Origin of the sequence: Nocardioides scoriae (genome assembly GCF_900104965.1) — a bacterium.
GTDB lineage: Bacteria > Actinomycetota > Actinomycetes > Propionibacteriales > Nocardioidaceae > Marmoricola > Marmoricola scoriae.
The window spans coordinates 3967314-4023303 of record NZ_LT629757.1 but is presented as its reverse complement, the minus strand read 5'-3'; the positions used below and the strand labels follow the sequence as shown (position 1 = coordinate 4023303).

The 55990-nt window shown below is 74.6% G+C and carries 56 protein-coding genes and 2 tRNA genes (2 of these 58 only partly in view); 13 read left to right on the top strand and 45 right to left on the bottom strand.

Translation table 11 applies throughout. From position 1 onward, the window contains the following. The 4 genes from trmD to rpsP form a co-directional block, all read right to left on the bottom strand. Positions 1–1120 carry the 5' portion of a tRNA (guanosine(37)-N1)-methyltransferase TrmD gene (trmD, locus tag BLU55_RS19065; RefSeq protein ID WP_091733100.1) on the bottom strand. It extends 68 nt beyond the left edge of the window, so 1120 of the gene's 1188 nt are visible here — the first part of the coding sequence; the start codon lies at positions 1118–1120; its stop codon lies off the left edge, out of view. 5 nt (positions 1121–1125) lie between these two features. Beyond that, positions 1126–1683, bottom strand: a complete 558-nt coding sequence (rimM, locus tag BLU55_RS19060) for a ribosome maturation factor RimM (RefSeq protein ID WP_091733097.1) — start codon at positions 1681–1683, stop codon at positions 1126–1128. Between the two features lie 72 nt (positions 1684–1755). Further along, a complete protein-coding gene (locus tag BLU55_RS19055) occupies positions 1756–1998 on the bottom strand; it encodes an RNA-binding protein (RefSeq protein ID WP_091733094.1) in 243 nt (80 codons plus the stop codon). Positions 1999–2002: 4 nt separating this feature from the next. Then, positions 2003–2524 carry a 30S ribosomal protein S16 gene (rpsP, locus tag BLU55_RS19050; RefSeq protein WP_091733092.1) on the bottom strand — a complete coding sequence of 174 codons (522 nt, stop codon included), beginning with the start codon at positions 2522–2524 and terminating at the stop codon, positions 2003–2005. A 201-nt stretch (positions 2525–2725) separates the two neighbouring features. On the opposite strand from rpsP, the gene BLU55_RS19045 reads away from it, so the two are divergent. Continuing rightward, complete coding sequence (locus BLU55_RS19045; protein ID WP_157682951.1) at positions 2726–3364, top strand: hypothetical protein; 639 nt, start codon at positions 2726–2728, stop codon at positions 3362–3364. On the opposite strand, the gene BLU55_RS19040 is transcribed toward BLU55_RS19045, so the two are convergent. Beyond that, positions 3288–4100 (bottom strand): putative protein N(5)-glutamine methyltransferase, encoded by an 813-nt coding sequence (locus BLU55_RS19040; protein ID WP_091733086.1) that lies wholly within the window; start codon positions 4098–4100, stop codon positions 3288–3290. The genes BLU55_RS19045 and BLU55_RS19040 overlap by 77 nt on opposite strands. After that, positions 4081–5154, bottom strand: a complete 1074-nt coding sequence (locus tag BLU55_RS19035; RefSeq protein WP_091733083.1) for an amidohydrolase family protein — start codon at positions 5152–5154, stop codon at positions 4081–4083. The genes BLU55_RS19040 and BLU55_RS19035 overlap by 20 nt, the downstream gene beginning before the upstream one ends. Positions 5155–5350: 196 nt before the next feature. On the opposite strand from BLU55_RS19035, the gene BLU55_RS19030 reads away from it, so the two are divergent. Continuing rightward, positions 5351–6322 (top strand): type IV toxin-antitoxin system AbiEi family antitoxin domain-containing protein, encoded by a 972-nt coding sequence (locus BLU55_RS19030; protein ID WP_091733080.1) that lies wholly within the window; start codon positions 5351–5353, stop codon positions 6320–6322. 174 nt (positions 6323–6496) lie between these two features. Beyond that, positions 6497–7690 carry a ScyD/ScyE family protein gene (locus BLU55_RS19025; protein WP_157682950.1) on the top strand — a complete coding sequence of 398 codons (1194 nt, stop codon included), beginning with the start codon at positions 6497–6499 and terminating at the stop codon, positions 7688–7690. A gap of 75 nt (positions 7691–7765) precedes the next feature. Here BLU55_RS19025 and ffh read toward each other — a convergent pair whose 3' ends face one another. The 5 genes from ffh to BLU55_RS19000 form a co-directional block, all read right to left on the bottom strand. Continuing rightward, the gene (gene ffh / locus BLU55_RS19020) at positions 7766–9328 is read right to left on the bottom strand and encodes a signal recognition particle protein (protein ID WP_091733077.1); all 1563 of its coding nucleotides are present in this window, start codon (positions 9326–9328) and stop codon (positions 7766–7768) included. A gap of 93 nt (positions 9329–9421) precedes the next feature. Continuing rightward, a complete protein-coding gene (locus BLU55_RS19015; RefSeq protein ID WP_157682949.1) occupies positions 9422–11656 on the bottom strand; it encodes a [protein-PII] uridylyltransferase in 2235 nt (744 codons plus the stop codon). 7 nt (positions 11657–11663) lie between these two features. Further along, complete coding sequence (locus BLU55_RS19010; RefSeq protein ID WP_091733071.1) at positions 11664–12002, bottom strand: P-II family nitrogen regulator; 339 nt, start codon at positions 12000–12002, stop codon at positions 11664–11666. 106 nt (positions 12003–12108) lie between these two features. Beyond that, the gene (locus BLU55_RS19005; RefSeq protein WP_091733068.1) at positions 12109–12447 is read right to left on the bottom strand and encodes a P-II family nitrogen regulator; all 339 of its coding nucleotides are present in this window, start codon (positions 12445–12447) and stop codon (positions 12109–12111) included. After that, positions 12444–13778, bottom strand: a complete 1335-nt coding sequence (locus BLU55_RS19000; protein WP_091733066.1) for an ammonium transporter — start codon at positions 13776–13778, stop codon at positions 12444–12446. Before BLU55_RS19000 ends, BLU55_RS19005 begins: the two co-directional genes overlap by 4 nt. A gap of 228 nt (positions 13779–14006) precedes the next feature. Here BLU55_RS19000 and BLU55_RS18995 point away from each other — a divergent pair, with 228 nt between their 5' ends. Continuing rightward, entirely contained in the window at positions 14007–14681 is a 675-nt protein-coding gene (locus tag BLU55_RS18995) for a TetR/AcrR family transcriptional regulator (RefSeq protein ID WP_157682948.1), read from the top strand. On the opposite strand, the gene ftsY is transcribed toward BLU55_RS18995, so the two are convergent. The 15 genes from ftsY to BLU55_RS18920 all read right to left on the bottom strand — a co-directional run bounded on the left by ftsY (position 14678) and on the right by BLU55_RS18920 (position 31014). Continuing rightward, positions 14678–15841: a signal recognition particle-docking protein FtsY gene (gene ftsY, locus BLU55_RS18990; RefSeq protein ID WP_091733059.1), complete on the bottom strand. Its 1164-nt coding sequence runs from the start codon at positions 15839–15841 to the stop codon at positions 14678–14680. The genes BLU55_RS18995 and ftsY overlap by 4 nt on opposite strands. 43 nt (positions 15842–15884) lie before the next feature. Next, entirely contained in the window at positions 15885–16085 is a 201-nt protein-coding gene (locus BLU55_RS18985; protein ID WP_091733056.1) for a hypothetical protein, read from the bottom strand. Positions 16086–16223: 138 nt separating this feature from the next. Then, positions 16224–16691, bottom strand: coding sequence for an acyl-CoA thioesterase (locus tag BLU55_RS18980; RefSeq protein ID WP_091733053.1), 468 nt, complete (start codon positions 16689–16691; stop codon positions 16224–16226). Beyond that, complete coding sequence (gene smc / locus BLU55_RS18975) at positions 16688–20248, bottom strand: chromosome segregation protein SMC (RefSeq protein ID WP_091733050.1); 3561 nt, start codon at positions 20246–20248, stop codon at positions 16688–16690. The genes BLU55_RS18980 and smc overlap by 4 nt, the downstream gene beginning before the upstream one ends. Positions 20249–20456: 208 nt before the next feature. Further along, the gene (locus BLU55_RS18970; protein ID WP_091733047.1) at positions 20457–21758 is read right to left on the bottom strand and encodes an MFS transporter; all 1302 of its coding nucleotides are present in this window, start codon (positions 21756–21758) and stop codon (positions 20457–20459) included. 78 nt (positions 21759–21836) lie between these two features. After that, entirely contained in the window at positions 21837–22742 is a 906-nt protein-coding gene (locus tag BLU55_RS18965; RefSeq protein WP_091733045.1) for a sulfite exporter TauE/SafE family protein, read from the bottom strand. 127 nt (positions 22743–22869) lie between these two features. Next, on the bottom strand, positions 22870–23079 hold the full coding sequence (locus tag BLU55_RS18960) for a hypothetical protein (RefSeq protein WP_091733042.1): 210 nt from the start codon (positions 23077–23079) through the stop codon (positions 22870–22872). A gap of 126 nt (positions 23080–23205) precedes the next feature. Then, complete coding sequence (mutM, locus tag BLU55_RS18955; protein ID WP_091733039.1) at positions 23206–24111, bottom strand: bifunctional DNA-formamidopyrimidine glycosylase/DNA-(apurinic or apyrimidinic site) lyase; 906 nt, start codon at positions 24109–24111, stop codon at positions 23206–23208. Between the two features lie 15 nt (positions 24112–24126). Then, on the bottom strand, positions 24127–24942 hold the full coding sequence (gene rnc, locus BLU55_RS18950; RefSeq protein ID WP_269457927.1) for a ribonuclease III: 816 nt from the start codon (positions 24940–24942) through the stop codon (positions 24127–24129). 11 nt (positions 24943–24953) lie between these two features. Next, a complete protein-coding gene (gene rpmF, locus BLU55_RS18945; protein ID WP_091733034.1) occupies positions 24954–25139 on the bottom strand; it encodes a 50S ribosomal protein L32 in 186 nt (61 codons plus the stop codon). A gap of 97 nt (positions 25140–25236) precedes the next feature. Continuing rightward, positions 25237–25815 (bottom strand): YceD family protein, encoded by a 579-nt coding sequence (locus BLU55_RS18940; RefSeq protein ID WP_091733031.1) that lies wholly within the window; start codon positions 25813–25815, stop codon positions 25237–25239. 109 nt (positions 25816–25924) lie between these two features. Beyond that, positions 25925–26425, bottom strand: coding sequence for a pantetheine-phosphate adenylyltransferase (gene coaD / locus BLU55_RS18935; RefSeq protein ID WP_091733028.1), 501 nt, complete (start codon positions 26423–26425; stop codon positions 25925–25927). Between the two features lie 25 nt (positions 26426–26450). After that, a complete protein-coding gene (gene rsmD / locus BLU55_RS18930) occupies positions 26451–27119 on the bottom strand; it encodes a 16S rRNA (guanine(966)-N(2))-methyltransferase RsmD (protein WP_091733026.1) in 669 nt (222 codons plus the stop codon). Further along, the gene (locus tag BLU55_RS18925; RefSeq protein ID WP_091733023.1) at positions 27116–29377 is read right to left on the bottom strand and encodes an ATP-dependent DNA helicase RecG; all 2262 of its coding nucleotides are present in this window, start codon (positions 29375–29377) and stop codon (positions 27116–27118) included. The genes rsmD and BLU55_RS18925 overlap by 4 nt, the downstream gene beginning before the upstream one ends. Beyond that, entirely contained in the window at positions 29377–31014 is a 1638-nt protein-coding gene (locus BLU55_RS18920; protein WP_091733020.1) for a DAK2 domain-containing protein, read from the bottom strand. Before BLU55_RS18920 ends, BLU55_RS18925 begins: the two co-directional genes overlap by 1 nt. Positions 31015–31208: 194 nt before the next feature. Between BLU55_RS18920 and rpmB the strand changes: the two genes are divergently transcribed. Then, positions 31209–31394: a 50S ribosomal protein L28 gene (gene rpmB, locus BLU55_RS18915; protein WP_091733018.1), complete on the top strand. Its 186-nt coding sequence runs from the start codon at positions 31209–31211 to the stop codon at positions 31392–31394. Between the two features lie 80 nt (positions 31395–31474). On the opposite strand, the gene BLU55_RS18910 is transcribed toward rpmB, so the two are convergent. Then, the gene (locus BLU55_RS18910; protein ID WP_091733015.1) at positions 31475–32452 is read right to left on the bottom strand and encodes a thiamine-phosphate kinase; all 978 of its coding nucleotides are present in this window, start codon (positions 32450–32452) and stop codon (positions 31475–31477) included. A 152-nt stretch (positions 32453–32604) separates the two neighbouring features. Between BLU55_RS18910 and BLU55_RS18905 the strand changes: the two genes are divergently transcribed. Together BLU55_RS18905 and BLU55_RS18900 are read left to right on the top strand one after the other, a co-directional pair. Beyond that, positions 32605–32841 (top strand): Lrp/AsnC family transcriptional regulator, encoded by a 237-nt coding sequence (locus BLU55_RS18905; protein ID WP_091733013.1) that lies wholly within the window; start codon positions 32605–32607, stop codon positions 32839–32841. Between the two features lie 50 nt (positions 32842–32891). Then, the gene (locus BLU55_RS18900) at positions 32892–33371 is read left to right on the top strand and encodes a DUF3515 domain-containing protein (RefSeq protein ID WP_157682947.1); all 480 of its coding nucleotides are present in this window, start codon (positions 32892–32894) and stop codon (positions 33369–33371) included. A 15-nt stretch (positions 33372–33386) separates the two neighbouring features. On the opposite strand, the gene BLU55_RS18895 is transcribed toward BLU55_RS18900, so the two are convergent. Continuing rightward, positions 33387–34502, bottom strand: coding sequence for a D-alanine--D-alanine ligase family protein (locus BLU55_RS18895; RefSeq protein WP_091733007.1), 1116 nt, complete (start codon positions 34500–34502; stop codon positions 33387–33389). 79 nt (positions 34503–34581) lie between these two features. Here BLU55_RS18895 and BLU55_RS18890 point away from each other — a divergent pair, with 79 nt between their 5' ends. Continuing rightward, positions 34582–35634 (top strand): trans-sulfuration enzyme family protein, encoded by a 1053-nt coding sequence (locus BLU55_RS18890; protein ID WP_091733003.1) that lies wholly within the window; start codon positions 34582–34584, stop codon positions 35632–35634. Between the two features lie 18 nt (positions 35635–35652). Here BLU55_RS18890 and BLU55_RS18885 read toward each other — a convergent pair whose 3' ends face one another. Beyond that, positions 35653–36654 (bottom strand): NAD(P)H-dependent glycerol-3-phosphate dehydrogenase, encoded by a 1002-nt coding sequence (locus BLU55_RS18885; protein ID WP_091733000.1) that lies wholly within the window; start codon positions 36652–36654, stop codon positions 35653–35655. Then, positions 36651–37418 carry a lysophospholipid acyltransferase family protein gene (locus BLU55_RS18880; protein ID WP_091732998.1) on the bottom strand — a complete coding sequence of 256 codons (768 nt, stop codon included), beginning with the start codon at positions 37416–37418 and terminating at the stop codon, positions 36651–36653. The genes BLU55_RS18885 and BLU55_RS18880 overlap by 4 nt, the downstream gene beginning before the upstream one ends. Positions 37419–37589: 171 nt before the next feature. Here BLU55_RS18880 and cofC point away from each other — a divergent pair, with 171 nt between their 5' ends. Beyond that, positions 37590–38186 (top strand): 2-phospho-L-lactate guanylyltransferase, encoded by a 597-nt coding sequence (gene cofC, locus BLU55_RS18875; RefSeq protein ID WP_091732995.1) that lies wholly within the window; start codon positions 37590–37592, stop codon positions 38184–38186. Positions 38187–38201: 15 nt separating this feature from the next. On the opposite strand, the gene BLU55_RS18870 is transcribed toward cofC, so the two are convergent. From BLU55_RS18870 to leuC, 3 genes are all read right to left on the bottom strand, one after another. Then, positions 38202–38903: an HU family DNA-binding protein gene (locus BLU55_RS18870; RefSeq protein ID WP_091732992.1), complete on the bottom strand. Its 702-nt coding sequence runs from the start codon at positions 38901–38903 to the stop codon at positions 38202–38204. 144 nt (positions 38904–39047) lie between these two features. Continuing rightward, on the bottom strand, positions 39048–39650 hold the full coding sequence (gene leuD, locus BLU55_RS18865; RefSeq protein WP_091732988.1) for a 3-isopropylmalate dehydratase small subunit: 603 nt from the start codon (positions 39648–39650) through the stop codon (positions 39048–39050). 3 nt (positions 39651–39653) lie between these two features. Next, positions 39654–41117 carry a 3-isopropylmalate dehydratase large subunit gene (gene leuC / locus BLU55_RS18860; RefSeq protein ID WP_091732985.1) on the bottom strand — a complete coding sequence of 488 codons (1464 nt, stop codon included), beginning with the start codon at positions 41115–41117 and terminating at the stop codon, positions 39654–39656. Between the two features lie 146 nt (positions 41118–41263). On the opposite strand from leuC, the gene BLU55_RS18855 reads away from it, so the two are divergent. After that, a complete protein-coding gene (locus tag BLU55_RS18855; RefSeq protein ID WP_091732983.1) occupies positions 41264–41986 on the top strand; it encodes an IclR family transcriptional regulator in 723 nt (240 codons plus the stop codon). 115 nt (positions 41987–42101) lie between these two features. Here the strand turns inward: BLU55_RS18855 and BLU55_RS18850 are convergent, their stop codons facing one another. The 8 genes from BLU55_RS18850 to BLU55_RS18815 all read right to left on the bottom strand — a co-directional run bounded on the left by BLU55_RS18850 (position 42102) and on the right by BLU55_RS18815 (position 49091). After that, positions 42102–43040: a cation diffusion facilitator family transporter gene (locus BLU55_RS18850; protein WP_091732980.1), complete on the bottom strand. Its 939-nt coding sequence runs from the start codon at positions 43038–43040 to the stop codon at positions 42102–42104. Positions 43041–43083: 43 nt separating this feature from the next. After that, a complete protein-coding gene (locus BLU55_RS18845) occupies positions 43084–43617 on the bottom strand; it encodes a methylated-DNA--[protein]-cysteine S-methyltransferase (RefSeq protein WP_091732978.1) in 534 nt (177 codons plus the stop codon). Further along, the gene (locus BLU55_RS18840; RefSeq protein ID WP_231916965.1) at positions 43614–45212 is read right to left on the bottom strand and encodes an AlkA N-terminal domain-containing protein; all 1599 of its coding nucleotides are present in this window, start codon (positions 45210–45212) and stop codon (positions 43614–43616) included. The genes BLU55_RS18845 and BLU55_RS18840 overlap by 4 nt, the downstream gene beginning before the upstream one ends. 139 nt (positions 45213–45351) lie before the next feature. Then, positions 45352–45427, bottom strand: a tRNA-Glu gene (locus tag BLU55_RS18835). A 56-nt stretch (positions 45428–45483) separates the two neighbouring features. Next, positions 45484–45555: transfer RNA gene (locus BLU55_RS18830), tRNA-Gln, on the bottom strand. 130 nt (positions 45556–45685) lie between these two features. Further along, on the bottom strand, positions 45686–46789 hold the full coding sequence (locus tag BLU55_RS18825) for a CPBP family intramembrane glutamic endopeptidase (protein WP_091732975.1): 1104 nt from the start codon (positions 46787–46789) through the stop codon (positions 45686–45688). After that, on the bottom strand, positions 46786–48288 hold the full coding sequence (gene gltX / locus BLU55_RS18820) for a glutamate--tRNA ligase (RefSeq protein WP_091732972.1): 1503 nt from the start codon (positions 48286–48288) through the stop codon (positions 46786–46788). The genes BLU55_RS18825 and gltX overlap by 4 nt, the downstream gene beginning before the upstream one ends. Then, complete coding sequence (locus tag BLU55_RS18815; RefSeq protein WP_091734263.1) at positions 48285–49091, bottom strand: fumarylacetoacetate hydrolase family protein; 807 nt, start codon at positions 49089–49091, stop codon at positions 48285–48287. Before BLU55_RS18815 ends, gltX begins: the two co-directional genes overlap by 4 nt. 52 nt (positions 49092–49143) lie before the next feature. Here BLU55_RS18815 and BLU55_RS18810 point away from each other — a divergent pair, with 52 nt between their 5' ends. Beyond that, positions 49144–50070 carry a 3-methyladenine DNA glycosylase gene (locus tag BLU55_RS18810; protein ID WP_091732969.1) on the top strand — a complete coding sequence of 309 codons (927 nt, stop codon included), beginning with the start codon at positions 49144–49146 and terminating at the stop codon, positions 50068–50070. On the opposite strand, the gene BLU55_RS18805 is transcribed toward BLU55_RS18810, so the two are convergent. Then, positions 50042–50473: a hypothetical protein gene (locus BLU55_RS18805; RefSeq protein WP_091732967.1), complete on the bottom strand. Its 432-nt coding sequence runs from the start codon at positions 50471–50473 to the stop codon at positions 50042–50044. The genes BLU55_RS18810 and BLU55_RS18805 overlap by 29 nt on opposite strands. A 177-nt stretch (positions 50474–50650) precedes the next feature. On the opposite strand from BLU55_RS18805, the gene BLU55_RS18800 reads away from it, so the two are divergent. Then, complete coding sequence (locus tag BLU55_RS18800) at positions 50651–50935, top strand: DUF2087 domain-containing protein (protein ID WP_091734262.1); 285 nt, start codon at positions 50651–50653, stop codon at positions 50933–50935. 58 nt (positions 50936–50993) lie between these two features. Continuing rightward, entirely contained in the window at positions 50994–52286 is a 1293-nt protein-coding gene (locus tag BLU55_RS18795; protein WP_231916964.1) for a YibE/F family protein, read from the top strand. 4 nt (positions 52287–52290) lie between these two features. Here BLU55_RS18795 and BLU55_RS18790 read toward each other — a convergent pair whose 3' ends face one another. The 3 genes from BLU55_RS18790 to cimA all read right to left on the bottom strand — a co-directional run. Beyond that, entirely contained in the window at positions 52291–53697 is a 1407-nt protein-coding gene (locus BLU55_RS18790) for an amidase (RefSeq protein WP_091732961.1), read from the bottom strand. A 2-nt stretch (positions 53698–53699) separates the two neighbouring features. Beyond that, positions 53700–55079: a TrpB-like pyridoxal phosphate-dependent enzyme gene (locus BLU55_RS18785; RefSeq protein ID WP_091732958.1), complete on the bottom strand. Its 1380-nt coding sequence runs from the start codon at positions 55077–55079 to the stop codon at positions 53700–53702. Between the two features lie 74 nt (positions 55080–55153). Beyond that, a protein-coding gene (gene cimA / locus BLU55_RS18780) for a citramalate synthase (RefSeq protein WP_091732954.1) crosses the window boundary here: on the bottom strand, positions 55154–55990 show its 3' portion. 744 nt of this gene lie beyond the right edge of the window; 837 of the gene's 1581 nt are visible here — the last part of the coding sequence; its start codon lies off the right edge, out of view; it ends in the stop codon at positions 55154–55156.

Below are 55990 nucleotides of genomic sequence, written 5' to 3'. Positions count from 1 at the left end.
CGGGTCGCAACCGGTAGCCGGCGCGGCGGTACATCTGCTGGTTGCGCACGCTCCCGGCGCCGGTGAACAGCACGAAGTCGCGCACCTGCGGGGGCGCGGCGGCCTCGGTCTCGGCGAGCAGGAGCCGGCCCAGGCCCTCCCCCTGGAGGTCGGGCGCGACCATGAGGCGGCCGACGTCCCAGGTGTGCTCGCCCTCGGTGCGGCCGCGGACGGCACCGACGAGCCGGCCCCCGCGGCGCAGCACGAGCGTGGTCCACTCCGGCAGCCAGGCCTGCACGTCGGCGTACGACTCGTGCAGGGCGGGGATGCGGACCTCGGGGTTGGCCAGCTGCTCCTGGACCCAGCAGGCCCGCTGCAGCGTGAAGACCTCGCCGGCGTCGGCGGGCACCGCCAGCCGCAGCTCGGTGCCGGTCGCGACGACGCGGGCGGGGTGCAGCAGGTCGGGACGGCGCTCGGCGGTGCGCGCGACCGACTGCTCGTGGCGCCAGGCCGCGATCCGGGCGTGGTCGCCGGAGAGCAGCACCTCGGGCACCTCGTGGCCGCGCCAGGACGCGGGCTTGGTGTAGACGGGGTACTCCAGCAGCCCGGCGGCGTGCGACTCCTCGGTGAGCGACTCCGCGTTGCCCATGAAGCCCGGCAGCAGCCGCACCACGGCCTCCACCACGGCCAGCACGGCGACCTCGCCGCCGTTGAGCACGTAGTCGCCGATCGAGACCTCGCGGACCTCCATGCGGCCCGCCGCCTCGTCGACGACCCGCTGGTCGATGCCCTCGTAGCGCCCGCAGGCCAGCACGAGGTGCTCCCGCGTCGCGAGCTCGGCCGCCACCGCCTGGGTGAACGGCCGGCCCGACGGGGTCGGCACCACCAGGGTCGGCCGCTGGGCCGCGCCGGGGGCGGCGAGCAGCTCGTCGAGCGCCGCGCCCCAGGGCTCGGGCTTCATCACCATGCCCGCGCCGCCGCCGTACGGCGTGTCGTCGACGGTGCGGTGGCGGTCACCGGTCCAGTCGCGCAGGTCGTGCACGCGCACGTCGAGCAGGCCGTTGCGCTGCGCCCTGCCGGGCAGCGAGAGGTCGAGCGGGCGCAGGTAGTCGGGGAAGATGGAGACGACGTCGAGGCGCACGCGGGCTACTCCAGGTCCAGCAGGCCGGGCGCGTCGTCGACCACGACCCGGCCGCCGGGCACGTCGACCACGGGGACCAGCGCGGCCACGAACGGGAACAGCACCTCGCGCTCCCCCGCCCGCACGACCAGCAGGTCCTGGGCGCCGTGGTGCTCCACGCGCAGCAGCTCCCCGACGGGGGTGCCGTCGGTGGTCTCGACGCGCAGCCCCACCAGCTGGTGGTCGTAGAACTCCTCGGGGTCCTCGGGCCGCTCGTCGGGGTCGACCCGCACGCTCAGCTCCAGGCCGCGCGCCGCCTCGGCGTCCTCGCGGCTGTGCAGCTCCTCCAGACGCAGCAGCCAGCGGCCCTGGTGCAGCCGGGAGCCGGCCACGGTGAGGGTCCGGCCCGGCGCCTGCAGCACCGCGCCGGTCGCGAAGCGGCGCTCGGGCTCGTCGGTGCGGGCCTCGACCGTCACCTCACCGCGCACGCCGTGGGGCCGGCCGACGCGGGCGACCACGACCCAGTCCTCGTCGCGCGCCGGCCCGACGGGCGAGGGGCTCGGGGAGCCGGTCTGGTCGTTCACGTCAGGTCCTCCGGGGTGACATGCCGCAGGGGCACCCGCTCTCGACGAGAGTGGGTGCCCCTGTGGACGGGTTCAGCGACGTCGGTCGACGTCGACGAAGTCGATCCGTGCGCCGTCGCGGCCCGCGAGGGAGCCCACGACGGTGCGGAACGCGGTGGCCGTGCGGCCGCCGCGCCCGATGACCTTGCCCAGGTCGGCCGGGTGCACGCGGACCTCGAGGATGGACCCGCGGCGCATCGGCTTGTCACGCACCGCGACGTCGTCCGGGTGCTCCACGATCCCGCGCACCAGGTGCTCGAGGGCCTCGGCGAGCATCGGCTCAGGCCTCGGTCTTCTCGGCCGGCGTCTCCGCGGGGGCCTCGGCGGGGGTCTCGGCCTCGGCGGCGGGCGCCTCGGTCTTCTCCTCGGCCTGGTCGGCGGCCTTGTCCTCGGTCTTCTCGTCGGCGGTGGCCGACTTCTTGGAGGCCTTCTTGGTCACGGCCGCGCCCTTGGGCTCGTTGGCGGCGTCCTTGAGGGCCTCGTTGAAGATCTCGGTCTTGTCGCGCTTGGCTTCCTTGACGCGCAGGGTGCCCTCGGTGCCGGGGAGGCCCTTGAACTTCTGCCAGTCGCCGGTCACCTTGAGGATGGCCTCGACGGCCTCGGTCGGCTGCGCGCCGACGCCCAGCCAGTACTGCGCCCGGTCGGAGGTCACCTCGATGAACGAGGGCTCCTCCTTGGGGTGGTACTTGCCGATCTCCTCGATGACCCGTCCGTCCCGCTTCTTGCGGGCGTCGACGACGACGACGCGGTAGAACGGCTGGCGGATCTTGCCCATGCGCTTGAGGCGAATCTTGACGGCCACGTCTGTGGTGTCTCCTTGACGGTTCGTGTGGTGGTGGGACCTCCGCGACCCCGTGGGGACAGGGCGGGTGGTGACCCGATGGCGGGCACCGGCCGGATGAGAGGGTCCGGTCGGCGCACGACTCAGCGCGTCATTCTGCCACGCCCCGCGACCACGACCGAATCGAGCCACCGGCCGCTCCCGCGGTGGCACGATCCTGGGGTGAGCCAGACGCCACCGCCTCCCCCGTCGTACGCCGCCGGGCCCGCCGCCGGACCCGTCCGCCCGACCAGGCCACGGCCGCGCGCCCGGTGGTTCGTGGTCGGTGGGGTGCTGGTCCTCCTGGGCGCGGCCGTCCTCGCGACCGGCCTGTTCCTCACCGTCTCGCGCGGCGTCGCGACGGACGCCGTGGTCCTGCTCCGCGGGGCGGGCCGGCCGGTCGGGGTGGGGGTGCCCGTGGGCGAGGAGCGGATGGTCTTCGTGCCCCGGGGCGAGCCGGTCCCCGACTGCGCCGTCACCACCGCGGACGGCACCGACCTCGCGCTCGAGCCCACCACGACCAGCACCACCGTGACCACGATGGGCCGCACCTGGGTGGGCGTCGCGACCTTCACGAGCCCGAGCGCGGAGGTCCGGATCGGGTGCGCGAGCCCCGTGGACGCCCTCCGGGTGGGCAGCCCGCTCGGCGCCGGCTTCGCCGTGGGGCTGGTCGCCACGGTCCTGGGGTCGCTGCTGCTCGGGGGCTCCGGCCTCGCCGTCCTGGTGACGACGCTGGTGCTCTGGCTCAGCCGTCCGCCGCGGTCGGACCGGGCCCCGGCCGCCGCGCCAGGACCACCGTCGAGCCCTCCTCCGGCCTGGTGAGGACCTCGGCGAGGAGCCCGGCGCCCGCGCAGGCCGCCGCCGAGACCGGCGCCTGAGCCGGGCTGCACTCCAGCAGCAGCACGCCCCCGGGCGCCAGCCACGCCGGTGCCGAGGCGGCCACCCGGCGGTGCAGGTCCAGGCCGTCGGCGCCCCCGTCGAGGGCGACCCGGTGCTCGTGGTCGCGGGCCTCGGGCGGCATCAGGGCGATCCGGCCGGTCGGGACGTACGGCGCGTTGCAGGTCACCACGTCCAGCAGGCCGCGCAGCCGCCGGGGCAGCGCGTCGAACAGGTCGCCCTCGTAGACCGTGCCCGGGGGCAGCTCCAGCCGCGCGCAGGCCACCGCGACCGGGTCGAGGTCGGCGGCGTGCACCTCCGCGCCGGGGACCTCCTGCGCGACCACGAGGGCGATCGCGCCGGTGCCGCAGCACAGGTCGACCACCCGCGGTGCCGGGCGGTCCCGCAGCAGCCGCACGGCCAGCCGCGCCATCGCCTCGGTGCGGCGGCGCGGCACGAAGACGCCGGGCAGCACCCGGACCCGGCGGCCGCAGAACTCCGCCCAGCCGAGCACCTGCTCGAGCGGCTCCCCCGCCACCCGGCGGGCGACGAGGTCATCGAGGGCGCGCGTCCCGTCGGCGGCCCCGACCAGCAGGGCGGCCTCGTCCTCGGCGAACACGCAGCCGGCCGCCCGCAGCCGGGCGACCAGCTCCGGGTCGGCGTCAGGCGACGACGCGTCCACGCAGCACGACGACGGCGGGGCGGTGGAGCACGCCGAGGTCGGCGAGCGGGTCGGCGTCGTACACCACGAAGTCGGCGCTGCTGCCCTCCGAGAGGCGGCCGTCCAGGCCCAGCCACTCCCGGGCCCGCCACGACGCCGCCCCCAGCGCCGCCTCGGTGCTCAGGCCGAGCTCGTGCAGCGCGACGACCTCGCCGGCCAGGTTGCCGTGGCGGGCGACCCCGCCGCCGTCGGACCCGGCGTACAGCTGCACGCCGGCCTCGTGGGCGTTCATCAGCGTCTCGCGGCGACGGGCGTGCAGGTCGGTCATCGTCTCGGCGTACGCCGGGAACTTGGCCGCGCCCGCCTCGGCGTACTCCGGGAACTTCTCCAGCTGCATCACCGTCGGCACCAGCGCCACCGAGCCCGCGACCATCGAGTCGATCAGCTCGGGCGTGAGGCCGGTGCCGTGCTCGAGGCAGTCGATGCCCGCGGCGATCAGGCCCGGGAGCACGTCGGTGCCGAAGCAGTGCGCCGTCACCTTGGCGCCGTGCTCGTGGGCGGTGCGGATGGCCTCGGCGAAGTCCTCGGGGCTGAACGACGGGGTCAGGTCACCGGCGTCGCGCGAGATCCAGTCCCCGACCAGCTTCACCCACCCGTCGCCGCGCTGCGCCTCCTGGGCGACGTACGCCGACAGCTGGTCCGGCTCGACCTCGTGGGCGTAGCCCCGGATGTAGCGCCTGGTCCGCGCGATGTGGCGCCCGGCCCGGATCAGCCGGGGCAGGTCCTCGCGCTCGTGGACCCAGGCGGTGTCGGCCGCCGAGCCGCAGTCGCGGATGAGCAGCGCGCCGCCGTCGCGGTCGAGGATCGCCTGCTCCTCGGTCGCCGCGTCGCTGACCGCGCCGTCGTCGTCGAGGCCGAGGTGGCAGTGGGCGTCCACCAGGCCCGGCACGATCCACCCGCTGGCGACGGTCTCCGCGCCGGCCTGCTTCTCGTAGGTGACCCGACCGTCGACGACGTACAGGTCCCTCGTCTCGCCGTCGGGGAGCACCGGTCCGGCGAATCGCTGCGCTGCCATGCGCGCGACGCTACCGCGGGTCCTCCCGGGCATCCCGCTCCCGCCGCCCGGGCCGAGCCGGTCCGCGCCGGTCCGTGGAGCATGATCGGCAGCAGGTACCCGGGATGCTCCACGACGAAGTCGGACCGGCCCCACCTCGTCCACAGGCCCCAACCACGACCTGGCCCCGGCGCCCCAGGTCCACGAGGCTCCGAGGATGGACGAGCAGGCAGTGGCCAGGTTCCTCGCCCGCCAGGAGCAGGTCGTCTCGCGCAGGCAGGTGCTCGCGGCAGGAGGTGACGACGACGACGTCGCGCGGATGCTGCGACAGCGGCGGTGGGCGCGGGTGCACCCCGGCACCTACGTCGCGCACACCGGTCCGCCGACCCAGGTCCAGCGGGAGTGGGCTGCCGTGCTCCACCATGCTCCTGCCGCGCTGGCCGGCTGGTCGGCCCTGCGTCACCACGGGGTGCGGACGGGGCGCGAGGGCGGGCCGGGTGTCGAGGACGCCGTCGTCCACCTGGCCGTTGATCGGGAGCGACGGCTGCGACCCGGCCGCGGCATCGTCGTGGTGCGCCTGGCTCGCTTCGACCAGGAGGTCCTGTCCCACCTGTCGCCACCGCGCCTGCGGCTCGAGCCGGTCGTGCTCGACCTGGCCGCGCACGCCACGTCCGACGCCGCGGCCGTGGCGGTGCTCACCGACGCGGTCGCCAGCCGACGCACCACTGCGCCCCGGCTCCTGGCGGCCCTGGCGCGGCGTTCCCGGATGCGCCGGCGCGCCCTGGTCACCCAGCTCCTGGGAGACGTGGCGACCGGGTCCCACTCGGTGCTCGAGCAGACCTACCTGGTCGACGTCGAGCGCCGCCACGGCCTGCCCCGCGGCGGCCGCCAGACCCGCTTCGCGGTCGGGGGCCGGACCACCTACCGCGACGTCGAATACGCCGCCCACGCCACCGTGGTCGAGCTCGACGGTCGCCTGGGCCACGAGCTCGCGCGCGACCGGTGGAGCGACCTCCGACGGGACGTCGCGACCCTGGTCTGCGGTGCGGTCACTCTCCGGCTCGGGTGGCACCAGGTGCTGGACCCGTGCCGCACCGCCCGTGCGGTGGGCCAGGTGCTCCAGGCCCGTGGATGGGCCGGCCAACCGGTCCCGTGCGGACCGTCGTGCCCGGTCGAGCGCGGAGCATGATCGGCACCGGGTGCCCGGGATGCTCCACGCAGACGGCCCCGGCGCCCCGACCCGCGGGCCGGTTGGTGCCACTGGCCCGACTATGGGCGGATTCAGCGTCCTAGACCGGCCTTGCGGTCTCGAAAATGGCGGGTCCACGGTGTGGGACGACCTGCCCACCCCCAGGAGCCACCGATGTCCCTGCCCGCCTCCACCCGCCGCCCCACGCGCTCCGCCCGCCGGCTGCGCCTGACCGCCGTGCTCGGCACGGCGCTGGCCACCGCGGCCGTCACCCTGGCCGCGCCGGCCTCGACCGCTGCCCCCACCGCCGCGGGTCGGGCCGCCCGGGCCGGCTCGGCCGACGACGCCGCGCGCACCCGCGTGGTGGCCTCCGGCCTCGACAACCCGCGCCAGCTCTCCTTCGACCGGCGGGGTCGGCTGTTCGTGGCCGAGTCCGGGGTCGGCGGGTCGGGGCCGTGCGTGGCCGGCGCCGAGTCCGACGAGGTCTGCTACGGCGCCAGCGGGGCGGTCACGATGCTGGCCCGCGGGAAGCAGCGCCGCGTCGTGACCGGGCTGCCGTCGCTCGCGGCCGAGGGTGGCAACCAGGCCACCGGGCCGACCGACGTGGCCGTCGGGCCGCGGGGCGGCTACCGGGTCTCGATCGGGCTCGGCGGCGACGAGGACTTCCGGCGCCAGCTGCCCCCGCCCGCCCGGCGCCAGCTCGGCACGGTGATGGGCGGCACCCTCGGCGGCGGCCGGTTCGTGCTGGCCGATCTCGTCGCCCACGAGCAGGACACCGACCCCGACGGCGCCGGCCCCGACAGCAACCCGGGCGGCCTGGTCCGCACCGGCTCGGGGGTGCTGGTGTCCGACGCCGGCGGCAACGACCTGCTCCGGGCCCGCGTCGGCCGGGTGAGCACCGTGGCGACCTTCCCGGTCACGGCGGGCGTCCCGAACCCGTTCGGCGGACCCGCGATCGACGCCCAGGCGGTGCCGACGTCGGTGACCCGCGGCCCCGGCGGGTCGTTCTTCGTCAGCCAGCTCGTCGGCTTCCCGTTCCCGCAGGGCGGCGCCAAGGTCTTCCGCGTCGTGCCCGGCCGGGCCCCGACGGTCTGGGCCACCGGCCTGACCAACGTCACCGACCTGACCTGGCACCGCGGCCGGCTGCACGCCGTGCAGCTCGCCGACGCCGGGCTGCTCGGCACCCCCGAGGGCGAGCTGCCGAGCGGTTCGCTGGTGCGGGTCGCGAGGGGGTCCAGCTCGCCGAGCACCGTGGCGTCCGGCCTGGCGGCGCCGTACGGCGTCGCGGTGCGCGGCCGCGCGGCGTACGTCACCACCTGCAGCGTGTGCGCCGACGGCGGCACCGTGACGCGGGTGCCCCTGGGGTGACGCCCGCGCGCTGACCCACGCCGTCCCGGGGCCAGCCGACCGCGTCGCGCTCGACGCGGTCGGCTTCCGGGTGGGCTACTTGAGGTACTTCGACAGGTCCGGCAGCTGCGCGGGGTCGAAGGCGGCCGGGGCGTCCTGACCGCCGAGGCCCAGGGCGGTGCCGGGAGCCGGCTCGGCCGCGGGAGCGGCACCCTGGCCGCGCTTGGCCGGGTTGCCCGAGACGCGCTTGCCCTTGGCGGCACGCTTCTGGGGCGCCTGGCGGCCCTTGGCCTTCTTGCCCATGCCCGCGCCGGGCATGCCCGGCAGGCCGGGGGCCCCGCCGCGGGCCATCTGCTGCATCATCTTGCGCGCCTCGAAGAAGCGGTCGACGAGCTGGTTGACGTCGGAGACCTGGCGGCCCGACCCCTTGGCGATGCGGGAGCGGCGCGACCCGTCGATCATCTTCGGGTGGGCGCGCTCGGCGGGCGTCATCGACTGGATGATCGCCTGGATGCGGTCGATCTCGCGCTCGTCGAAGTTCTCGAGCTGCTCGCGGAACTGGCCCATGCCGGGCAGCATCCCGAGCATCTTGGTCAGCGAGCCCATCTTGCGGACCTGCTGCATCTGCTCGAGGAAGTCGTCGAGCGTGAACTCCCCGCCCTGGCCCTGGAGCTTGGCCGCGGCCTTGGCGGCCTGGTCGGCGTCGAAGGTCTTCTCGGCCTGCTCGATGAGGGTGAGCAGGTCACCCATGTCGAGGATGCGCGAGGCCATCCGGTCGGGGTGGAAGAGGTCGAAGTCGGTGAGCTTCTCGCCGTTGGAGGCGAACATGACGGGCTTGCCGGTCATCTTCGCGATCGACAGCGCCGCACCACCGCGGGCGTCACCGTCGAGCTTGGTCAGGACGACGCCGTCGTAGCCGACGCCGTCGAGGAAGGCCTGGGCGGTCCGGACGGCGTCCTGGCCGATCATGGCGTCGACGACGAAGAGCACCTCGTCGGGGTCGACGGCGTCGCGGATGTCCGCGGCCTGCTGCATCAGCTCCTCGTCGATGCCGAGGCGACCGGCGGTGTCGACGATGACGACGTCGTGGAGCGTGCGGCGGGCCTCCTCGATGGCGCGGCGCGCGACGTCGACCGGGTCGCCGCCGTGCTCGACGCCCTGGGCGTTGCCCGGCTCGGGGGCGAAGACCGTGACGCCGGCCCGCTCGCCGTTGACCTGGAGCTGCTTGACCGCGTTGGGGCGCTGCAGGTCGGCCGCGACGAGCATCGGGCTGGAGCCCTGGTCCTTGAGCCACAGCGCCAGCTTGGCCGCGAGCGTGGTCTTGCCGGCGCCCTGGAGGCCGGCCAGCATGATCACGGTGGGCGCCTGCTTGGCGAACCGCAGCCGCCGGGTCTCGCCGCCGAGGATGGTGACCAGCTCGTCGTTGACGATCTTGATGACCTGCTGGGCCGGGTTGAGCGCCCCGCTGACCTCGGCGCCGCGCGCCCGCTCCTTGACCGCGGCCACGAACTCCTTGACCACGGGCAGGGCGACGTCGGCCTCCAGCAGCGCGAGACGGATCTCGCGGGCGGTGGCGTCGATGTCGGCCTCGGAGAGGCGACCCTTGCCGCGGAGGTTCTTGAAGGAGTCGGAGAGCCGGTCGGAGAGCGTGGCGAACACGTGGGGTTACCTCGGGTGACGACGTCGGGGGGCGGTGGTCGGGCCTCGGGACTGCCCGGCCGACCGAGGGTCCAGCCTAGCCGGGCCGGTGGCTCAGCGCGGCGGGGCGGCGTACGTCGCGACCAGCGCCTGCCGCACGGCGTGCGCCGCCGCCGACGCCCGCTCGTCCGAGAGCGCCCCCGCGAAGGCCTCCTGGACGTAGAAGACGTCGACCGCCTGCGGCCCCAGCGTCGAGACGTGGGCCGAGCGCACCGAGATCTCCTGGGCGGCGAGCGTGGCGCACACGGTGTGGATCAGCCCGGGCCGGTCGGCGGAGCGGACCTCGATGACGGTGGCCGTCGGCGAGGCGTCCGAGCGCACGGCAACCGTGGGCTCGAGGCGGACGGGCGTGACGCGGCTGAGCCGGTCGGCGGCGTCGATGCGGCGGTCCACGATCGCCTCGAGGCGCTGGCGCAGCAGGATGGCGTCGAGCCCGGTCTCGGCCACGTCCCACACCGAGAAGCCGACGTGGTCCTGGGTCCAGGCCCGGGCCGCGCGCACCGAGACCCGCTGCAGGGCCAGCATCGCGGCGGCGTCGGCGAGCAGGCCGATCCGGTCGCCCGAGCAGACGGTGACGCGCGAGCCGTCGCCGCTCTCCTCGACCTCGACGGACACGGCCGAGGCGTCGCGCGCGACGGCCTCGGGCACGCCCAGCTCGTCGCTCTCGTCGCTGGGCACCGGCTCGTCGGCCAGCACGGCGGCCGCACGGCGCACCAGCCCGGCCACGAGCGAGGCCCGCCAGCGGGTCCACGCCTTGTCGGAGGTGGCCCGCGCGTCGGCCTCGGTGAGGGCCGCCAGCAGCTCGAGCTCCTCGCGGTCGCGGACCCGGGCGGTCACCAGCTCGACGGTCGCGGGATCGTCGGGGTCGCGGGTGGTGGCGGTCTCGGGCAGGAGCAGGTGCCAGCGCACCAGGTCGCCGATCAGCTCGACCTCGTCGGCGTCGAACCCGATCCGCTCGGCGATCTCGCGCGCGATCGGCTCCCCCGCGACGCAGTGCTCGGTCAGCTGCCCCTTGCCGATGTCGTGGAGCAGCGCCGCGACCATGAGCACGTCGGGGCGCGCCACGCGACGGATCAGCCGGGCGGCCTCGATGCAGGTCTCGACCAGGTGCCGGTCGACGGTGAAGCGGTGCACGACCGAGGCGTGCGGCAGCAGCCGCACCCGCTCCCACTCGGGCAGCACGCGCTCCAGGGCGCCGGTCTCGTCGAGGGTCTCCCACACCGCCAGCAGCCCGGGACCGGCCGCGAGCAGCCGCACGAGCAGGTCGCGGGCCCCGGCGGGCCAGGGGTCGGGCAGCGCCACGCCCTCGCGGACCAGCCGCGCGGCCGTGGTGGGGGCCAGCACGAGGTCGCGCTCGGCGGCCTCGGTGGCACAGCGGAGCAGCAGCAGCGGGTCCTCGCCGATGGGGGCACCCCGGTCGAGGACGACCTCCTCGAAGGAGATCGCGACGCCCGGGGCGATCCGCTGCAGCTGCGGCGCCCGCTTGCGGGTGGGGTGGGGCTCGCGCAGCGTCGCCTCGGCGCGTCGCCAGGCCAGCCGCGAGAGGTGCGTGAGCCGGCGGGCGAGCCGCCGGGTGTGGACCTGGGCCGCCTGGGCGTCGGGCAGGCCGAGGGCGTCGGCGATGTCGCCCCAGTACTCCGGCACCACCCGGTCCGTGGCCCGGCCCGCCGAGGTCTGGAGCGCGTCGCGCACGTCGAGCAGCGCCACCCGGCACCGCTCGAGGTCGCCGTGGGGCACGTCGACCAGCCAGCTGGCGACCAGCGCCTTGAGGACGGTGGCGTCGCGCAGCCCGCCGACCGACTCCTTGAGGTCGGGGACCGAGGCGTGGGCGAGCTCGCCGTTGGTGCGACCGCGGCTGGTGACCAGCTCGCGCAGCTCGCCGAGCCGGGTGCGGGCGTCGCGCCGCCACTGGGTCAGCACGGCCGTGCGCAGCTGCAGGGTCAGGCTGGGGTCGCCCGCGAGGTGGCGCACGTCGAGCATGCCGGTGGCCACGCGCAGGTCGGCGCGGGCCTGCTCGAGCACCTCGCCGACGGTCCGCACCGAGTGGTCGATCGTCGTCCCGGAGTCCCACAGCGGGTACCACACCAGGCCCGCCCAGTCGCCGACCTCGACGGCGTCGTCCATGACGAGCACGACGTCGAGGTCGCTGTACGGCGCCAGCTCGCCCCGGCCGTAGCCGCCCACGGCGACCAGGGCCACGCCCGACTCGGGGCAGCCCGCCTTCGCGAAGGCGGCCTCGCACAGGGCGTCGGCCTCGCGGGTGCGCTCCGCGCGCTCGGCGGCGGTCACCGCGGCCTCAGAGGGCCGACTCGTCCCGGTCCCCGGTGCGGACCCGCACCACGGACTCCACGGAGGAGACCCACACCTTGCCGTCGCCGATGCGACCAGTCCGCGCGGCGGTCACGACCGCCTCGGTGACGGCCTCGACGTCGGCGTCGTCGACCACGATCTCGAGACGGACCTTGGGCACGAGCGAGACGTCGTACTCCGCGCCGCGGTAGACCTCGGTGTGGCCCTTCTGCCGGCCGTAGCCGCTGACCTCGCTGACCGTCATCCCGGTGACGCCGACCGCCTCGAGCGCGGCGCGGACCTCTTCCCACTTGTGCGGCTTGATCACCGCGGTCACGATCTTCATGCCTCCACCCTCTCAGCCCGGGGACCCCGGACACAGCACGACGCCCGCAGCGGACACCGACCGCGCCGAACGCGGTGGCGCCGCTGCGGGCGTCGTCACGGACCTGTCAGATCGCGGCTTCGTCGCGGTCGCCGGTGCGCACGCGCACGACGCTCTCGACGGGCGAGATCCACACCTTGCCGTCACCGATGCGACCCGTCTGGGCCGCCTTGACGACGATGCCGGAGACGTCCTCGACGTCGGCGTCGTCGATGATGATCTCGACCCGGATCTTGGGCACCAGGGCGATGTCGTACTCCGCGCCCCGGTAGACCTCGGTGTGGCCCTTCTGCCGGCCGTAGCCGCTGACCTCGCTCACGGTCATGCCGGTGACCCCGAAGGCCTCCAGCGCAGCGCGGACCTCTTCCCACTTGTGCGGCTTGATGACCGCGGTCACGAGCTTCATGCGTTGACCCCCCTCGCCTCGGCGTCGGACTGGGTGCCCGGCTTGAGGGCACCGCCGCTCAGGATGCTGGAGCCGCCCGAGCGGGACACGAAGTCGTAGCCCGTCTCGGAGTGCTCGGTGAAGTCGATGCCCTCGACCTCGTCCTCCTCCTCGATGCGGAAGCCGATCGTCTTGGAGATGGCGAAGCCGATGACCAGGGTCAGGACGAAGGAGTACGCCAGCACGGCGAACGCCCCGACGGCCTGGCGCCACAGCTGGTCGACGCCACCGCCGAAGAAGAGCCCGTCGACACCGGCCGGTGCGTTGGACGTGGCGAAGAAGCCGATGGCGAGCGTGCCCCACAGACCACCCACGAGGTGGACCCCGACGACGTCGAGCGAGTCGTCGACGCCGAACTTGTACTTCAGGCCGACGGCCAGGGCGCAGAGCACGCCGGCGAGGACGCCGATGACGAGGGCGCCCACGGGGTTGACCGCGGAGCACGCGGGAGTGATGGCCACCAGGCCGGCGACGACGCCCGAGGCGGCACCCAGCGAGGTGGCGTGGCCGTCGCGCATCTTCTCCACCAGCAGCCAGCCCAGGGCGGCGGCAGCGGTGGCACCGAGGGTGTTGACCCAGGTGACGGCGGCGATGGTGTTGGCGCCCAGCGCGGAGCCGGCGTTGAAGCCGAACCAGCCGAACCACAGCAGGCCGGCACCGAGCATCACCAGCGGGAGGTTGTGCGGCCGCATCGGGTCGCGGCGCCAGCCCAGGCGCTTGCCCAGGACGATGGCCAGGGCGAGGCCGGCCGCACCGGCGTTGATGTGGACCGCGGTGCCGCCGGCGAAGTCGATCGCGGCCAGCTTGTTGGCGATCCAGCCGCCGACGGGGGCGGTGCCCTCGTCGAAGGAGAACACCCAGTGGGCGACCGGGAAGTAGACGATCGTGGCCCAGATGCCGGCGAACAGCATCCAGGGGCCGAAGCGGGCCCGGTCCGCGATCGCACCCGAGATCAGCGCGACCGTGATGATCGCGAAGACGGCCTGGAAGCCCACGAAGGCCAGCGAGGGGATGGTGAAGACCAGCGAGTCCTCGCTCATCAGGCCCTTGAGGCCGAGGAACTCGGTCGGGTTGCCGAGCAGCCCGCCGCCGATGTCGTTGCCGAACGCCATCGAGTAGCCGTAGAGGATCCAGAGCACGCCGATCAGGGCGAGTGCTCCGAAGCTCATCATCATCATGTTCAGCACGCTCTTCGCGCGGACCATGCCGCCGTAGAACAACGCCAGTCCGGGTGTCATCAGCAGCACGAGTGCGGCTGACGTGAGCACCCAGGCGGTATCGCCCGTATCCATGGGACCTCCAGTGGTGGTGAGTGACCTGCGTGGACCGCGCCCGAGTCGACTGCGTCGTCGAGCGGCGCGGCCCTGGTGGGGAGAACAATGCGTGGAGGAGGTTTCGCCGACCTGTGACCGACGTTTCCTGGAGGTCACACCTGGGGGGGCCGTGTTACGCCCGTGTTAAATCGGTACATTTCGGAAAAAGCGCACGAACTTACATCAAGCCTCCCTATCCTTTCAAGCGTGAGAGCCAGCACGATGGGAGCCCAGGTCGACACCGCCCCGGCGGTCGTCCCCCTGGCCACGAGGGTCAGCCCGCCCGCGCCAGCGGACGGGCCGCCCGTGCGCCGCAAGCGCGGCCGGCCGCGCGACCCGGAGGCCGACGGCCGCATCCTCGCCGCCGCCTCCTCGCTCATCCTGCTCCGCGGCTTCGACGCCATGACGGTCGACGAGGTCGCCAGCAACGCCGGCGTCGGCAAGGCCACCGTCTACCGCCGCTGGGCCCGCAAGGAGGACCTCGCGCTCGCCGCCATGGAGCAGCTCTACCGCGACGAGATGCCGGTGCCGGACACCGGCTCGCTGCGCCAGGACCTGACCGAGGCGTTCCGCTCCACGCTGCTCTTCGCCAACTCCCCCGCCGGCGCGGACTACCTGCGCACCCTGGTCAAGGAGTCGATGCGCGACGACCGGATGGCCTCGCTCTACCGGGAGGCCAGCCAGCGCGCGGAGACCAGCGCGATGCAGATCTTCGAGCGCGGTGTGGCCCGCGGCGAGGTGCGGCCCGACGTGCCGCTGCCGGCCGCCGTGCGGATGCTCATGGGCCTGATCGTGGTGGCCACGGTGATGCGCACCGAGCCGCCGGCCGTCGACGAGGTCGACGAGCTGGTGGAGCTGGTGGTGCGCGGGGTCGCGACCTAGGCCTGGTCCTGGCCCAGCAGCGCGTCGACGAAGGCGTGCGGCTCGAAGGGCGCCAGGTCGTCGGCGCCCTCGCCGACCCCCACGAGCTTGACGGGGACGCCGAGCTCGCGCTGCACGGCGACCACGATGCCGCCCTTGGCCGAGCCGTCCAGCTTGGTCAGCACGATGCCGGTGACGTCGACGACGTCGCGGAAGACCCGCGCCTGCACCAGGCCGTTCTGGCCGGTCGTCGCGTCGAGCACCAGCAGCACCTCGGTCACCCGGGCCTGCTTCTCGACCACCCGCTTGACCTTGCCGAGCTCGTCCATGAGGCCGGCCTTGTTCTGCAGGCGCCCGGCGGTGTCGATGACCACCACGTCGGCCCCCTGCTCCATGCCGGTGCGGACCGAGTCGAAGGCCACGCTGGCCGGGTCCGAGCCCTCCGGGCCGGTGACGACGTGGACGCCGACCCGCTCGCCCCAGGTGCTGAGCTGCTCGGTGGCGGCGGCGCGGAAGGTGTCGGCCGCACCGAGGACGACGGTCTTGTCCTCGGCGACCAGCACCCGCGCCAGCTTGCCGACCGAGGTGGTCTTGCCGGCCCCGTTGACGCCGACCACGAGGACCACGCCGGGCAGGTCGCCCTCGCCGGTGATGGCGATGCGGCGGTCCATCTCGGGGTCGACGAGCGCGAGCAGCTCCTCGCGGAGCACGTCGTGGGCCTGGCTGGCGCTGCCCTCGACGCGGAGCCGGGTGCGCAGTCGTTCGACCAGCTCGGTCGTGGGCCCGACGCCGACGTCGGCGGTGATGAGGGTGTCCTCGATCTCCTCCCACGTGTCCTCGTCGAGGCGGTCGCGCGAGAGGAGCAGCAGCAGGCCACGGCCCAGGCCGCCCTGCGAGCGCGAGAGGCGCTGGCGCAGCCGGACCAGGCGTCCGGCGGTGCCCTCGGGCCGCTCGAGCGTGGTGACCGGAGCACCGGTCTCCTCGTCGGGGACCTCGTCGGTCGGCGCCTCGAGGGGACCGGGTCCCCCGGGGGGACGCTCCTCGGTGATGACCCCGCCGCCGCGGTCCGCCGGGGGGGCCTTGGGCTGCTTGCGCCCGTTGACGAACGCGATCAGGCCGATCGCCCCGCCGAGGACGAGGATCGCGACTCCGACGACGACGTAGATCAGGACAGCGCTCATGCCCCGATCCAAACAGACGCCCCCGCGGCGCGGGTGGGGCGGGTCAGCGCCCGGCGGGCACGGGCACGCGCTCCGGATCCGCCTGGGGGTCGAGCGTGGGCAGCGAGTCGACCCCGCGGCGCATCACCTCGCCGACGCGCGGCGAGAGCGGGGTCTGGGCCCCGCGGTAGGGGTAGGCGGCGTACACGATGACGGTGGCGGCGAGCGCGAGGGCGACGAGCACCACGACCACGATGGCTCCCATGAGGGGGCTCCTTCGTCGGGGGAAGAGTCGGGGAAGGCGCGGGCGCCGCTGGGCGGCGCCTGCTCCGTCGAGCGTGGCAGACCACCCGGACGGGGCCAAATCGACCACGGGGCTGCGTGTCGCCCCCGACGGCGCCGTTCAGCGACGCAGCAGCGGCGTGACGGCTGCGCGGACCACGTCGGGGACCGGGCGGGTGCCGCGGGCGCCGGCGGCCCGGTCGGCGGTGTTGTCGACGTAGACGTGCACGAAGCGGCCCTCCGCGGCCGCGGTCGCGCCCTCGGCGTCCGCGTCGCCCTGGAAGACGCCGACGCGGTAGACCACCGACGAGGTGCCGACGTGGTCGACCACGAGCCCCAGGTCGACGGGCCGCGGGTAGCCGACCTCGTGGAAGTAGCGGCAGCCGACCTCGGCCACCACCCCGACCGCGTCGAGGGCCCGGATGTCGACCCCGGTGGCCTCCGAGAGGTGGGCGTTGACCGCGGTGTCGATCAGCTCGAAGTAGCGGGCGTTGTTCATGTGGCCGTAGACGTCGTCGTCGGCCCACCGGGTCGTGGCGAGCCGCCACACGGCGTACTCCTCGCGGCCGGGGGCGGGCGCGCGGCTCACGCGCTCTCCTGCTCGCGCAGCCGCTGCGAGATGACCGCGGAGACGCCGTCGCCGCGCATCGTGACGCCGTACAGCGCGTCGCCGACCTCCATCGTCCGCTTCTGGTGGGTGATGACGAGCAGCTGGGAGTTCTCGCGCAGCTCCTCGTAGATCTCCAGCAGCCGACCCAGGTTGGTGTCGTCGAGGGCGGCCTCGACCTCGTCGAGGATGTAGAACGGCGAGGGCCGCGCCTTGAACAGCGCCACCAGGAACGCCACGGCGACCAGGGAGCGCTCGCCGCCGGAGAGCAGCGAGAGCCGCTTGACCTTCTTGCCCGGCGGCCGGGCCTCGACCTCGACCCCGGTGGTGAGCATGTCGGAGGGGTCCGTCAGCACCAGGCGGCCCTCGCCGCCCGGGAAGAGGCGGGCGAAGGTGGCGTCGAAGGCCCGGCTGACGTCGGCGTACGCCTCGGTGAAGACCTGCTCGACGCGGTCGTCGACCTGGCGGACGATGTCGAGCAGGTCCTTGCGGGTGCTGCGCAGGTCCTCCAGCTGCTCGGTGAGGAACTTGTGGCGCTCCTCCAGGGCGGAGAACTCCTCGAGCGCCAGCGGGTTGATCCGACCGAGCTGGGCCAGGGCACGCTCGGCCAGCTTGAGGCGCGCGGTCTGCTCCTGGCGGTCGAACGGGACCGGCGGCGGGGCGTCGTCGCCCGTGGCGAGCTCGCCGGAGTCGGTGACGCGCAGCTGCGGCACCAGCTGGTCGGGGCCGTAGTCGGCGACCAGGGCGTCGGCGTCGAGGCCGAGCTCGTCGAGGGCGCGCTCCTCGAGCTGCTCGATGCGCATCTGCTGCTGGGCGCGGGCGAGCTCGTCGCGGTGTCCCTCGTTGACCAGGCCGTCGAGCTCGCGGCCGAGGTCGCGCAGCGCCACCCGGGTCTCGCGGAGCGCGGTCTCGCGACCCACCCGGCCGGCCTCCACCTGGGCCCGCTCGGCGGCGGCGACGGCCACCGACTCCTCGAGCCGGGCGAGCACCTGGGCCACGGCGCGGCCGACGGCCTCGCCGGTGCGCCCCTCGGCCAGCAGCTGCTCGCGCCGGGCCAGGGCGGCGGCGCGGGCCTCGCGCTCGGAGCGCGCGCGGCGGCGCAGGCCGTCGGCCCGGCCCTGCAGCGCGCGGAAGCGCTCCTCGGCGGTGCGCAGCGTCAGCCGCGCGTCGGTCTCGGCGCCGCGGGCCGTCCGGGCCTGGTCGGCCAGCCGGTCGCGCTCGGCGGTGTCGGGGTCCTCCTCGGGCGCGTCCTGGGCCTCGGCCAGGCGCTGCTCCAGGGCCGCCAGCCCCTCCAGGTCCCGGTCGCGGCCCGCCTCGGCGGCGGCGATGGCCTCGGTCAGCCGCTGCGCCTCCGCCCTGGCGTTGCGGACCTGGGAGCCGAACTGGCCGAGCTCCTCGGCCACGGCCGCCAGGGTGGCGTCCGACTCGTGGAGCTTGGCCAGCGCGACGTCGGCGCGGCGGCGGGCCTGCTCGTGCTCGCGGTCGAGGGTGGCGGCGTCGAAGCCGAGCCGCTCCAGGGTGTGGGCCAGCCGTCCGAGCTGGTCGCCGGCCTCGTCGACGGCCGCCTGGACCTCGAGCAGGCTGGGGGCGCTGGACGAGCCGCCGGCCGCGAAGTGGGTGCCGAGGACGTCGCCCTCGCGGGTGACGGCCGACAGCTCGGGACGGTCGTGGACCAGCGCGCGGGCCGCGGGCAGGTCGTCGACGACGGCGACGTGGGCCAGCAGCCGGGCGACGGCGGCCCGGACGTCGTCGGGGCACTCCACCACGTCCACGGCGTACGTCGCGCCCGACGGCAGCGACGCAGGGGCGGCGCTGTCGGGCGCCCCTCCCCCGACCAGCAGGCCGGCCCGACCGAGGTCGTCGTCCTTGAGGTGGTCGATGGCGCCCACGGCGCTGTCGAGGTCGCGGACCACGACGGCGTCCGACGCGGCGCCCAGCGCGGCCGCGACGGCGCGCTCGAAGCCCGACCGGACGCTCAGCACCGCGGCGACCGAGCCGAGCAGGCCGTCGAGCCGCTCGGTGGCCGCGAGCAGGGCGCCGGCCCCGTCCTTGCGGTTGAGGCCGATCTCGAGGGCCTCCTTGCGCGCGGTCATGGCGGTGCGCTCGCGCTCGGCCGTGGCCTGCTCGCCGCGCAGCTTGGCGAGCCGGTCCTCGAGGTCGGCGAGCTCGGCGGTGGCCGCCTCGTGCTCCGCGTCGAGCCCCTCCTCGCCGGCGTCGAGGCCGGCGACGCGGGACTCCAGCGAGGTGAAGTCGGCCTGCGCGCGCTCGGCGCGCGCCAGCGCCTGCCCGCGGGCGTCGGAGAGGCGGCCGAGCTCGTCCTCGGCCGCGGCCGCGCGGGTCCGCAGGCCGTTGACCTGGCCGTGCAGCCGCGCCAGGCCCTCGCGACGGTCGGCCGCGGCGCGCTGCAGGTCGGCGACCCGGCGCTCCTCGGCGCTGGCCGCCTGCTCGGAGCCCTGGCGCGCCGCGACCGCGGCGTCGAGGCCCTCGCGGTGGCGGGTGACCTCGGCGGCGGTCTCGTCCTCCTGCGCCTGGACCCGCTCCGCCTCGGCCTCGAGCTCCTCGGGGTCGCGCCCCTGCGGCACCTCGGGCTGGGAGGCGGCGTTGCGGACCCGCTCGGCGGCCAGGCCGGCCGTGCCGCGCAGCCGCTCGCGCAGGCCCGACAGGCCGAACCACGTCTCCTGGGCGGCGGCCAGGGCCGGCAGGTCCGCGCGCAGCGCCTCCTCGAGGCCGGCCTCCGTCTCGCGGGTGGTGGCCAGCGCCTGCTCGACGGCCGTCCGGCGCTCCAGCAGCGCACCCTCGTCGGCCAGCTCCTGCTGCAGCGCCGTGCGCGCGCCGGCGAGGTCGTCGGCCAGCAGCCGGGCCCGGGCGTCGCGGACGTCGGCCTGCACGACCTGGGCCCGCCGTGCCACCTCCGCCTGGCGGCCCAGGGGCTTGAGCTGGCGCCGGATCTCGCTGAGCAGGTCCGAGAGCCGGGTCAGGTTGCCCTCGGTCGACTCCAGCTTGCGCAGCGCCTTCTCCTTGCGCTTGCGGTGCTTGAGGACCCCGGCCGCCTCCTCGATGAACCCGCGCCGGTCCTCCGGGGTGGCGCGCAGGATGGAGTCGAGCTGGCCCTGGCCGACGATGACGTGCATCTCGCGGCCGATGCCGGAGTCGCTGAGGAGCTCCTGCACGTCGAGCAGGCGGCACGAGCTGCCGTTGATGGCGTACTCCGAGCCGCCGTTGCGGAACATCGTGCGGCTGATGGTGATCTCGGCGTAGTCGATGGGCAGCGCGCCGTCGGTGTTGTCGATGGTGAGCGCGACCTCGGCACGGCCCAGGGGCGGGCGGCCGGAGGTGCCGGCGAAGATGACGTCCTCCATCTTGCCGCCGCGCAGCGACTTGGCGCCCTGCTCGCCCATCACCCAGGCCAGCGCGTCGACGACGTTGGACTTGCCCGAGCCGTTGGGGCCCACGATGCAGGTGATGCCGGGCTCGAGCTGCAGGGTCGTCGAGGAGGCGAAGGACTTGAAGCCCTTGAGCGTGAGGCTCTTGAGGTACAACGTCTGCTCCCTGGATCGACCGACCGACGCGCTGGACGCGACGCCCGCCACGTCCCTCCCGGGACCACGAGGTGCCGCGCCGGGGAAGCAGCGCGCTGCGACCCTACCTGCGGCGGGGGCCCGGCCGGGGATCCCCCGCCGCGCGGCTGGCGGGAGCCGAGGAGCAGCAGGCAGCCCCGAGGACCAGGAGCTCCCACGCGCGAGCGGCCTAGGAGGCCGGCTCGTCCGTCCCGGCGCGCGCGAGGGCCTCCTCGTCGGCGTGCGCGACGTGGAGCAGCTGGTGCCACAGCAGCGCCAGGAACGCCGCCGAGCCGACGAACCCGACCCAGAAGGGCGCGGTCACGCCGTACGCGTGGGCCACGACGCCGCCCAGCAGCGAGCCGAGGACGAAGCCGCCGGTGACGCCGAGCATGTAGACGCTCTGCACCCGTCCCTGCATCGGCATCGGCACCGCCCGCTGCCGCACGGCCGTGCTGGTGGTGCCCCAGATGAACGCGTGGGCGCCGAAGACGAACATCGTGGCCAGCGCGACCGCCGGCACCGTGGTGAGCGCCAGGACGAGGTGGGTGAGGGTCTCCACGACCAGCCCGCCGCGCATGATCCAGGCCAGGCTGACGTGCCGCTCCAGCCAGCCGTAGGAGACCGTGCCGAGGATGCCGCCGCAGGCCAGCGCCGAGGTCAGCAGGCCGAACCCGAGGTTGCCCAGGCCCAGGCGCTCCTGGGCGTAGAGCACCAGCACGGACCAGGACGCCCCGAAGGTGACGTTGAAGATGAGGATGGTCAGCACCAGCGTGCGCACGGCCGCGTGGCGGCGCACCCAGCCCAGGCCCTCGCGGATCTCGGCCACCAGCGTGCTGCCCCGCCCGCCCGTCGCGTCGGTGGCACCTGCCGCCCGGCGGCCGTGGGCCGGGAGCTGCAGGTGCAGCACCAGCAGCAGGCTGAGCGCCACGCAGACCGCCTGCGTGACGAAGGGCCACTGCCGGCCCAGCCCGAACAGCAGCGCCCCCAGCGGCGGTCCGACCAGCTGGTCGAGCGTGATGATGCCGGCCAGCAGCCGCGCGTTGGCCACGCCGAGGTCGGCCTTGGCGACGAGCATCGGCAGCAGCGTCGCCGTCGTGGTGTCGGCGAAGGTCTCCCCCACGCCCAGCAGGAAGACCGCACCCAGCACCACCGCGATCGAGACCTGACCGGTCACCAGGGTGGTCACCAGCGCCGCGAGCACCACGACCCGGCAGGCGTTGGCGACCGCGATCAGGTGGCGGCGGTCGACCCGGTCGGCCACCACGCCGGCGACGAGGCCGAAGAGCAGCCGCGGCAGGAACTGCATGACCGCGGCCAGCGCGACCAGCAGCGGCGAGCGCGTCTCGGAGGCCACCAGCAGTGGCCCGGCCGCCAGCGCCACCCCGTCGCCGATGTTGGAGATCCAGCTCGAGGTGACCAGCCAGCGGAAGGGCCGCCCGAGGCGCTCGGGCAGCACCCGCTCGACGGCTGACCTCGCGACGGACCTCACGACGGGCGATCCTCGCAAGCGAGGGGGCCGGCTGTCACACCGGTGCCGGGCCCACCGCTCGGGGCCGGACGGGACGGCTCAGGCGCGCTGCTCGACCTTGGGGTCGTCCTCGTCGTCGAGGTCGAGCACGACCTCGGTGTGCTCGCCGCGGCTGCGCTGGATCGCGAAGGCGACGAGGACGACGGCGACCAGGCCGAGGGCGGCGTAGGCCCCGACGCTCTCGGCGTCGAAGGCCCGCAGCAGGGTGCGCGAGTTGGTGATGAGGATGACGCTGCCGACCAGGGCGCCGAGCACGGGCAGCGAGACGTGCCGCACGAGGTACGCCGCGAACGGCGCCGCGATGACGCCGCCGATCAGCAGGCCGCCGACCACGCGCCAGTCGATGGCCTCGCTGCCGAGGCCGATGAGGAAGCCGACGCTCGCGCCGATGGTGACCGCGAACTCCGAGGTCGAGACCGAGCCGATGACCTTGCGGGGGTGCAGCCGGCCGCTGGAGATCAGCGTGGGCGTCGCGACCGGTCCCCAGCCGCCACCGCCGGTGGCGTCGATGAAGCCGGCGAACAGGCCCAGCGGCGCGAGGAAGCGGGTGCCCGGCCGGCGGGTCACCACGACCGGCTTCTTGCCGAACACGAAGCGGGCCACGATGTAGACGCCGAGCAGGAGCAGCAGCACGGCCACCCACGGCGTCGCGGACTCGGTCGAGAGGTTGGACAGCACGCTGGCGCCGACGAAGGCGCCGACCGCGCCGGGCAGGCCGAGGCGGGCCACCACGCTCCAGTCGACGTTGCCGAAGCGCCAGTGCGAGAAGCCCGAGGCGGCGGTGGTGCCGACCTCGGCGAGGTGCACCGAGGCGGAGGCCACGGCCGGGGCCACGCCGTTGGCGAGCAGCAGCGTCGAGGCGGTGACGCCGTACGCCATGCCGAGCGAGCCGTCGATGACCTGGGCCAGGAGGCCCACGAAGGCGAAGACGAACAGACGTTCCATGGGAGGCTCCCGTGTCGACAAGTCAAGTTAGTCACTTGACTTTAGGTCACGAGCGGCGCCTCGCCCAATTCCCGGGCCACGACGGCGCGTGAGACCGCTCACGCGCGGCCACCGGGGCAGGAGTGCGTCAGGCGCGGGTGAGCGAGCTGTCGCGGGCCACGGCCTCGTCGACGGAGGCGGAGGCGACGGCGGCGAGGGCGTCGTTCTCCTGCTGCAGGCGGAGCACGAGGTCCTCGAGGTCGACGACGCGCTGCCGCAGCGCGCGGTTGTCGACGTGGAGGCGGTGGAGGTCGCGAGGGTCGGTGCCGGTCGCGTAGCCGAGAAGCGCCTTGGCCATGGGGTGTGTGCCTTCCAGGAGCGAGGGCCCGATCAGGGCCGTCTAGCAATGTCTCACGGCCCTGCCCCCGGCATCAACCTGGCGGGTGGCCGCACGACGTGGCGGTGGTGAACTCTTCGCCGGTCCTCAGGGAGCGACGCGGCGCCGGGCGCGCGGTGCGGGCTGGCAGACCGGGCAGAAGTACGACGAGCGGTTGGCGAACGCGACCCGGCGGATGGGCGTGCCGCAGCGCGAGCAGGGCCGTCCCTCCTGGCCGTAGGCCTCCAGCGAGCGGTCGAAGTAGCCGCTCTGGCCGTTGACGTTGACGTAGAGGGCGTCGAAGGAGGTGCCGCCCTGGTCGAGCGCGGCCAGCATCACCTCGCGGCAGCCGGCCAGCACCCGCTGCACGTCGGCGACGCGCAGCCGCGAGCCGGGGCGCTCCCCGTGGACGCGGGCCCGCCACAGGCCCTCGTCGGCGTAGATGTTGCCGACGCCGGAGACCACGGCCTGGTTGAGCAGCAGCCGCTTGACGCCCGACTCGCTGCGCCGCACGCGCGCCACGAAGGCGGCGTCGTCGAAGGCCGGGTCGACGGGGTCGAGGGCGATGTGGGCGATCTCCGGGGGCACGACCGCGCCGCCCGAGGACACCAGCAGACCGCCGAACATCCGCTGGTCGACGAAGCGCAGCTCGGTCGGGGACCCGGCGGCGCCGTCCGCGCCGCCCCCCCGCCCAGCGGGCAGGTCGACGAGCCGGAAGCGCACCCGCAGGTGCTTCTCGTCGGGAGCCTCGGCCGGCTGCACCAGCATCTGGCCCGACATCCCGAGGTGGCCCAGGAGGGCGTCGCCGTCGTCGAGCGAGAGCCACCAGAACTTGCCGCGGCGGTGGGCACCGGTGACGGTGCGACCGGCGAGCCGGGCGGCGAAGTCGTCCGCACCGCCCGCGTGGCGGCGCACCGGGCGCGGGTGGAGGACGTCGACGGCCGCCAGCGTGCGGCCGACGGCGTGGGTCTCGAGGCCGCGCCGGACGACCTCGACCTCGGGGAGCTCGGGCATCGGGAGGGGGGTCGCTCAGGCGTCGGCGGTGTCGGGGGCGGCGTCGGGCGCGGCGTCGGGGCCCGCACCGGTCGTCGCGTCGGAGGCGGCCTCGCCCCCGGGACCGGCGACGGCGGTCAGCTCGGGGTGCAGGGTGCTGTACGCCGACTCGGCCGCCTGCTGCTCGGCCTCCTTCTTCGACCGCCCGATGCCGTGGCCGTGGAGCCGGCCGGCGACGCGGACCCGCGCGGTGAAGGTCTTCATGTGGTCGGGGCCGTCGGCCTCGATGACGTACTCGGGCACGCCGAGGTCGTGGACGGCGCTCAGCTCCTGCAGGCTGGTCTTCCAGTCGAGGCCGGCGCCGAGGGCGGCAGCCGCCTCGAGCATCGGGTCGAAGAGCAGGTGGACGACGTCCGCCGCCTCGGTGAACCCGCCGGAGAGGTAGACCGCCCCGATGAGCGCCTCGACGGTGTCGGAGAGGATCGAGGCCTTCTCGCGGCCGCCGGTGCTCTCCTCGCCCTTGCCGAGGTGGACGTGGACGCCCAGGTCGATGGTGCGGGCCACCTGCGCGAGCGCGCGCGCGTTGACGACCGCGGCCCGCAGCTTGGCCAGCCGGCCCTCGGAGAGGTCGGGGTGGCTGCGGTAGAGCGTCTCGGTCACGACGACGCCGAGCACCGAGTCGCCGAGGAACTCCAGGCGCTCGTTGGTCGGCAGGTTGCCGTTCTCGTAGGCGTAGGAGCGGTGCGTCAGGGCGAGCTGCAGCAGCTCGGGGGCCAGCACGGGGCTCCCGAGCGCCTCACGCAGCTCCTCGGCCGCCGTCTCGCCGGCAGCCGAGGTCGCCACGTCGTGCACGCCGGACGTGGTCAGAGGACCTGACGACGGTCGGCGCGGGCGCCGTACTGGCCGCACTCGGGGCACGCGCGGTGCGGGAGGTGCTTGGCGCCGCAGGCCGGGTTCGAGCAGTTCACCAGGGACGGCGCGACGGCCTTCCACGCCGAACGGCGGTGACGGGTGTTGCTGCGCGACATCTTCCGCTTCGGGACAGCCACGGTTGCTCCTAGGGGTCTGGTGGTGCTGGTGGTCGAGCTGGTCTGGTGGTGCTCGCTCGGATCGAGCGGTGGTGCGGGGGGTGCGGGGCGGTGCGGGTCAGTCGTCGGTCGGCTCGGTCGCCACGGCCACCTGGCCCAGGGCGGCCCAGCGCGGGTCGATCGGGTCGTCGTGCCGGTGGTCCGGGTCGTCCGCGAGCCGCGCGCCACACTCGACGCACAGGCCCGGGCAGTCGTCCCGGCACAGCGGCTGGAACGGCAGTGCGAGCACCACCGCGTCCCGCAGCAGTGGCTCCAGGTCGACCAGGTCGCCCTCGAGCCGGCTGACACCGTCGTCCTCGTCGTCCCCACCGGGACGGCCGTGGTGGTCGTCGTCGTAGACGAACAGCTCCTGCAGGTCGACCGTGATGCTGTCCTCGATCGGCTCCAGGCACCGCGAGCACTGACCCACCAGGCCGGCCGAGGCCGTCCCGCTGACCAGCACCCCCTCCATGACCGCCTCGAGGCGCAGGTCGAAGTCGACCGTGCTGCCCTCGGGGACGCCCAGGACGTCGATACCGAGCTCTGCCGGCGCCGCGACGGACAGGACCTTCGTGCGCTGCGACCCCGGGCGGCGGCCGAGCTCGCGGGTGTCGAGCACGAGCGGCGCTCTCGGGTCGAGGGTGCGCAAGGGTGTCATCTCCAACGTGGTGCAGGCAGAACCTGCAGGACTCTACCGGCGGATGCCACCCGCGGCCAAAACGGGCCGGAGGGGACGGGCTCGGCCCGGTCGCGGCCGGGCCCGCTGCTCACGCGTCGTCCCGCGCCCGCTCGGCCAGCCGGGCGGTCAGCCGCTCGAGCACGCGCGGGGGCACCAGCCCGGAGACGTCGCCCCCGAAGGTCGCGACCTCCTTGACCAGGGAGGAGGCGAGGAAGGAGTACTCCGGGCTGCACGGCACGAAGACGGTCTCGACGTCGGTGAGCGAGGAGTTCATCTGCGCCATCTGCAGCTCGTAGTCGAAGTCGGTGACCGCGCGCAGGCCCTTGACGATGGCGTCGACGTCGTGCTGCTGGCAGAAGGTCGTCAGCAGGCCCTCGAAGCCCGCGACCCGGACGTTGGGGAACTCCGCGCACACCTCCTCGAGCATCTCCATGCGCTCGTCGGCGGTGAACAGCCGCGCCCGCGACTTGGACTTGTTGACGCCCACGGCCACGATCACCTCGTCGAACAGGTGCGCGGCGCGCGAGACGATGTCGACGTGACCGTTGGTCACCGGGTCGAAGGATCCGGGGCACACGGCTCGGCGCACGGCGGGGCTCCTGGGTCGGCAGGGGTCAGGCGAGGGGCGGGTCGGTCGCGGGACCGGCGTCCGAGCCCGGGTCCGGCCCCTGGCCGCACACCTGCGCCGAGGACGACCCGGAGCTGCTGGCGACCGCCTCCTCGGGGTCGGCGCGAACGTACCAGAGCGCCGTCTCGCCGTACGCCTTGTGACGGACCCGTTCCCACCCCGCCGGCCAGTCCGGCTCGGGGCTGCGCGCGGAGCGCTCCACGACCAGCACGGCGGTCGTGGCCAGCCACCCGTGGGCGACCAGCAGGTGCAGCACCTGGCCGAGCTCGACCTCCCCCACGGCGTACGGCGGGTCGGCGAAGACGAGGTCGTACGGCGCCCGCGGGTGCTGCGACAGGGCCCGGGCGACCGGCAGGGCGACCACCTCGACGCGGCGGAACCCCAGCGTGCCGGCGTTGTCCCGGACCAGCCGCGCGGTGCGGCGGTCGGACTCGACCGAGGTGAGCACGCCGGCGCCGCGCGAGACCGCCTCGAGCCCGACGGCGCCGGAGCCGGCGTACAGGTCGAGGACGCGCAGCCCGGTCAGCGGACCGAGCTCGGACTCCAGCGAGGAGAACAGCGCCTCGCGGACGCGGTCGCTGGTGGGCCGGGTGCCGGAGCCGGGAGGCGTCCGCAGGCGCCGGCCACCGGCCGAGCCGCCGACGATGCGGGTCATGTCTTCTCCAGGAAGTCGGCCTGGGCGGAGTCCTCCAGGCGTCGCACGGCGTCCGCGAGGTCGGCGTTGCCCGCCTCGGACAGGGAGGGGTCGCGCCGCAGGTGCACGAACGCCGCGGTGCGGGCCCGTGCGATCACCTGCTCGTCGCGCAGCACCGAGAGCAGCCGGAACCCCCCGGCCCGACCGCCGCTCTGCTGGGTGCCGAGCACGTTGCCCTCGCGTCGCTGCTCCATGTCGATGCGGGAGAGCTCGAAGCCGTCGCGGGTGCCGGCCACGGCCAGCAGCCGCTCCATCGAGGGGCCCACGGGGTCGGCGCCGGTGACGAGCAGGCACAGCCCGGCGTGGCCGCCGCGCCCGATCCGGCCGCGCAGCTGGTGGAGCTGGGAGACCCCGAAGCGGTCGGCGTCGAGGATCACCATGACGGTCGAGTTGGGCACGTCGACACCCACCTCGATGACCGTCGTGGACACCAGCACGTCGACCTCGCCCCGGGAGAAGGCCTGCATCACGCGGTCCTTCTCCTCCGGGAGCATCCGGCCGTGGAGCACCTCGAGCCGCAGCCCCGCCAGCGCCCCCGCGGCGAGCTCGGGCGCGAGCTCCTCCACCGCGAACAGCACCCGCGGCGCCTCGCCCTCGCCCGCGGCGGGCTCGTCGCCGGTGGCCGCCTCCTCGCCGCCGCCGGGGTCGATCCGGGACGCCACGACGTAGGCCTGGTGGCCGGCGGCCACCTCCTCGCGGACCCGCTCCCAGGCCCGGTCGAGCCAGGACGCGCGCGCCTTGACCGGCACCACGGTCGTCTGGACCTCGCCGCGGCCCGCCGGCAGCTCGGCGAGCACGGACGTGTCGAGGTCGCCGAAGACCGTCATCGCGACGGTGCGCGGGATCGGCGTCGCCGTCATCACCAGGACGTGGGGCGGCACCCCGGCCTTGGCGCCCAGCGCCGCCCGCTGCTCGACCCCGAAGCGGTGCTGCTCGTCGACGACCACGAGCCCGAGGTCCGCGAACTGCACCCTGTCCTCGAGCAGGGCGTGGGTGCCGATGACGATGCCGGCCTCGCCGCCCGCCGCGTCGGCCAGCGCCGAGCGCCGCGCCGCCGCGCTGCTCGACCCGGTCAGCAGGGCCACCCGCGTCGCCTGGTCGGCCCCGCCCAGCAGACCGCCCTGGGCGAGGTCGCCGAGCATGGCCGTGACGGAGCGGTGGTGCTGCTGCGCCAGCACCTCGGTCGGCGCGAGCAGCGCCGCCTGTCCCTCGGAGTCGACGACCTGGAGCATCGCGCGCAGGGCGACCACGGTCTTGCCGGAGCCGACCTCGCCCTGGAGCAGGCGCTGCATCGGGTGGCCCCGCCCGAGCTCGTCGGCGATCTCCTCCCCCACCCGCTGCTGGCCGGCGGTGAGCGCGAAGGGCAACCGGTCGTCGAAGGCGTCGAGCAGGCCGCCCGGCCGCCCCGGACGGGGGTTGGCGACCGTGCGCTCCACGGCGAGGCGCCGCCGCGCCAGCACCGCCTGGGCCACGAAGGCCTCGTCGTGCTTGAGGCGCTTCTCCGCCGCGGTCTTCTGCGCCCAGGTGTCGGGCCGGTGCACCCAGCGCACGGCCTGCGCGGCCCCGACCAGGTCCTCGGCCTCGCGGACCTCGGCCGGCAGCACCTCCGGCACCCGGTCGACCAGCGTCAGCGCCAGCTCGACCGCCTCCTCGAGCTGCCAGGTGGTGATGCCGCCGATCGAGGAGTAGATCGGGATCAGGTCCGGCATGGTGTCGACCGCGTCGTCGCCGTCGGCGTACAGGCGCGACGCGGGGTTGGTCAGCTGCCACTCGTCGCGGAACCAGCGCAGCCGGCCGCTGAAGACCCCGACCCGCCCGACCGGCAGCTCGGTGTGCAGCCGCCAGCTCGCGGTGCCCTCGTGCTTGTCGAAGTAGGTGAGCAGCAGCGAGCCCTCCTCGGCCCGCACCCGCACCTCGAGGCGGTACGCCGTGCGGCGCGTCCGCTTGTCCTGGTAGGTGAACTGCCGGCTCGAGACCACCTGGCCGACCAGCGACAGCACGTCGCCCTCCACCAGCTGGTCGAGCTCGCTCAGCGACCCCTTCGCGACGTGGTTGCGGGGGTAGGTGCCGATGAGGTCGCCGACGGTCTCGATGCCGGCCTTGACCAGCTTGGGCGCGTCCTTGCCCGCCACCGTGCCGACCGGCGAGTCCCACCGGATCACCACGCCGTCGCCCGACCCGCCCGTGCGGGCCGCCGGCCGCTCCCCCTGGCCCGCCATCACTCCACCGACACCAGCAGCGGGTAGCGCTCCTGCCCGCCGTCGTGGACCGACACGTCGACCCCCGGGTGGGTGCGGGTCACCCAGTGCTCGCACGCCTGGGCGAGGTCGCCCGCCTCGGCCCCCGCGACCAGCGTCACCAGCTCGCCGCCCGCGCCGAGCAGCCGCTCCAGGACGCCGGTCGCCACCTCGAAGAGGTCCTCGGCCACGATCACGAAGTCGCCCTGGACCACCCCGAGCACGTCGCCGGGGGCGCAGGGGCCGGCGCTGGTCATGGCCTGCCGGGCCGCGATCGTCACGGCGCCGTGGCGCGAGCTCCGGGCGGCGTCGGTCATGTGCACGACGTCGCTGTCGAGCGGACGGCCGGGCTCGTGGACCGCCAGCGCCGCGATGCCCTGCACCTGCGCGCGGGTGGGCACCACGACCACGTGCACGCCGCGCTGGGCCGCCTCGTGGGCAGCGGCCTCGGCCACGCCCACCGTGTCGTGGTCGTTGGGCAGCACCACGACCTCGCCGGCCCCGGTGGCCAGCACGGCGGCGAGCACCTCGCCGGTGCTCGGGCGACGGCCCGGCCCCCCGTCGATCACCCGCGCCCCGGCCTCCTCGAACAGCGCGTGCAGGCCCGGTCCCGCGGCCACCGCCACCAGGGCCCGGCCGCGACGGCGGGCGCGGCTGCGCCGGGAGGCGGCCACCTGCTCGGCGAAGTGGGTGACCTCGATGCGCCGCGGCGTGCCCGCGCGGATGCCGGCCTCGACCGCCGCCCCGACGTCGTCGACGTGGACGTGGACGTTCCACAGGCCGTCGCCGCCGACCACCACCAGCGAGTCGCCCAGGGGTGCCAGCTCGGCGCGCAGCGCGGGCACCGCGCCGTCGTCGGCGGCCAGCAGGTACATCACCTCGTACGCCGGCCCGCCCTCGGTCAGGTCGCCGGTCGGGAGCTGCGGGGCGGGCAGCACCGGGGTGCCGATCACGTGGGCGACCGAGCGCGGGTGCTCGCCGGTGACGGCCGACTCGACGGCGGCGAGCACGACGCACAGCCCGCGTCCGCCGGCGTCGACGACCCCGGCGCGGGCCAGCATCGGGAGCTGGTCGGGCGTGCGGGCCAGCGCCTCCCGGGCGGCGCCGACGGCGGCGTGCACCACGGGCCCCAGCCGGGCGCCGGGGTCGGCCGCGACCTGCGCCGCCGCCTCCGCGGCCGCCCGGGCCACGGTGAGGATGGTGCCCTCCACCGGCGTCCCGACGGCGGCGTACGCCGCGTCGGCGGCCAGCGCCATGCCCTCGGCGAAGACCGCCGCGGAGCGGTCCTCGGGGCCGGCGTGGCGGATCCGTCGCAGCAGCGCCCCCACCAGCTGGCTGAGGATCACCCCCGAGTTGCCGCGCGCCCCCAGCAGCGCCCCGTGGGCGTAGCCCTGGAGGGCGTGGCGCAGGTCGTCGGGCCGCTCGGCCAGGGCCGCCACGAGCGCGTCGCGGGCCGACTCGACCGTGAGGAACATGTTGGTGCCGGTGTCGCCGTCGGGCACGGGGTAGACGTTGAGCGCGTCGATCTCCTCGCGCGCCTCCGAGAGCCCGGTGACGGCCAGGTCGGCGAAGCGGCGCACGACGCCGAGGTCGAACGTGGCGACCCCGTCGACGTGCATCGTGCTCCCCGTGGTGTGCTGCTGCGGCTGGGACCACCCGGCGACGCGGCGGCCACGTCGGGGTGCGGGGCGTCACGCTAGTCGGTCCGCGCTCGATTTCCGTCCGGGGCAGCCCCTGAGTTATTCTCGTGCGGTTGTCCGGGCTCCGACCGGACCCCCCATTTTCGTTTCCCGTCCTACCCGAGGAGTGCACGGTGGCTGCCGTCTGCGACATCTGCGCCAAGAAGCCCGGCTTCGGCAACAACCGACCCTGGTCCCGCAAGATCACGAAGCGTCGCTTCGACCCCAACATCCAGCGGGTGCGGGCGACCGTCAACGGTGCGCCCAAGCGCCTCAACGTCTGCACCGGCTGCCTCAAGGCCGGCAAGGTCTCCCGCTGACCTGCTGACACCCGCTCCTCGCACCGCCTCCGTCCCCCGGGACGGGGGCGGTGCTGCTTTCCCGCCCGGGCCCCCGGGCGCTACTGGAAGTGGGCCCACCCGGTCGGACCGTCGTACGCCGCCCCGTCGACCGTGACGACCGGGCCCCCGGGGCCGGGCTCGGTGACCTGGCCGACGGCCGTGAAGCCGGCGGGCAGCGGCGTGCCGGACGGGAAGGTCGCGGCGATGGCGTGGTCGTCGCCGCCGCCGAGGACGAACTGCATCGGGTCGACGCCGAGCGCGGCGCCGACGGCGCGCATCGGCTCGGCCAGCTCGAAGGCGTCGCGGCGCACGTCGATGCCCACGCCCGAGGCCGAGGCGACGTGGGCCAGGTCGGCGAGCAGCCCGTCGGAGACGTCGATCATGGCGGTGGCGCCGCCGACCGCGCCGGCGGGCCCGGCGTCGTACGGCGGCTGCGGGCGCTGGTAGGCCTCGACGAGCGCGCGCGGGGACCGGAAGCCCCGGGTCAGGACGGCGAGCCCGGCGGCCGCCCACCCCTGGCGGCCGGCCAGCGCGACCACGTCGCCGGGCCGGGCGCCGCTGCGCAGCACCGGCGCCTGGTCGCAGGTGCCGAGGACCGTGATGGCGATGACGACCTCGCTCGCGGTGGTGAGGTCTCCCCCGACGACGCTCGCCCCCACCAGGCCCGCCTCCTCGGCGATGCCGTCGGCGAGGTCGGTGGCCCAGCGGGCGGGCAGGTCGGCCGGCGCCGCGAGCCCGACGGTCAGCGAGTGGGCGCGACCGCCCATGGCGTTGACGTCGGAGAGGTTGGAGGCGGCGGCCTTGCGGCCGATCTCGACCGCGCCGGCCCACTCCCGGCGGAAGTGGCGACCCTCGACCAGCACGTCGGTCGAGACCACGACGTGGCCCCGCGGGGTCCGCAGCACGGCAGCGTCGTCACCGGGTCCGACGTACACGTGGGGGCCCTGGGGGAAGCGGCCCGTGAGGTCGGCGATCAGCGCGAACTCCCCGGTGTCGGCGAGGGTCGACGGGGACGAGGCGGTCGGCTCCGGGCTCATGGCCCCATCCCACCAGACCCGGGGCCGCCGGGCGCCGGGGCGGCCTGCGTTCCCCCGGGGGCCCACGTCGGGTAGGTTGCCCGTGGCGCGACGGGGCCGGCCCGCAGGGCTGCTCGTGGCGCCTCACCGACACCTGACACGAGGGAGTGCACATGGTCGTCCAGGCCTACATCCTGATCCAGACCGATGTCGGCAAGGCCGCCGAGGTCGCGCAGCAGATCAGCGACATCAAGGGCGTCATCCTCGCCGAGGACGTCACCGGTCCGTACGACGTGATCGTGCGCGCCGAGGCCCGCAACGTCGACGAGCTCGGCAAGCTGGTCGTGGCCAAGGTGCAGACCCTCGACGGCATCACCCGCACGCTCACGTGCCCCGTCGTCCACATCTGACCCCGGCCGGGAGGTCCCTCCCGACCACGAGACGCCCGTCATCCTCCGTGGTGGCGGGCGTCGTCGCGCTGGTGGGCACCGTCCTGCTCGCCGGCTGCTCCAGCGACGTCGCCATCGAGCCCAGCCGCGGCGCCGACGCCCTCCCCGACGCCCAGGTGACGGCCTGCGAGCGGCTGGTCGACGCGCTGCCCGACCGGGTGGGTGACCTGCCACGGCGCCAGACGACCGGCAACCCGCTCGGGGCGGCGTGGGGCGACCCGGCGGTGGTGCTGCGCTGCGGCGTCGAGACCCCCGACGACTTCACGAAGACCTCGGTCTGCCAGGACATCAACGGCGTGCTGTGGTTCGTCCCCGACGACCAGATCACCGACCAGGGCGCCGACGTGGTGGCCACCACCATGGCGACGCTGCCGCGGGTCGAGGTCGCCGTCCCGGCGCAGCTGCGGCCCCCGCAGGGCATCCTGACCGACCTGTCCGACGCCCTGGGCCGCGAGGCCGGCACCCCGGGCCCCGACACGTCCTGCTCCTGACGGGAGCCCCGCCGCTCAGCGCAGGTCGGTCGAGCGCTCGGTCGCGAGCCGGACCAGCCGCTCGACCAGCTCGGGGTAGCTGAGCCCCGACTCCCGCCACATCAGCGGGAACATCGACGTGGCGGTGAACCCCGGCATGGTCTCCACCTCGTTGACGACCACGCGGCCGTCGGCGAGGACGAAGAAGTCGACCCGCGCCAGGCCCTCGACGTCGAGGGCCTCGAAGGCACGCACCGCCAGGTCGAGCACCTGGGCGCGCACCTCGGGCGGCACCGAGGCCGGCAGCGTGAACGACTGCTCGAGGTACTTCGCCTCGAAGTCGTAGAAGGCGTGCTCGGCGCTGACCGTGATCTCGGCGAGCTCGCTGGTCTCCGGGTCGCCCCCGTCGAGGCCCTGGAGCACCCCGACCTCGATCTCGCGGGCGCCCGTCGCCGCGGCCTCGACCAGCACCTTGGGGTCGAAGCGGCGGGCCTCCTCCACCGCGGCGTCGAGGTCGGCGAGGTCGTCGACCCGGCTGATGCCGAAGCTCGACCCGGCCCGCGCGGGCTTGACGAAGACGGGCAGGCCCAGGGCGTGGACGGCCTCGCGCACCGCGGCGGGGTCACGCTCCCACTGCCGCGGCCGCACCAGCACGTAGGGCAGCACCGGCAGCCCGGCGGCGGTGAAGACCTGCTTCATGAAGTGCTTGTCGGTGCCGACGGCGCTGGCGAGGACGCCGGCGCCGACGTAGCGCACGCCCGTCATCTCCAGCAGGCCCTGCAGGGTGCCGTCCTGGCCCCAGGGCCCGTGCATGACCGGGAAGACCACGTCGACCTGGCCCAGCACCTGCGGCACGTCGCCGGGCTCGGTGACGACCAGGCCCTGGCCCGCGGTCAGGGTGACCTCGCGGTCGCCGGTCACCGTCGGCAGCTCGCCGCCGGGCCCCAGGGCGAGGCGCTCGGGCTCGGCCGACTCGAGCACCCAGCGGCCGTCGGTGGCGATGCCGACCGGGACGACGTCCCAGCGCTCGGGGTCGAGGGCCGCGATCACGCTGCCGGCCGAGATGCAGGAGATGGAGTGCTCGCTGGAGCGGCCGCCGAAGACGACGGCCACGCGAGGACGACGGGCGGGCTGACCCTGGACGCTGCTCACCCGCCGACCCTACGGCGTGCGACGGGCGCCGCAGCGGACCCGCACCGCGAGCCCCCGCGGGGCCACCTACGCTGGGGCGATGCGCCCCGCCACGCAGGCCGTGCACGCCGGCCGCCCTCCCCACGAGCCCGACCAGCCCTTCAACACCCCGATCACGATGGCCTCGACGTACGTCGCGGGCGGCGAGCTGGAGTACGGCCGCTACACCAACCCGACCTGGACCGCCTTCGAGACAGCGCTCGGCGCGCTGGAGGGCGGCCGCTGCCTGGCCTTCTCGAGCGGCCTGGCCGCGGTCGCCACCATCCTCGACCTGGTCGGCAACGGCGAGAAGGTCGTGGCCCCGCGCCACTCCTACACCGGCACGGTGATGCAGCTGGGTGACCTCGAGCTGCGCGAGCGGGTGACGCCCGTCCTGGTCGACATCACCGACCTCGACGCGGTGGTGGCCGCCTGCGCCGACGCCTCGCTGGTGTGGCTGGAGTCGCCCACCAACCCCGCGATGGAGGTCGCCGACATCCCCGCGATCACCCGCGCGGCCCACGAGGCCGGTGCCTACGTCGTGGTCGACAACACCTTCGCGACGCCGGTGCTCCAGCGCCCGCTCGAGCACGGCGTCGACCTGGTGCTGCACTCGGCGACGAAGTACATCTCCGGGCACTCCGACGTCCTCATGGGCGCGATCGTGACCGGCAGCGACGAGCTGCACGCCGTGCTCAAGGGCCGCCGCGACCTCGTCGGCGCCATCCCCGGCACCTTCGAGGCCTGGCTGGCGCTGCGCGGCCTGCGCACGCTGCCGCTGCGGGTGGAGAAGGCGCAGGCCAACGCGCAGGAGCTGGTGCGCCGCCTCGGCGAGCGCGCCGACGTGCTCGAGGTCCGCTACCCCGGGCTCGGCGGCATGATCAGCATCGTGCTCGAGTCCGGCGACCGGGCCGACGTGGTCCAGCACGCCACCCACCTGTGGGTCTACGCCACCTCGCTCGGCGGCGTGGAGTCGACCCTGGAGCGCCGTCGCCGCTGGAAGGCGGAGGCGGCCACCATCCCCGACGGCCTGCTGCGGCTCTCGGTCGGCATCGAGGACGTCGAGGACCTCTGGGAGGACCTGGCCCAGGCGCTGGACGCCCCGGGCTCCTGACGACCGCGCCTGGCCGGCTCAGTCCTTCTCGTGCTTGGTGTCGCGCGCGATGAAGGCGTACATCATCTCGCGCGCGCTGATCTCGCCCCGCACGACGGCGTCGACGTGCTCCGCGACCGGGGCGTCGACCCCGTGGGCGGCGGCGAGGTCGTAGATCGAGGCGCACGACTTGGCGCCCTCGGCGACCTGCCGCGTGGAGGCCACGATCTCCTCGGTCGTCATCCCCTGCCCGAGCTTCTCGCCGAACGTGCGGTTGCGCGAGAGCGGCGAGGAGCAGGTCGCGACCAGGTCGCCGAGCCCGGCCAGGCCCATGAGGGTGAGCGGGTCGGCGCCGAGCCGCTGGGCCAGCCGGGCGGTCTCGGCCAGGCCGCGGGTGATGAGCGAGGCCGTGGTGTTGTCGCCGAAGCCGAGCCCGACCGCCATCCCCACGCACACCGCGATCACGTTCTTGTAGGCCCCGCCGAGCTCGCAGCCCAACACGTCGGTGCTGCGGTAGGGCCGGAAGGACGGCGTGTGGCACAGCTCCTGGACGCGGTGGGCGACCTTCTCCTCGGTGCAGGCCACGACGCTGGCCGCGGGCTCGCGCAGCGCGATCTCGCGGGCCAGGTTGGGGCCGCTGACCACCGCGATCCGGTCGGGACCGATGCCGGTGACCTCGGCGATCACCTCGCTCATCCGCTTGGTGGTGCCGAGCTCGACGCCCTTCATCAAGGAGATCAGCACGACGTCGTCGGGCAGCACGTCGACCCAGTGGGTGAGGTTCTCCCGCAGCGTCTGGGAGGGCACCGACAGCACCGCGAACTCCGCCCCGCGCGCGGCCTCGGCCGGGTCGGTGGTGGCCCGGACGCCCGCCGGCAGCTCGATGCCGGGGAAGTACTCGGTGTTCTCGTGGCGTTCGTTGATCGCCGCCGCGACCTCGGGCCGGCGCCCCCAGATGGTGACCTCGTTGCCGGCGTCGGCCAGGACCAGGCTGAACGCCGTGCCCCAGGATCCGGCGCCGAAGACTGCCACCTTGGTCATCCGTGCTCCCGCTTCTGCTGGTGGGGGTTGCCGATCTCGTTGATCCCCGACGATCTGGGGTCGAAGCGTACGGCGGGGGCCCGCTCGCCCCGCAGCTCCTCCACCAGTGCCGTGATGGCGGCCATGATCCGGTCGGTGCCCTCGCGCAGCAGCTCGGGCGTGAGCGGCTGGTCGGCGAGGTCGGACAGGTCGACCGGGTCGCCCACCAGGTAGTGGGTGGTGCGGCGCGGGAACAGGTGCGGGCGCGCGGAGTACGCCGGCAGCACCTCCTGGGCGCCCCACTGGCCGATGGGGACCACGGGGGCACCGGTGGCCAGGGCGATCCGGGCCGACCCGGTCTTGCCCCGCATCGGCCAGCCCTCGGGGTCCTTGGTGATGCTGCCCTCGGGGTAGACGCCCACGCACTCCCCCGCCCGGACCGCGTCGACGGCGGCCGCGAACGCGGTGGCCGCGCCCTCGGTCTGGCGGCGCACGGGGATCTGGCCCGCGTCGCGCACGACGTGCCTGACCACGGGCGTGCGGAACAGCGCGTCCTTGGTCAGGTAGCGCACCAGCCGGCCGTGGTCGTAGAGGAAGTGGCCCAGCGTCATCGGGTCGAGGTGGGAGATGTGGTTCACCACCACGACGCAGCCACCGGTCGCCGGCACCTTCTCGCCGTGGCGCCAGTCGCGCTTGGTGAGGGCCAGCAGCGTGGGCTTGACGATGCCCACGACCACGGTCCACGCCCAGCCCCGCCGCTGCTGCAGCTCGCGCACCTTGGACACCGGACCGCCTCCCTCCTCGGCACTGCCGCCTCGTGGCCGCGCCCGCCGTGGCCGGTCGCGAGCCTACTGTGACGGCGCTCTCCCGGCGGGTGCGGACGCGGCGGTCGGGCCGGACGGGCCGGACGGGCCGCGGCTCGGGCCGCAGCTCGGGGCTCTGGGAGGATCGGGGGGATGTCGTCCTTCGTGCTGCTGCTCCCGGTGAAGACGCTGGCCCTGGCCAAGAGCCGGCTGGCCCCGCGTCCCCACCGCGACCGCCTGATGCGCGCCTTCGCGCTCGACGCCCTGCACGCCGCCGGCGCGAGCGAGGCGGTCGCGCAGGTGTACGCCGTGACCGCCGAGGCCGGCTTCGGCCCGAGCCTGCCCGACCTCGGCGAGGGCGACCTCAACGCCGCCCTGCGGCACGCGGCGCTCGAGGCGAGGCTGCGCCACCCCGGCTGCGGCGTCGCCGCCATGTGTGCCGACCTGCCGGCGCTCGCGGGGTCCGACCTGACCGCCGCCCTGCGGGCCGGCATGACCCCGCGGTGGTACGTCGCCGACGCCGAGGGCACCGGCACGACCCTGCTGGCCGCCGGCCCCGGCGTCGACCTCGACCCCCACTTCGGCGTCGACTCGGCGGGGCGTCACGAGCGCTCCGGCGCCACCCCGGTCCGGGCCGAGCTCACGACGCTGCGCTGCGACGTCGACACCCCGGCCGACCTCGACGCCGCGATCGCCCTCGGCGTGGGCGCCGCGACCCGCGCGACGCTGGCGTCGGCCGCGCCGGACTAGCCGGCACCCCGCCCGTCAGGAGCTCTTCGTCGCCGCGCTCTTCTTCGCGCTCTTCTTCGCCGGGGCCTTCGTGGCGGTGGTCTTCGCCGCGGTGGTCTTCGCCGCAGTGGCCCTCGTGGCAGGGGTCCTGGCGGCGGACTTCTTGGCGGTGGACTTCTCGGCGGTGGACTTCTTGGCCGGGGTCTGCTTGGCGGTGGTCTTCTTGGCGGGGGTCTGCTTGGCGGTGGTCTTCTTGGCGGGGGTCTGCTTGGCGGTGGTCTTCTTGGCCGGGGTCTTCCGGGCGGGGGCCTTGCTGGCGGGGGCTGCCTCCACGGGTGCCGGCTCCGCCGCCTCGGTCCCGGTCACCCGGCGGGCCGCGGCGGCGGTGCGCTTGATGGCGGGCTGGGCGACGCCGGGAGCGGCCGCCTCGACGACCGCCAGGGTGAGCGCGGGCAGCTTCTTGGCACCGGAGACCACGTCGCGCAGCTGGGCACCGGGCTTGAAGGCCGGCACCGCCTTGGTCGTGGACTTCATGCGGTCGCCGGTGGCGGGGTTGCGGACCCAGCGCGACTGGCGGACCTTGCGCTCGAACGACCCGAAGCCCGTGATCGCGACCTTCTCGCCCTTGGCGACCTCGCGGGTGATGGTGTCGAGCACCGAGTCGAGCGCGTGGGCGGCCGCCTTGCGGTTGCCCTCGAAGCTCGCCGCGAGGGTGTCGATCAGCTGGCTCTTGTTCACGGGTCCACCCCAGGTCCTCGGTCCGTCGGGCCGGTGCCCGTCGCGTCCTCGGAGCACGCTAGGCAATCGTGGCGCCCACCACAACGACGCGCCCGGCGCGGCCCGGCGCCGGGTCGTGCGACGCGGGCACCGGGCTCGTGCCGGTCAGTGGATCGTGACGGGCTTCCACGCCGGCCGGGTCTGCTCGAAGGTCTCGATGTCGTCGGCGTGCGAGAGCGTGATGCCGATGTCGTCGAGCCCCTCCAGCAGCCGCCAGCGGGTGTAGTCGTCGATGTCGAAGGAGTCCTCGATCGCGTCGGGCCCCTCGCCCGCGCGCACCGTGCGCGACTCGAGGTCCACGGTCACGGTCGCGCCCGGGTGCTCCTCGAGGTGGTCCCACAGCCGCTGGACGACCTTCTCGTCGACCTGGGCGGCCAGGAAGCCCGCCTTGCCGGAGTTGCCGCGGAAGATGTCGGCGAAGCGGGAGCTGATGACCACGCGGAAGCCGTAGTTCTGCAGCGCCCAGACCGCGTGCTCGCGCGAGGAGCCGGTGCCGAAGTCGGGACCGGCGACGAGCACCGAGCCCGCGGCGTACTCCGGACGGTTGAGCACGAAGGCCGGGTCGTTGCGCCAGGCGGCGAACAGGCCGTCCTCGAAGCCGGTGCGGGTGACCCGCTTGAGGTAGACGGCCGGGATGATCTGGTCGGTGTCGACGTTGCTGCGCCGCAGCGGGACGCCGACCCCGGTGTGGGTGGTGAACTTGTCCATGGCTCAGGCCTCCTGGGTCTCGGCGGGCCCGCCCGCGACCGGCTCGAGGTCGGCGGGCGAGGAGAGGGTGCCGCGCACGGCGGTGGCGGCGGCGACCGGGACCGAGACCAGGTGCGTGCGACCGCCCTTGCCCTGGCGGCCCTCGAAGTTGCGGTTCGACGTGGAGGCGCTGCGCTCGCCGGGGGCGAGCTGGTCGGGGTTCATGCCCAGGCACATCGAGCACCCGGCACCGCGCCACTCGGCGCCGGCCTCCTTGAACACCACGTCGAGGCCCTCCTCTTCGGCCTGCAGCCGCACCCGCACCGAGCCCGGCACGACGAGCAGCCGGGTGTCGGGGTCGACGGTGTGACCGCGCAGGATCTCGGCCGCCAGGCGCAGGTCCTCGATGCGGCCGTTGGTGCAGGAGCCGACGAAGACGGTGTCGACCTTGACCTCGCGCATCGGGGTGCCGGCCTGCAGGTCCATGTAGCGCAGGGCGTTCTCGGCGGCGACGCGGTCGTCGGCGTCGTCGTACGACGCGGGGTCGGGGACCGAGCCGCCCAGCGGCACGCCCTGGCCGGGGTTGGTGCCCCAGGTGACGAAGGGGGTCATCGTGGAGGCGTCCAGCACGATCTCGGCGTCGAAGGTGGCGTCGTCGTCGGTGCGCAGGCTGGTCCAGTGCTCGACGGCGGCGTCCCAGTCGGCGCCCTTCGGGGCCTCGGCCCGGCCCTCGATGTAGTCGAAGGTGGTCTGGTCGGGGGCGATCAGGCCGGCCTTGGCACCCCACTCGATGCTCATGTTGCAGACCGTCATGCGGCCCTCCATCGAGAGCTCCTCGATGGCCTGGCCGCGGTACTCCACGATGTAGCCCTGGCCGCCGCCGGTGCCGGTGTGGGTGATGAGGGTCAGCACCAGGTCCTTGGCGGTGACGCCGGCCGGCAGCGAGCCGTTGACGGTCACGGCCATCGTCCGGGGCCGGGTCTGCATCAGGGTCTGGGTGGCCAGCACGTGCTCGACCTCGGAGGTGCCGATGCCGAAGGCGATCGCACCGAAGGCGCCGTGGGTCGAGGTGTGGCTGTCACCGCACACGATCGTCATGCCGGGCTGGGTCAGGCCCAGCTGCGGGCCGATGATGTGGACGATCCCCTGCTCCTTGTCGCCCAGGGGGTGCAGGCGCACGCCGAACTCCTCGGCGTTGCGGCGCAGCGTGTCGACCTGGGTCCGGGAGACGGGGTCGGCGATCGGCTTGTCCCAGTCGACCGTGGGGACGTTGTGGTCCTCGGTCGCGATCGTCAGGTCGGGACGGCGCACGCTGCGCCCCGCGAGCCGCAGGCCGTCGAACGCCTGCGGCGAGGTGACCTCGTGGATGAGGTGGAGGTCGATGTAGAGCAGGTCGGGCTCGCCCTGCCTGCTCCGGACCACGTGCTCGTCCCAGACCTTCTCGGCCAGGGTGCGTGGCGAGAAACCGCCAGCTCCGTTCGACTCCATGACCTAACTCCTGCTGTCTCGTTTCACATGCTGAACAAACGCCGGGCTCGGCCGGCAGGCGTCGAGACCTACTGAACGCCATGACCAGGCGACGCGAGAAACCTCGTCGCGTTGCATCCCAACATCTGAGACGGCAGTATTACATCATGGACAACACAAGTGGAGTCGGCGTCCTCGACAAGGCCGCCCTCGTGCTGACGGCCCTCGAGTCCGGACCCGCGACCCTCGCCGGCCTCGTCGCCGGGACCGGCCTCGCCCGCCCCACGGCGCACCGCCTCGCGGTCGCGCTGGAGCACCACCGGCTCGTGGCCCGCGACATGCAGGGCCGCTTCGTCCTCGGCCCCCGGCTGTCCGAGCTGTCGGCCGCCGCCGGCGAGGACCGGCTGCTCGCGACCGCCGGCCCGGTGCTCGCGCGGCTGCGCGACATCACGGGCGAGTCCGCCCAGCTGTGGCGCCGCCAGGGCGAGCACCGCGTGTGCGTCGCCGCGGCCGAGCGCCCCAGCGGCCTGCGCGACACCATCCCCGTCGGCTCCCAGCTGACCATGCGCGCCGGCTCCGCCGCCCAGGTCCTGCTCGCGTGGGAGGACCCCGAGCGGATGCACCGCGGCCTGCAGAACGCCGCCTTCTCCGCCACCGCCCTGGCCGGCATCCGCCGCCGCGGCTGGGCCCAGTCGGTGGGCGAGCGCGAGCAGGGCGTCGCGTCGGTCTCGGCCCCGGTGCGCTCCCCCAGCGGCAAGATCATCGCCGCCGTGTCCGTCTCCGGCCCGCTCGAGCGGCTCTCCCGCCAGCCCGGCCGGATGCACGCCCCCGCCGTCCTCGCCGCCGCCGAGCGGCTCTCGGAGTCGCTGCGTCGGTCGTCGGCGGACTGAACGGGCGACGGGCGGATTCCCCGGTCGACCGGGGAAACTGCCCGCAGGAACGGGCGAACCGGACGTCCACGGGCAGTTTCGCCCGTCCGCAGCGCCCGATTCGTCAGGTCCGGGCTCAGTCCCGGTGCACCCGGTCGTCTGCTGCCGGGGAGTCGGTCGGGTCGAGGAAGACGTGGCGCACCTCGGGGTGGTCGGCGCGCAGCCGGCGCTCGACCTCGTCGGCGGCCTCCTCCAGCTCGGCCACCGACGAGGTGTCGTCGAGGTCCACCCGGGCCGCGACGATCACCTCGTCGGGGCTCATCCGCATCGTCAGCAGCTCGACCACGTGGTCGATGCCCGGGGAGTCGGCGATGGTGCGCCGGATGGCGTCCTCGGTCCCGCCGGGCAGCGCCTCGCCGATGAGCGCGCTCTTGTTCTGCTGGCCCAGGGCGTACGCCACGGCGACCAGGAGCACGCCGATGAGGACCGACGCGAGGCCGTCCCAGAAGCCCTGCTCGGTGTAGTGGTGGAGCGTGATGCCGGCCGCGGCCAGCACGATGCCGACCAGGGCGGCGGTGTCCTCGAAGGCGACCGTCTTGACCGTGGGGTCGGGCGTGATCCGCAGGTGCTCGAAGAAGCCGCGGTCGCGCTCCTGGGCCTCGCCGCGCAGCTGGCGGACCGCCTTGAGCCACGAGATGCCCTCGAAGACGAAGCTGAGGGCGAGCACGACGTAGGGGATGGTCAGCGGGCCGAGCTCCTCGGGGGTGAGCATCGCCCGGACGCCCTCGAAGATCGAGTAGCCGCCGCCCAGCACGAAGATGCCGACGGCGGCGATCAGGGCCCAGAAGTAGCGCTCCATCCCGTAGCCGAACGGGTGCTGCCGGTCGGCCGGCTTCTTGCTGCGCTTGAGCGCCGCGAGCAGGAACAGCTCGTTGAGGGTGTCGGCGAAGGAGTGCGCCGCCTCGGCCAGCATGGCGGTCGACCCGGAGACCAGGCCCCCGACCAGCTTCGCGATCGCGATCGACACGTTGGCCGCACCGGCCAGGAGCACGGTTCCGGTGGACTCGTCCGACATGGGCCCAGCCAAGCACCCGCCGGCGAGCCGCGTGATGTCGGGCTCAGAACAGCCCGCGCTGCTCCAGGCTCAGCAGCTGCTGCTTGCGCTCCAGGCCGCCGGCGTAGCCGGTGAGGGTCCCGTTCGCCCCGATCACCCGGTGGCACGGCACCACGACCGGGATCGGGTTGCGCCCGTTGGCCAGCCCGACGGCGCGCGAGGCGGCGGCGGTCATGCCCAGGCGCCGGGCGACCTCGCCGTACGACGCGGTCCGGCCGTAGCCGATCCCCCTCAGCTCGGTCCAGACCCGCTGCTGGAAGGCCGTCCCGACGGGCGCGAGCGGCAGGTCGAAGTCCTCCCGCTCCCCCGCGAAGTACGCCGCCAGCTGCTCGCGGGTGGCGACCAGGACCGGCTCCTCGTCGTCGCGCTCCCCGATGGCCGGGCCGACGTCGGCCGGCGGGTAGGGGCTGAACTCGATGGCGACCAGCGCGCCGCCGCGCGCGACCAGCCGCAACGGGCCGATCGGCGACCCCACCTCGGTCCAGGAGGTCGCCGCGCCGGAGGTTGCGGGGGTCGTGGGGCTGGTGGTCGTGCTCATCGCTCCTCCTCGAGCTCGGGGGCGTGCCGGGTGCTGGTGGTCGTGGCGGTCGTGGTGGCGGTCGTGATGCGCTCGCGCAGCTGGTCGAGCACCACCGACCACAGCCGCATCAGGGCGTAGCTGCGCCACGGCCGCCAGGTCTCGCTGCGGGCGACCACGTCGTCGATGCCGAGGTGTCGCGCCGCGTTGCGCACCCCGATGTCGGTCGGCAGGAAGGCGTCGGGGTCGCCGAGGGCGCGCATCGCGACGTAGTCGGCCGTCCAGGGGCCGATGCCGCGCAGCGCCAGCATCGCCTCGCGCGCGGCCGGGCGGTCCAGGCTGCGGTCCAGGCGCACCTCACCGGCGTCCAGCGCCGCCGCCAGCGTGGTCAGGGCCCGGGCCCGGGCACGGGGCATCCGCAGCACGTCGGGGTCCTCGGGGTCCAGGGCCGCCAGGGTGGCCATCGTCGGGAACAGCCGCGACACCTCGTGGTCGCCGGCCAGCCCGAGCGGCTCGCCGTGGGCCGCGACCAGCCGGGTGGTGGCGGTGCGGGCCGAGGCCAGGCTGACCTGCTGCCCCAGGACCGTCTGGACGGCCACCTCGGCCGGCTCCAGCTGCCCGGGCACGCGCAGGCCGGGCCGGGCGTGCACCAGGGGCGCCAGGGCCCGGTCCTGGGCCAGGGCGGCGTCGACGGCGACGGGGTCGCAGTCGGCGTCCAGCAACCGCCGGGCCCGCTCCGTGGCCGGCGCCAGGTCGCGCACGTCGGCCAGGGTGAGCGTGCAGGGCACCACCCCGGGCGGGCGGTCGCCGAGCTCGACCCGCACCACGCCGGGGCCGTGCGGCAGCCGCACGGCCCGCTCGTACCAGCCGTCGCCGACCGCCTCGAGCCCCGGCACGACGTGGACCGCGAGGAACCAGTGCAGGTCCTCGGCGGCGAAGGGCTCGCGCACCGCGACCCGCACGCGCAGCGTGCCCGGCGAGGCGGACGGGGGGCCGGCCCCACGGGTGTGCTCGCGCCCCCGGGCGGAGGCGCGCAGCTCGCGGGGCGTCGCGGCGTACACCTCGCGCACGGTGTCGTTGAACTGCCGCACGCTGGCGAACCCGGCCGCGAACGCGACGTCGGCGAAGCGCAGGTCGGTGGTCTCGACGAGGACCCGGGCGGTCTGCACGCGGCGCGAGCGGGCCAGGGCGAGCGGGCCCGCGCCGTACTCCCCGGTGACCACGCGGTGCAGCTGCCGCACCGAGTAGCCCATCCGCGCGGCCAGGCCCTCCACGCCCTCGCGCTCGACGACGCCGTCGGCGACCAGGCGCATCGCACGTCCGGCGGCGTCGGCCACCACGTCCCACTGCGGGGAGCCCGGCGTGGCGTCCGGCAGGCAGCGGCGGCAGGCCCGGAAGCCGGCCTCCTGGGCGCCGGCCGCGGTGGCGTAGAAGTCGACGTTGCGGCGCTGCGGGGTGGTGGCCGGGCACGAGGGCCGGCAGTAGATGCCGGTGGTCCGCACCGCGGTGTAGAACATGCCGTCGAAGCGCCGGTCGCGGCCCTGCACGGCGCGGTAGCGCGCCTCCCAGTCGGGGTCGTCCCCGGGCCGGCCCTCGCGGGGCTCCGTCGTGGTCACGGCACCAGTGTGCCCGCCCGCCCCGACCACTTCTCGCGGGAATCGGACACGGCCGTGGGGCCAGCCGTGGGACCAGGCTCGGGACCGGCCGTGTCCGGGAACGACAGCAGCCCGGTCTCGACGAGACCGGGCTGCTGGGTGGTACCCCCGACGGGATTCGAACCCGCGCTACCGCCTTGAGAGGGCGGCGTGCTAGGCCACTACACAACGGGGGCCTGAGCCAGCGGAACTGTAGCGTCTGGTTGAACCAGCCACCAAATCCGTGACATCGCTGGGGTACTAGGACTCGAACCTAGACTAACTGGACCAGAACCAGTCGGGCTGCCAATTACCCCATACCCCATGGGATCGGTCCGCGTTTCAGGCCTGCTGGCCGTCCGTGCGAACCGAGGGTAAAACATACACAAGGCGCCGCCGGGCCACCAATCGAGGGGTCCCTCCAGCGGTGTGACGAACGCCGCGTGCGCGCTGCGTCACGACGCGGGAGCTCCCGCGACCGCGTCCTGGCGCCCCTCGGCGACCGGCGGCGCGGTGGTGCGGCGCAGCCCCATCCGCCTGGCCACGAGCAGCACCAGCACCAGGTAGAGGCCGTTCTGGACGACCGTGACCGGCAGCTGCCACCACGACGCCTCGGAGACCGTCAGCGACCCCTGGAGCTGGTCGTAGGCGATCGCGAAGCCGAAGGCCACCAGGTTGTTGAGCACGTGCAGGGCGATGCCGGCCTCCAGGCCCCCGACGAGGATCACGGTGGCTCCGGCGATCATCCCGAAGGCGAAGCGGTCGAAGAACAGCGGGAAGTTCTGGGTGCCGTGGGCCAGGCCGAACAGCAGCGAGGTCAGCACCAGCGCCACCCACGGGTTGCCGAACAGCGAGCCGAAGGCCTGCATCAGGTAGCCGCGGAAGGCGTACTCCTCGCCGATCGCCTGCAGCGGCGTCGTGAGCAGGATGACGACCGCGGTGACGGCGAGCTGACCGGTCGGGAACGCCGGGGAGCCCGAGAGCTCCTGCGGGTCCTGCGGGAGCAGCGCCGAGGTGACCAGCGAGGCCGCCAGCGCGACCACCGAGAGGCCCACGCAGACCAGCAGGAACTTCCACCGGATGCCGGGCTGCACCGAGGCCAGCCAGCGCGGTCGCAGGCCGTGCAGGAAGCGCACCAGCAGCATGGCCAGCACGATCAGCGAGGCCAGCGCCAGGTTGATGTAGAGCATCGAGGACGGCGTCACCGACTCCAGCGACGCGGCGTCGGAGACCCGCTGCAGGAACGGCCCCTGGCCCCCCTCGAGCGCCACGCCCACCACCAGGACGGGCAGCAGCAGGATCGGGAACACGATGAGACCACCGACCGCCATGACGAAGATGCCGAGGATCGGCTTCCAGGCGGCGTAGGTCCACGTGCGCAGCATCAGCGGGTAGGTGCGCGGCTCGGCGTGGGGGTGGCCGGGGCGCTGCGGGACCTGCGGCCCGGCGTACGGCGGCTGGCCGTAGGGCTGCTGGCCGTAGGGCTGCTGGCCGTACGCCGGCGGCTGCCCCCCTGCTGCCGGCGGCTGGGCCCCCGGCGGCGGCCAGGAGCCGCTCACGCGTCGGCTCCTGCCGCAGGACGGGGGGCGCCGGCCAGCCGGGCCAGGGACTCCTCGCGTCCCAGCAGCTCCAGCGACTCGAACAGCGGCGGGGAGACCTTGCGGCCCGTGACGGCCACCCGCACCGGCCCGAAGGCGTTGCGCGGCTTGAGGCCCCTCTCCTCGACCAGGGCGACGCGCAGCGCCTCCTCGATCGCGGGGGTGGTCCACTCGGCCAGCCCGGAGAGCGCCCGCTCGGCGGCCTCGACCACGGCTCCCCCGTCGCCGGCCAGCAGCTTCGCGACGTCGGCCTCGTCGTAGGCCACCTCGTCGGTGAACAGGAAGCCCAGCATGTCGGCGGCCTCGGTCAGCTTGTTCATCCGCTCGTGCACCAGCGGCATCGCGGCGGCGAGGCGCTCGGCCTCGGCGTCGGTCACCGGGTCGGAGAGCACCCCGGCCTCCTGGAGGTACGGCGTGACGCGGGCGGTCATGTCCTCCAGGGTGAGCATCCGCATGTGGGCCGCGTTGATGGCGTCGGCCTTCTTGACGTCGAAGCGGGCCGGGTTGGGGTTGACGCGCCGGACGTCGAAGGCGGCCACCATCTCCTCGAGGGTGAACACGTCGCGGTCCTCGGCGATGGCCCAGCCGAGCAGCGCGAGGTAGTTGAGCAGCCCCTCCGGCAGGAACCCCTGGTCGCGGTAGGCCAGCAGGTGGGCCTCGGGGTCGCGCTTGGAGAGCTTCTTGTTGCCCTGGCCCATGACGTAGGGCAGGTGTCCGAAGCGCGGCGTGCCGGTGGCGATGCCGACCTCGACGAGGGCGTCGTAGAGCGCCACCTGGCGGGGGGTGCTGGAGAGCAGGTCCTCGCCGCGCAGCACGTGGGTGATCTCCATGAGCGCGTCGTCGACGGGGTTGACCAGGGTGTAGAGCGGCTGGCCGTTGGCCCGCGCCAGCGCGAAGTCGGGCACGTGCTCGGTCGAGAAGGTGATCTCGCCGCGCACCAGGTCGTCGAAGGTGATCTCGCCGTCGGGCATCCGGAACCGCACGACCGGCGCCCGGCCCTCGGCCTCGAACGCCGCCACCTGCTCCGGGGTGAGCTCGCGGCAGAAGCCGTCGTAGCCCATCACCTTGGAGCCCGAGGCCTTGCGGCGCGCGTCGACCTCCTCGTTGGTGCAGTAGCAGTCGTAGGTGCGCGAGGACCCCTTGAGCCGCGCCAGCGCGTCGGTGTAGATCTCGCTCCGCTCGCTCTGGCGGTACGGCGCGTGCGGGCCGCCGACGTCGGGCCCCTCGTCCCAGTCGAGGCCCAGCCAGCGCATCACCTCGAAGAGCCCGTCGTAGGACTCCTGGGTGTTGCGCGCGAGGTCGGTGTCCTCGATGCGGAAGACGAAGGTGCCGCCGTGGTGGCGCGCGAAGGCCCAGTTGTAGAGGGCGGTGCGGGCCAGGCCGACGTGGGGCGACCCGGTCGGGCTGGGGGCCATCCGGACCCGGACGGGCCGGCCGCCGGTGACGTCGTCGGCGCTCATCGGGCGGCCACCTTGTTGGTCAGCGAGCCGATGCCCTGGACGACGATCTCGACCTCGTCACCGACCTCCATGGGACCGACACCCTCGGGGGTGCCGGTGAGGATCACGTCGCCGGGCAGCAGCGTCATCACGCTGCTGACGTGGGCGATCAGGGTGGGGACGTCGAAGATCAGGTCGGAGGTGCGGCCGTCCTGGCGGACCTCGCCCTCGAGGAACGTCTGCACCCGCAGGTCGCTCACGTCGAGCTCGGTCTCGATCCAGGGCCCGAGCGGGCAGAAGGAGTCGAAGCCCTTGGCCCGCGTGAACTGGCCGTCCTTCTTCTGCAGGTCGCGGGCGGTCACGTCGTTGCCGATCGTGAAGCCGTGGACCACGTCGGCCCACCTCTCCTTCGGCACGTCGCGGCAGATGCGGCCGATGACGACGGCCAGCTCGCCCTCGTAGTGCAGATTCTGGGTCTGGCGGGGGTAGAAGATCGGGTCGCCCGGACCGATCACCGAGGTGTTGGGCTTGAGGAACATCAGCGGCTCGTCGGGCACCTCACCCCCCATCTCGGCGGCGTGGGCGGCGTAGTTGCGGCCGATCCCCACCACCTTGCTCCGCGGCAGCACCGGGGAGAGGAGCCGCACGTCCGCGAGCCGGACCTGCTCCTGCGTCGGCTCGATGCCGACGTAGAGCGGGTCGCCCGCGAGGACGGTGACGAGGGCGTCCGGGTCGGAGACGTCGAGGTCGTCCCCCGTGCTCGGGTCGCCGGTGACAAGGCCGAAGCGGGGGTCGTCCCCCGTGGTGAATCTCGCGATACGCACCACCTGAGCCTACCGAGGCGGGGTCGGCGACGAGGAACTACCGTCGTCGCCTGTGGAGGACCTCACCCGGGACGACTGGCTGGCGCGCGCCGAGGCGCACGCCCGACGGGTCGACACCTGGGTGGTGCCCCACCTCGAGCGCCGCCGCCGGGGCGAGAAGCACCCGGTCCACGACTTCCTGTTCGGCTACTACTCCCAGTCGCCGGCCGCGTTCCGGCGCTGGCACCCCGGGTTCGGCGTGCGCCTGCTGGACGCGCCGGAGCTCGCCGACCGGAAGGGGTACGCCGCGACGGTCGGCCCGGACGAGGCGGACGCCGCCGGCGTGGGAGGTCCCGGGCTGTCGGTCACCCCCGAGGTCCTGCTCTCCCGGCTCCCGCTCGTGGAGGCGACGCGGCGGCTGCTGGTCGCCACGGCGGGGAGGCCGCCCACGCTGGGGTGCTTCGGGCTGCACGAGTGGGCGATGGTGCACCGGCTGCCCGCCGACGGGGTCCGCCACGACTGGCCGCTGCGCCTGGGCGGCGAGGGCACCGACCGGGTGGTGGAGAGCCACCGCATCGGCTGCTCCCACTTCGACGCGTTCCGGTTCTTCACCGACACCGCGCGGCCGCTCAACACCCTCTCCCCCGGCCGCGACGACCGGGAGGCGCACGAGCAGCCGGGCTGCCTGCACGCCGGGATGGACCTCTACAAGCACGCGTTCCGGCTGACGCCGCTGGTGCCCTCCGAGCTGGTCGCCGACTGCTTCGCCCTGGCGTGGGAGATCCGCGAGCTCGACATGCGGGCCTCGCCGTACGACTTCGCCGGCCTCGGCCTCGTGCCGGTGCGGATCGAGACCCCCGCCGGCAAGCAGGAGTACGCCGCCGCGCAGCGCGACTTCGCCGAGCGCGGCGCCCCGCTCCGCGCTCGCCTCGTCGCCGCCTGCGACGACCTGCTGGCGCACGCGGACGCGCTCACCCCGGCGCGACGACCCGCACCCTGAGCTCGGCGTCCCGGGTGACCAGCCGGGCCGGGCCGGGCCGGACGGCCGCCGGCACCTCGACCCGCCACGACACCCGACCCAGCCGGTCGTCGGACGCGGTGCCCGCGTCGGCGGTGCCGAGGGTCCAGCGCCGCGAGCCCTGCACCAGCACCAGCGCGACGTCGCGGCGCGGGCGCTCGACCTCGCGGGGCTCGCGGGCGCCGCAGCCCGGCCCGGTCGTCGCGCCCCCGGTGTCGTCGCAGCCCTCGACGAACCCCCGCCCCGCCACCGCCAGCGACCCGCCGGCCGGCACCCGGGCCACCCCGGCCGGTCCGGTCCCGGCGCCCGCGACCGCGAGCTCCGGGGCGGCACAGCTGGCGCGGGCGCTGCCGCTGCCCGCGACCGGCACCGAGACGAGCACCACCCCGGCCGCCAGCGCGGCGAGCCGACGACCCCGTCCACGATCCCGTCCACGACCTCCCCGAGCACCCATGCCCGTTCGACGCGAGGCCGGGCGGCGCGGTTCCCTGCGAGCCCCGACGGGGCGGTCGCGTCTCGCAAACCGGTGGCCGGACCCGGCGACGCCTCCTACCCTGCCCCCATGGGGACGACCTCGGGACCGACCGACGCCGACGTGGTCGGCCGCTTCGTGCAGGACGGGCGGCTGGTGATCATGCCGACCCGGCGGAGCAAGCTGCGGCTGGTGCTCGACCACCTGGCGCAGTCCTTCGAGCCCGGCCGGGAGTACGCCGAGACGCAGGTCAACGAGATCCTCCGCGGCTTCCACGACGACGTCGCCGCGCTGCGCCGCCACCTCGTCGACGAGGGCTTCCTGGCCCGCGAGGGTGGCGTCTACCACCGCTCCGGCGGCTCGGTCACGTTCTGAGCCGCGCGGCGGGCGGGCCCGGGCGCGAGCGGGGCCGGGCTGTGGTCGGATGGCCCGCGTGACCGGTCGCCACGCCCACGCGCACAGCCACCTCGACGCTCCCGACGGCCCGGACGTCGGGTCCCGGCCCGGCGCCCGGCGGGCGCTGCTGGCCTTCCTCGGGGTGGCCGGCCTGGCCACGGTCCTGGGCCTGGTGCTGCTGTGGCCGCAGGGCGACGCCCGGGTCGAGGACGCCTCCGCGGCCTTCGTCGCCCCCGGCGTCACCTTCCAGTCGGCCGAGGTCACCGACGTGGCCGAGGCGTGCCCCGCCCCGCAGCCCGCCGGCGGCACCGGCGGCACCGGCTCGGACCCCGCCGCGCCGACACCGGGCACCTCGCGGGGCGACGTCGAGCGCCAGCAGGGCTGCGGCCAGGTCAGCGCCCGGGTGCTGACCGGTGACGAGGCCGGCACCGAGGTCACCGTCGGGGTGCCGCCCGAGGTCAGCCGCTCGGGCCTGCGGTCCGGCGACCGGGTGCAGCTGCTCCAGGTGCCCTCCCAGGCCGGCACCGAGACGCCGTTCTCGTTCGTCAACGTCGAGCGCAACGCGCCGATCGGGTGGCTGGCGCTGGCCTTCGTCGTCGTGGTCGCGCTGGTGGCGCGGCTGCGCGGGCTGCTGGCCCTGGTCGGCCTCGGGGTCGGTGCCCTCGTCCTGGTGCGCTTCGTGCTGCCGGCGCTGCTGGAGGGCGGCGACGGCCTGCTGGTGGCGATGACCGGGTCCTCGGCCATCATGTTCGTGGTCCTCTACCTGGCCCACGGCGTCTCGGTCCGCACCAGCGCGGCGCTCGCCGGCACCCTGCTCGGCGTCGCGGTCACCGCCGCCATCGGGATCCTGGCCATCGACCGCACCCGCCTGACCGGCGTCTCCGACGAGACCGGCCAGCTGCTCGCGACCTTCCTCACCGACCTCGACTTCCAGGGCCTGCTGACCTGCGCGGTCATCGTGGCGGGGCTCGGCGTGCTCAACGACGTCACCATCACCCAGGCCTCGGCCGTGTGGGAGCTGCGGGCCGTGGCGCCCGAGCTGGGACGGGCCGAGCTGTTCACCCGCGGCATGCGGATCGGGCGCGACCACATCGCCTCGACGATCTACACCATCGTGTTCGCCTACTCCGGCGCCGCGCTCTCGGTGCTGCTGCTCCTCTCCTTCTACGAGCGGCCGGCGCTGTCCCTGGTCTCGACCGAGGACTTCGCCGAGGAGATCGTGCGCACCCTGGCCTCGGGCATCGGGCTGGTCCTGGCCGTGCCGATCACGACCGCCATCGCCGCGCTCACCGTCGAGGCGGCCCGCCCCCGCGACACCGCGGACGCCTGAGCCGTCACCAGCCCGGCGGGTGCCGCTCCCGCCACGGGTCGGCCGCCTCGACCTGGGCCGCCAGCGACAGCAGCAGCGCCTCCTCGCCCGGGCGGGCCGCGAGCATGACGCCGACGGGCAGGCCCTCGGGCGAGACGTGCACCGGCAGCGAGACCGCCGGGCTCCCCGTGACGTTCCACATCGAGGTGTACGGCGTGAACCGCTTCTGGGCCTCGAAGTCGGCCGCCGGGTCGGCGTCGTCGCGGATCGCGCCGACCGGGAGCGGCTGCTGGGCCAGCGTCGGGGTCAGCACCACGTCGTACGCCGCCACGGCCGCGAGCGCGCGGGCCGCCACCCGCCGCAGCTCGCCGAGCGCGAGCGCGAACTCCGGGCCGCTGACGGCCGTGCCACGATCGGCCAGCCACCGGGTCAGCGGGCGCAGCAGCGGCCGGGCGGCCTCGGGCAGCGGCACCACCGACTGCGCGGTCAGCACCGCCCAGCAGGTCTCGAAGAACGGCACCGCCTCGCGGCCGAGCGGCGCCTCGATCTCGACGACCTCGTGGCCGAGGTCCTCGAGCAGCCGGCTGGTGGCGTCGTACGCCGCGACGACCGCCGGGTCGAGCCCCTGCGGGCCGACGTCGGCGATGACCGGCTCCAGGAACCGGCCGACCCGCAGCCGGCCGGGCTCGCGGTCGCAGGCCTCGAGGAACGGCACGGCCGGCTCCGGGGCCCACGACGGGTCGCCGACGGCGCGGCCGGCCATGACGTCGAGCAGGGCCGCGGCGTCGCGCACGGTCCGGGCCAGCGGCCCCGCGGTCGAGAGGCCGACGGGGTCGCCGTAGGTCGGGGCGCCGGAGATGCGGCCCCGCGTGGGCTTGAGCCCCACCAGCCCGCAGCAGCTGGCGGGGATCCGGATGGACCCGCCTCCGTCGGACCCCTGGGCGAGGGGCACCAGGCCGGCCGCCACGGCGGCCCCGGCGCCGCCGCTGGAGCCGCCCGCCATCCGGGTGGTGTCCCAGGGCGTGACGGCCGGGAGCAGCCCCTCGGGCTCGGTGTAGCAGGGTGAGCCGAACTCCGGCGTGCTGGTCTTGCCCAGGCTGACCAGGCCGCCGGCGGCGAGGCGGCGCACCACCTCGTCGTCGACCTCGGGCACGTGCTCGGCGAAGACCGGCGAGCCGAAGGTGGTGCGCACGCCCGCGGTCGCGTTGAGGTCCTTGACCGCCGTCGGCACCCCGGCGAGCGGGCCCGTCGCCACCACCGCCCGGGCGGCCGCCCGCGCCCGCTCGGGCGTCACGGTGACGAAGGCACCCAGCTCGCTGCCGCGGGCCTCGACGCGCGCCAGGTAGTGCTCGACGAGCTCGGCGCTCGAGGTCTCCCCCGCCGCGATCGCCGCGCCCTGCTCGAGGGCCGTGAGGTCGTGGAGCTCGGCCATCGTCAGGACAGCTGCGCCAGCTTGGTCAGGGCCTCGGCGACCGCCGCCTGGAGGGCGTCGTCCTCCCACGAGGTGTCCTCGACGTCGCCCGCGAGGTAGGCGGCGTAGGCGGGCAGGTCGAGGTGGCCGTGGCCGCACAGCGCGGTGAGGATGACCTTCTCCTCGCCGGTCTCCTTGCAGCGCACCGCCTCCTCGATGGCCGCGGCCAGCGCGTGGGTCGGCTCGGGCGCCGGCACGATGCCCTCGGTCCGGGCGAAGAGCACGCCGGCCGCGAAGCACTCGGACTGCGGCTTGGCGACCGCCCCGATCTCGCCGGTCTCGTAGAGGTGGCTGATCAGCGGGCTCATGCCGTGGTAGCGCAGCCCGCCCGAGTGGATCGGGTCGGGCACGAAGTCGTGGCCCAGCGTGTGCATCTTCATCAGCGGCGTCATGCCGGCGGTGTCGCCGAAGTCGTAGGCGTAGGTGCCCTGGGTCAGCGTCGGGCAGGCGCTCGGCTCGACGGCGCGCACCTCCGGCGAGATCCGTCCCGCCCACTTCTCGCGCAGGAAGGGGAACATCAGCCCGCCGAAGTTGGACCCACCGCCGGTGCAGCCGACGAGCAGGTCGGGGGTCTCGCCGATCTTGGCCAGCTGGAGCAGCGCCTCCTCGCCGATGATCGTCTGGTGCAGCAGCACGTGGTTGAGCACGCTGCCGAGCGCGTAGTTGATCGTCGGGTCCTGGGCGGCGACCTCGACGGCCTCGCTGATGGCGATCCCGAGCGAGCCGGTGGAGTCGGGGTGCTCGGCCAGGATGGCGCGGCCCGCGGCGGTCAGCTCCGAGGGGCTGGGGTGGACCGTGCCGCCGAAGGTCTCGATCATCATCCGGCGGTAGGGCTTCTGGTCGTAGGAGGCCCGGACCTGCCAGACCTCGCACTCCATGTCGTACTGCGCGCAGGCGAAGGCCAGCGAGGTGCCCCACTGGCCGGCGCCGGTCTCGGTGGTGAGCTTCGAGATGCCGGCCTGCTTGTTGTAGTAGGCCTGCGGCACGGCGGTGTTGGGCTTGTGCGAGCCGGCGGGCGAGACGCCTTCGTACTTGTAGTAGATCTTCGCCGGGGTGCCCAGCGCCTTCTCGAGGCGGTGGGCACGGAACAGCGGGCTCGGGCGCCACAACCGGTAGACGTCGAGGACCTCGTCGGGGATGTCGACGTACTGCTCGGTCGAGACCTCCTGCTCGATCAGCGCCATCGGGAACAGCGGGGTGAGGTCCTCGGGCCCGATCGGCTGCCCGGTGCCGGGGTGCAGCGGCGGGGGCGGCGGCGTCGGGAGGTCGTGCAGGACGTTGTACCAGCGGGTCGGCATCTCGCTCTCGTCGAGCAGGATCTTGTGCTGCTTCACGTCCGTCATCGGGGGCCTCTCGCGCGCTGCCCGGACCGGTCGCCGGGTCTGTGGCGCGACCCTAGCGGCCCCGCCTGACGCACTCAGGCGTCGTGGCGGCGCAGCCCGAAGGTGAGGCTGTCGATGAGCGCCATCCACGACGCCTCGATGACGTTGTGGCCCACGCCGACCGTCACCCAGGAGCTCTCGCCGTCGGTGGTCTCGATCAGCACCCGGGTGATGGCGTCGGTGCCGTGGCCCTGGTCGAGGATGCGCACCTTGTAGTCGATCAGCTCGAACTTCACGATCTCGGGGTAGAGCTGCGAGATCGCCTGGCGCAGCGCCGAGTCGAGCGCGTTGACGGGCCCGTTGCCCTCGCCGGTCACCACGATCCGGGCCCCGCCCGCGCGCAGCTTGACGGTCGCCTCGGAGACCGCCTCCTCGGCGATCCGGGTCTCGGTGATGACGCGCCACGACTCGACCTCGACGTACGCCGGCCGCAGGCCCTCCACCTCCTCGACGAGCAGCAGCTCGAAGGAGGCGTCCGCGGCCTCGAAGGTGAAGCCGCGGGCCTCGAGGTCCTTGACCCGCGCGGTCACCCGCTGCACGGTGGCCGCGTCGAGCTCGAAGCCGAGCTCGCGGCCCTTGAGCTCGATCGAGGCGCGGCCGGCCATGTCGGAGACCAGCAGCCTCATGTCGTTGCCGACGCCCTCGGGGTCCATGTGCTGGTAGAGGAACGGGTCGACCTTGATCGCGCTGGCGTGCAGGCCCGCCTTGTGCGCGAACGCGCTCGTGCCGACGTACGGCTGGCGCGAGGCGGGGGGCACGTTGGTGACCTCGGCGACCGCGTGGGCCACCCGGGTGGCCTCGCGCAGCAGGCCGGCGGGCAGCACCTCGGTGCCGAGCTTGAGCTCGAGGTTGGCGACCACGGTGACGAGGTC

Coding starts and splice junctions, on each gene's coding strand:
- BLU55_RS19055 (WP_091733094.1), bottom strand. CDS start 1,998: ATGCTCGCCGAGGCCCTCGAGCACCTGGTGCGCGGGATCGTGGAGCAC.
- BLU55_RS19035 (WP_091733083.1), bottom strand. CDS start 5,154: ATGGCAGCGCAGCGATTCGCCGGACCGGTGCTCCCCGACGGCGAGACG.
- BLU55_RS19030 (WP_091733080.1), top strand. CDS start 5,351: ATGGACGAGCAGGCAGTGGCCAGGTTCCTCGCCCGCCAGGAGCAGGTC.
- BLU55_RS19025 (WP_157682950.1), top strand. CDS start 6,497: ATGTCCCTGCCCGCCTCCACCCGCCGCCCCACGCGCTCCGCCCGCCGG.
- BLU55_RS19010 (WP_091733071.1), bottom strand. CDS start 12,002: ATGAAGATCGTGACCGCGGTGATCAAGCCGCACAAGTGGGAAGAGGTC.
- BLU55_RS19005 (WP_091733068.1), bottom strand. CDS start 12,447: ATGAAGCTCGTGACCGCGGTCATCAAGCCGCACAAGTGGGAAGAGGTC.
- BLU55_RS19000 (WP_091733066.1), bottom strand. CDS start 13,778: ATGGATACGGGCGATACCGCCTGGGTGCTCACGTCAGCCGCACTCGTG.
- ftsY (WP_091733059.1), bottom strand. CDS start 15,841: ATGAGCGCTGTCCTGATCTACGTCGTCGTCGGAGTCGCGATCCTCGTC.
- BLU55_RS18985 (WP_091733056.1), bottom strand. CDS start 16,085: ATGGGAGCCATCGTGGTCGTGGTGCTCGTCGCCCTCGCGCTCGCCGCC.
- BLU55_RS18965 (WP_091733045.1), bottom strand. CDS start 22,742: ATGGAACGTCTGTTCGTCTTCGCCTTCGTGGGCCTCCTGGCCCAGGTC.
- BLU55_RS18960 (WP_091733042.1), bottom strand. CDS start 23,079: ATGGCCAAGGCGCTTCTCGGCTACGCGACCGGCACCGACCCTCGCGAC.
- mutM (WP_091733039.1), bottom strand. CDS start 24,111: ATGCCCGAGCTCCCCGAGGTCGAGGTCGTCCGGCGCGGCCTCGAGACC.
- BLU55_RS18940 (WP_091733031.1), bottom strand. CDS start 25,815: ATGACACCCTTGCGCACCCTCGACCCGAGAGCGCCGCTCGTGCTCGAC.
- rsmD (WP_091733026.1), bottom strand. CDS start 27,119: ATGACCCGCATCGTCGGCGGCTCGGCCGGTGGCCGGCGCCTGCGGACG.
- BLU55_RS18925 (WP_091733023.1), bottom strand. CDS start 29,377: ATGGCGGGCCAGGGGGAGCGGCCGGCGGCCCGCACGGGCGGGTCGGGC.
- BLU55_RS18920 (WP_091733020.1), bottom strand. CDS start 31,014: ATGCACGTCGACGGGGTCGCCACGTTCGACCTCGGCGTCGTGCGCCGC.
- BLU55_RS18910 (WP_091733015.1), bottom strand. CDS start 32,452: ATGAGCCCGGAGCCGACCGCCTCGTCCCCGTCGACCCTCGCCGACACC.
- BLU55_RS18905 (WP_091733013.1), top strand. CDS start 32,605: ATGGTCGTCCAGGCCTACATCCTGATCCAGACCGATGTCGGCAAGGCC.
- BLU55_RS18890 (WP_091733003.1), top strand. CDS start 34,582: ATGCGCCCCGCCACGCAGGCCGTGCACGCCGGCCGCCCTCCCCACGAG.
- BLU55_RS18885 (WP_091733000.1), bottom strand. CDS start 36,654: ATGACCAAGGTGGCAGTCTTCGGCGCCGGATCCTGGGGCACGGCGTTC.
- cofC (WP_091732995.1), top strand. CDS start 37,590: ATGTCGTCCTTCGTGCTGCTGCTCCCGGTGAAGACGCTGGCCCTGGCC.
- leuD (WP_091732988.1), bottom strand. CDS start 39,650: ATGGACAAGTTCACCACCCACACCGGGGTCGGCGTCCCGCTGCGGCGC.
- leuC (WP_091732985.1), bottom strand. CDS start 41,117: ATGGAGTCGAACGGAGCTGGCGGTTTCTCGCCACGCACCCTGGCCGAG.
- BLU55_RS18855 (WP_091732983.1), top strand. CDS start 41,264: ATGGACAACACAAGTGGAGTCGGCGTCCTCGACAAGGCCGCCCTCGTG.
- BLU55_RS18850 (WP_091732980.1), bottom strand. CDS start 43,040: ATGTCGGACGAGTCCACCGGAACCGTGCTCCTGGCCGGTGCGGCCAAC.
- BLU55_RS18845 (WP_091732978.1), bottom strand. CDS start 43,617: ATGAGCACGACCACCAGCCCCACGACCCCCGCAACCTCCGGCGCGGCG.
- gltX (WP_091732972.1), bottom strand. CDS start 48,288: ATGAGCGCCGACGACGTCACCGGCGGCCGGCCCGTCCGGGTCCGGATG.
- BLU55_RS18800 (WP_091734262.1), top strand. CDS start 50,651: ATGGGGACGACCTCGGGACCGACCGACGCCGACGTGGTCGGCCGCTTC.
- BLU55_RS18790 (WP_091732961.1), bottom strand. CDS start 53,697: ATGGCCGAGCTCCACGACCTCACGGCCCTCGAGCAGGGCGCGGCGATC.
- BLU55_RS18785 (WP_091732958.1), bottom strand. CDS start 55,079: ATGACGGACGTGAAGCAGCACAAGATCCTGCTCGACGAGAGCGAGATG.